The organism is Mucilaginibacter aquariorum (assembly GCF_024498135.1).
GTDB lineage: Bacteria > Bacteroidota > Bacteroidia > Sphingobacteriales > Sphingobacteriaceae > Mucilaginibacter > Mucilaginibacter aquariorum.
This window is the reverse complement of sequence record NZ_JANHOH010000009.1, coordinates 1-57,671: the sequence shown is the minus strand read 5'-3', so window position 1 is coordinate 57,671 and position 57,671 is coordinate 1. Positions and strand designations below refer to the sequence as shown.

Annotated in this window: 58 protein-coding genes and 1 riboswitch (1 of these 59 running past the window's edge); of the genes, 32 read left to right on the top strand and 26 right to left on the bottom strand. The window is 42.9% G+C overall.

What is annotated here, in order from left to right:
• From NPE20_RS22140 to NPE20_RS22060, 17 genes are all read right to left on the bottom strand, one after another.
• Nucleotides 1-1,372, bottom strand: the 5' portion of a protein-coding gene (locus NPE20_RS22140) for a SusC/RagA family TonB-linked outer membrane protein (protein ID WP_256540896.1). 1,841 nt of this gene lie to the left of the window's left edge; only the first 1,372 of its 3,213 coding nucleotides appear in the window; it begins with the start codon at nt 1,370-1,372; its stop codon lies off the left edge, out of view.
• 375 nt (nt 1,373-1,747) lie between these two features.
• Nucleotides 1,748-1,856: riboswitch (SAM riboswitch) on the bottom strand.
• Between the two features lie 230 nt (nt 1,857-2,086).
• The gene (locus NPE20_RS22135; protein ID WP_256540895.1) at nt 2,087-3,160 is read right to left on the bottom strand and encodes an NAD(P)H-dependent flavin oxidoreductase; all 1,074 of its coding nucleotides are present in this window, start codon (nt 3,158-3,160) and stop codon (nt 2,087-2,089) included.
• 4 nt (nt 3,161-3,164) lie between these two features.
• Nucleotides 3,165-3,542, bottom strand: a complete 378-nt coding sequence (locus NPE20_RS22130) for a nuclear transport factor 2 family protein (protein WP_256540894.1) — start codon at nt 3,540-3,542, stop codon at nt 3,165-3,167.
• A gap of 80 nt (nt 3,543-3,622) precedes the next feature.
• Nucleotides 3,623-4,369 (bottom strand): SDR family NAD(P)-dependent oxidoreductase, encoded by a 747-nt coding sequence (locus tag NPE20_RS22125; protein ID WP_256540893.1) that lies wholly within the window; start codon nt 4,367-4,369, stop codon nt 3,623-3,625.
• 29 nt (nt 4,370-4,398) lie between these two features.
• Nucleotides 4,399-4,614, bottom strand: coding sequence for a tautomerase family protein (locus NPE20_RS22120; protein WP_256540892.1), 216 nt, complete (start codon nt 4,612-4,614; stop codon nt 4,399-4,401).
• A 10-nt stretch (nt 4,615-4,624) separates the two neighbouring features.
• On the bottom strand, nt 4,625-5,161 hold the full coding sequence (locus NPE20_RS22115; protein WP_256540891.1) for a YceI family protein: 537 nt from the start codon (nt 5,159-5,161) through the stop codon (nt 4,625-4,627).
• A gap of 93 nt (nt 5,162-5,254) precedes the next feature.
• Nucleotides 5,255-5,833, bottom strand: a complete 579-nt coding sequence (locus tag NPE20_RS22110) for a Crp/Fnr family transcriptional regulator (protein WP_256540890.1) — start codon at nt 5,831-5,833, stop codon at nt 5,255-5,257.
• 4 nt (nt 5,834-5,837) lie between these two features.
• A complete protein-coding gene (locus NPE20_RS22105; protein ID WP_256540889.1) occupies nt 5,838-6,599 on the bottom strand; it encodes a LytR/AlgR family response regulator transcription factor in 762 nt (253 codons plus the stop codon).
• Nucleotides 6,580-7,530 (bottom strand): sensor histidine kinase, encoded by a 951-nt coding sequence (locus NPE20_RS22100; protein WP_256540888.1) that lies wholly within the window; start codon nt 7,528-7,530, stop codon nt 6,580-6,582. Before NPE20_RS22100 ends, NPE20_RS22105 begins: the two co-directional genes overlap by 20 nt.
• A 194-nt stretch (nt 7,531-7,724) precedes the next feature.
• A complete protein-coding gene (locus tag NPE20_RS22095) occupies nt 7,725-8,171 on the bottom strand; it encodes a protein-disulfide reductase DsbD N-terminal domain-containing protein (RefSeq protein ID WP_256540887.1) in 447 nt (148 codons plus the stop codon).
• Nucleotides 8,172-8,181: 10 nt separating this feature from the next.
• The gene (locus NPE20_RS22090; protein WP_256540886.1) at nt 8,182-8,382 is read right to left on the bottom strand and encodes a hypothetical protein; all 201 of its coding nucleotides are present in this window, start codon (nt 8,380-8,382) and stop codon (nt 8,182-8,184) included.
• A 26-nt stretch (nt 8,383-8,408) separates the two neighbouring features.
• Entirely contained in the window at nt 8,409-9,206 is a 798-nt protein-coding gene (locus NPE20_RS22085; RefSeq protein ID WP_256540885.1) for a DUF1223 domain-containing protein, read from the bottom strand.
• 268 nt (nt 9,207-9,474) lie between these two features.
• Nucleotides 9,475-9,909 (bottom strand): organic hydroperoxide resistance protein, encoded by a 435-nt coding sequence (locus NPE20_RS22080; protein WP_256540884.1) that lies wholly within the window; start codon nt 9,907-9,909, stop codon nt 9,475-9,477.
• A 170-nt stretch (nt 9,910-10,079) separates the two neighbouring features.
• Nucleotides 10,080-11,138 carry an alpha/beta fold hydrolase gene (locus NPE20_RS22075; RefSeq protein WP_256540883.1) on the bottom strand — a complete coding sequence of 353 codons (1,059 nt, stop codon included), beginning with the start codon at nt 11,136-11,138 and terminating at the stop codon, nt 10,080-10,082.
• A 90-nt stretch (nt 11,139-11,228) separates the two neighbouring features.
• Nucleotides 11,229-12,506, bottom strand: coding sequence for an epoxide hydrolase family protein (locus NPE20_RS22070; RefSeq protein WP_256540882.1), 1,278 nt, complete (start codon nt 12,504-12,506; stop codon nt 11,229-11,231).
• A 197-nt stretch (nt 12,507-12,703) separates the two neighbouring features.
• Nucleotides 12,704-13,186: a CinA family protein gene (locus NPE20_RS22065; protein ID WP_256540881.1), complete on the bottom strand. Its 483-nt coding sequence runs from the start codon at nt 13,184-13,186 to the stop codon at nt 12,704-12,706.
• A gap of 13 nt (nt 13,187-13,199) precedes the next feature.
• Nucleotides 13,200-13,859 carry a DUF6766 family protein gene (locus tag NPE20_RS22060; protein WP_256540880.1) on the bottom strand — a complete coding sequence of 220 codons (660 nt, stop codon included), beginning with the start codon at nt 13,857-13,859 and terminating at the stop codon, nt 13,200-13,202.
• Between the two features lie 293 nt (nt 13,860-14,152).
• Here NPE20_RS22060 and NPE20_RS22055 point away from each other — a divergent pair, with 293 nt between their 5' ends.
• The 5 genes from NPE20_RS22055 (at nt 14,153) to NPE20_RS22035 (ending at nt 19,120) form a co-directional block, all read left to right on the top strand.
• Nucleotides 14,153-16,351, top strand: a complete 2,199-nt coding sequence (locus NPE20_RS22055) for an alpha-galactosidase (RefSeq protein WP_256540879.1) — start codon at nt 14,153-14,155, stop codon at nt 16,349-16,351.
• Nucleotides 16,352-16,507: 156 nt separating this feature from the next.
• Nucleotides 16,508-16,978, top strand: a complete 471-nt coding sequence (locus NPE20_RS22050) for a YybH family protein (RefSeq protein ID WP_256540878.1) — start codon at nt 16,508-16,510, stop codon at nt 16,976-16,978.
• A gap of 57 nt (nt 16,979-17,035) precedes the next feature.
• Nucleotides 17,036-17,848, top strand: coding sequence for a helix-turn-helix domain-containing protein (locus NPE20_RS22045; protein ID WP_256540877.1), 813 nt, complete (start codon nt 17,036-17,038; stop codon nt 17,846-17,848).
• Nucleotides 17,849-17,939: 91 nt separating this feature from the next.
• On the top strand, nt 17,940-18,710 hold the full coding sequence (locus NPE20_RS22040; protein WP_256540876.1) for an isocitrate lyase/PEP mutase family protein: 771 nt from the start codon (nt 17,940-17,942) through the stop codon (nt 18,708-18,710).
• Between the two features lie 29 nt (nt 18,711-18,739).
• Nucleotides 18,740-19,120 carry a YybH family protein gene (locus NPE20_RS22035; RefSeq protein WP_256540875.1) on the top strand — a complete coding sequence of 127 codons (381 nt, stop codon included), beginning with the start codon at nt 18,740-18,742 and terminating at the stop codon, nt 19,118-19,120.
• A gap of 67 nt (nt 19,121-19,187) precedes the next feature.
• Here NPE20_RS22035 and NPE20_RS22030 read toward each other — a convergent pair whose 3' ends face one another.
• Nucleotides 19,188-20,450 (bottom strand): Na+/H+ antiporter, encoded by a 1,263-nt coding sequence (locus tag NPE20_RS22030; RefSeq protein WP_256540874.1) that lies wholly within the window; start codon nt 20,448-20,450, stop codon nt 19,188-19,190.
• Nucleotides 20,451-20,577: 127 nt separating this feature from the next.
• Here NPE20_RS22030 and NPE20_RS22025 point away from each other — a divergent pair, with 127 nt between their 5' ends.
• On the top strand, nt 20,578-21,567 hold the full coding sequence (locus tag NPE20_RS22025) for a ligand-gated ion channel (protein ID WP_256540873.1): 990 nt from the start codon (nt 20,578-20,580) through the stop codon (nt 21,565-21,567).
• 10 nt (nt 21,568-21,577) lie between these two features.
• On the opposite strand, the gene NPE20_RS22020 is transcribed toward NPE20_RS22025, so the two are convergent.
• Both NPE20_RS22020 and NPE20_RS22015 read right to left on the bottom strand, forming a co-directional pair.
• Nucleotides 21,578-22,366: a DoxX-related protein gene (locus NPE20_RS22020; RefSeq protein ID WP_256540872.1), complete on the bottom strand. Its 789-nt coding sequence runs from the start codon at nt 22,364-22,366 to the stop codon at nt 21,578-21,580.
• Nucleotides 22,367-22,500: 134 nt separating this feature from the next.
• Entirely contained in the window at nt 22,501-23,103 is a 603-nt protein-coding gene (locus tag NPE20_RS22015; protein WP_256540871.1) for a DUF1684 domain-containing protein, read from the bottom strand.
• Between the two features lie 198 nt (nt 23,104-23,301).
• On the opposite strand from NPE20_RS22015, the gene NPE20_RS22010 reads away from it, so the two are divergent.
• The 14 genes from NPE20_RS22010 (at nt 23,302) to nagB (ending at nt 43,580) form a co-directional block, all read left to right on the top strand.
• Nucleotides 23,302-24,336, top strand: a complete 1,035-nt coding sequence (locus NPE20_RS22010) for a LacI family DNA-binding transcriptional regulator (RefSeq protein WP_256540870.1) — start codon at nt 23,302-23,304, stop codon at nt 24,334-24,336.
• Between the two features lie 265 nt (nt 24,337-24,601).
• A complete protein-coding gene (locus NPE20_RS22005) occupies nt 24,602-27,607 on the top strand; it encodes a SusC/RagA family TonB-linked outer membrane protein (protein WP_256540869.1) in 3,006 nt (1,001 codons plus the stop codon).
• A gap of 28 nt (nt 27,608-27,635) precedes the next feature.
• Nucleotides 27,636-29,150, top strand: a complete 1,515-nt coding sequence (locus tag NPE20_RS22000; protein ID WP_256540868.1) for a RagB/SusD family nutrient uptake outer membrane protein — start codon at nt 27,636-27,638, stop codon at nt 29,148-29,150.
• A gap of 32 nt (nt 29,151-29,182) precedes the next feature.
• Nucleotides 29,183-30,058: a PKD domain-containing protein gene (locus NPE20_RS21995; RefSeq protein WP_256540867.1), complete on the top strand. Its 876-nt coding sequence runs from the start codon at nt 29,183-29,185 to the stop codon at nt 30,056-30,058.
• 58 nt (nt 30,059-30,116) lie between these two features.
• Nucleotides 30,117-31,241, top strand: a complete 1,125-nt coding sequence (locus NPE20_RS21990) for an acyltransferase family protein (RefSeq protein WP_256540866.1) — start codon at nt 30,117-30,119, stop codon at nt 31,239-31,241.
• 31 nt (nt 31,242-31,272) lie between these two features.
• Complete coding sequence (locus tag NPE20_RS21985; RefSeq protein WP_256540865.1) at nt 31,273-32,823, top strand: DUF4832 domain-containing protein; 1,551 nt, start codon at nt 31,273-31,275, stop codon at nt 32,821-32,823.
• A 53-nt stretch (nt 32,824-32,876) separates the two neighbouring features.
• On the top strand, nt 32,877-34,451 hold the full coding sequence (locus NPE20_RS21980) for a glycoside hydrolase family 31 protein (RefSeq protein ID WP_256540864.1): 1,575 nt from the start codon (nt 32,877-32,879) through the stop codon (nt 34,449-34,451).
• Between the two features lie 25 nt (nt 34,452-34,476).
• Complete coding sequence (locus NPE20_RS21975) at nt 34,477-36,036, top strand: right-handed parallel beta-helix repeat-containing protein (protein WP_256540863.1); 1,560 nt, start codon at nt 34,477-34,479, stop codon at nt 36,034-36,036.
• Nucleotides 36,037-36,113: 77 nt separating this feature from the next.
• On the top strand, nt 36,114-37,238 hold the full coding sequence (locus NPE20_RS21970; RefSeq protein WP_256540862.1) for a phosphotransferase enzyme family protein: 1,125 nt from the start codon (nt 36,114-36,116) through the stop codon (nt 37,236-37,238).
• Entirely contained in the window at nt 37,239-37,898 is a 660-nt protein-coding gene (locus tag NPE20_RS21965; protein ID WP_256540861.1) for a carbohydrate-binding family 9-like protein, read from the top strand.
• 20 nt (nt 37,899-37,918) lie between these two features.
• Entirely contained in the window at nt 37,919-39,253 is a 1,335-nt protein-coding gene (locus NPE20_RS21960; protein ID WP_256540860.1) for a sugar MFS transporter, read from the top strand.
• 11 nt (nt 39,254-39,264) lie between these two features.
• Nucleotides 39,265-40,614: a Gfo/Idh/MocA family protein gene (locus NPE20_RS21955; protein WP_256540859.1), complete on the top strand. Its 1,350-nt coding sequence runs from the start codon at nt 39,265-39,267 to the stop codon at nt 40,612-40,614.
• 13 nt (nt 40,615-40,627) lie between these two features.
• Nucleotides 40,628-41,659, top strand: coding sequence for a UDP-glucose 4-epimerase GalE (gene galE / locus NPE20_RS21950; RefSeq protein ID WP_256540858.1), 1,032 nt, complete (start codon nt 40,628-40,630; stop codon nt 41,657-41,659).
• 1 nt (nt 41,660) lies between these two features.
• On the top strand, nt 41,661-43,580 hold the full coding sequence (nagB, locus tag NPE20_RS21945; RefSeq protein ID WP_256540857.1) for a glucosamine-6-phosphate deaminase: 1,920 nt from the start codon (nt 41,661-41,663) through the stop codon (nt 43,578-43,580).
• Nucleotides 43,581-43,638: 58 nt separating this feature from the next.
• On the opposite strand, the gene NPE20_RS21940 is transcribed toward nagB, so the two are convergent.
• A complete protein-coding gene (locus NPE20_RS21940; RefSeq protein ID WP_256540856.1) occupies nt 43,639-44,742 on the bottom strand; it encodes a DNA alkylation repair protein in 1,104 nt (367 codons plus the stop codon).
• A gap of 123 nt (nt 44,743-44,865) precedes the next feature.
• Here NPE20_RS21940 and NPE20_RS21935 point away from each other — a divergent pair, with 123 nt between their 5' ends.
• The 6 genes from NPE20_RS21935 (at nt 44,866) to NPE20_RS21910 (ending at nt 49,375) form a co-directional block, all read left to right on the top strand.
• Entirely contained in the window at nt 44,866-45,066 is a 201-nt protein-coding gene (locus NPE20_RS21935) for a DUF2683 family protein (RefSeq protein ID WP_256540855.1), read from the top strand.
• 2 nt (nt 45,067-45,068) lie between these two features.
• On the top strand, nt 45,069-45,356 hold the full coding sequence (locus NPE20_RS21930; RefSeq protein WP_256540854.1) for a type II toxin-antitoxin system RelE/ParE family toxin: 288 nt from the start codon (nt 45,069-45,071) through the stop codon (nt 45,354-45,356).
• A gap of 89 nt (nt 45,357-45,445) precedes the next feature.
• Nucleotides 45,446-46,942 (top strand): flavin monoamine oxidase family protein, encoded by a 1,497-nt coding sequence (locus NPE20_RS21925; RefSeq protein ID WP_256540853.1) that lies wholly within the window; start codon nt 45,446-45,448, stop codon nt 46,940-46,942.
• A gap of 11 nt (nt 46,943-46,953) precedes the next feature.
• Nucleotides 46,954-47,682: a c-type cytochrome gene (locus NPE20_RS21920; RefSeq protein ID WP_256540852.1), complete on the top strand. Its 729-nt coding sequence runs from the start codon at nt 46,954-46,956 to the stop codon at nt 47,680-47,682.
• A 39-nt stretch (nt 47,683-47,721) separates the two neighbouring features.
• Nucleotides 47,722-48,582 carry a helix-turn-helix domain-containing protein gene (locus NPE20_RS21915; protein WP_256540851.1) on the top strand — a complete coding sequence of 287 codons (861 nt, stop codon included), beginning with the start codon at nt 47,722-47,724 and terminating at the stop codon, nt 48,580-48,582.
• A 76-nt stretch (nt 48,583-48,658) separates the two neighbouring features.
• On the top strand, nt 48,659-49,375 hold the full coding sequence (locus tag NPE20_RS21910; RefSeq protein ID WP_256540850.1) for an SIP domain-containing protein: 717 nt from the start codon (nt 48,659-48,661) through the stop codon (nt 49,373-49,375).
• 20 nt (nt 49,376-49,395) lie between these two features.
• Here the strand turns inward: NPE20_RS21910 and NPE20_RS21905 are convergent, their stop codons facing one another.
• Nucleotides 49,396-50,298, bottom strand: a complete 903-nt coding sequence (locus NPE20_RS21905; RefSeq protein WP_256540849.1) for a sugar phosphate isomerase/epimerase family protein — start codon at nt 50,296-50,298, stop codon at nt 49,396-49,398.
• 48 nt (nt 50,299-50,346) lie between these two features.
• Complete coding sequence (locus tag NPE20_RS21900) at nt 50,347-50,811, bottom strand: hypothetical protein (RefSeq protein ID WP_256540848.1); 465 nt, start codon at nt 50,809-50,811, stop codon at nt 50,347-50,349.
• A gap of 170 nt (nt 50,812-50,981) precedes the next feature.
• Between NPE20_RS21900 and NPE20_RS21895 the strand changes: the two genes are divergently transcribed.
• From NPE20_RS21895 to NPE20_RS21880, 4 genes are all read left to right on the top strand, one after another.
• On the top strand, nt 50,982-51,776 hold the full coding sequence (locus NPE20_RS21895) for a HipA family kinase (protein WP_256540847.1): 795 nt from the start codon (nt 50,982-50,984) through the stop codon (nt 51,774-51,776).
• Nucleotides 51,754-52,143, top strand: coding sequence for a DUF3037 domain-containing protein (locus NPE20_RS21890; protein ID WP_256540846.1), 390 nt, complete (start codon nt 51,754-51,756; stop codon nt 52,141-52,143). Before NPE20_RS21895 ends, NPE20_RS21890 begins: the two co-directional genes overlap by 23 nt.
• Nucleotides 52,144-52,308: 165 nt before the next feature.
• Nucleotides 52,309-53,118 carry a ThuA domain-containing protein gene (locus NPE20_RS21885; RefSeq protein WP_256540845.1) on the top strand — a complete coding sequence of 270 codons (810 nt, stop codon included), beginning with the start codon at nt 52,309-52,311 and terminating at the stop codon, nt 53,116-53,118.
• A 66-nt stretch (nt 53,119-53,184) separates the two neighbouring features.
• Nucleotides 53,185-54,648: a glycoside hydrolase family 30 protein gene (locus NPE20_RS21880; protein WP_256540844.1), complete on the top strand. Its 1,464-nt coding sequence runs from the start codon at nt 53,185-53,187 to the stop codon at nt 54,646-54,648.
• Nucleotides 54,649-54,684: 36 nt separating this feature from the next.
• Here NPE20_RS21880 and NPE20_RS21875 read toward each other — a convergent pair whose 3' ends face one another.
• The 3 genes from NPE20_RS21875 to NPE20_RS21865 form a co-directional block, all read right to left on the bottom strand.
• Nucleotides 54,685-54,840: a DUF4287 domain-containing protein gene (locus NPE20_RS21875; protein ID WP_256540843.1), complete on the bottom strand. Its 156-nt coding sequence runs from the start codon at nt 54,838-54,840 to the stop codon at nt 54,685-54,687.
• 94 nt (nt 54,841-54,934) lie between these two features.
• Entirely contained in the window at nt 54,935-55,138 is a 204-nt protein-coding gene (locus NPE20_RS21870; RefSeq protein WP_256540842.1) for a DNA-directed RNA polymerase subunit alpha C-terminal domain-containing protein, read from the bottom strand.
• A gap of 155 nt (nt 55,139-55,293) precedes the next feature.
• A complete protein-coding gene (locus NPE20_RS21865) occupies nt 55,294-55,980 on the bottom strand; it encodes a DUF4890 domain-containing protein (RefSeq protein WP_256540841.1) in 687 nt (228 codons plus the stop codon).
• Between the two features lie 149 nt (nt 55,981-56,129).
• On the opposite strand from NPE20_RS21865, the gene NPE20_RS21860 reads away from it, so the two are divergent.
• Together NPE20_RS21860 and NPE20_RS21855 are read left to right on the top strand one after the other, a co-directional pair.
• Nucleotides 56,130-56,717: a TetR/AcrR family transcriptional regulator gene (locus NPE20_RS21860; protein ID WP_256540840.1), complete on the top strand. Its 588-nt coding sequence runs from the start codon at nt 56,130-56,132 to the stop codon at nt 56,715-56,717.
• 83 nt (nt 56,718-56,800) lie between these two features.
• Nucleotides 56,801-57,541, top strand: a complete 741-nt coding sequence (locus NPE20_RS21855) for an SDR family oxidoreductase (protein ID WP_256540839.1) — start codon at nt 56,801-56,803, stop codon at nt 57,539-57,541.
• The last annotated feature ends 130 nt before the right edge of the window (nt 57,542-57,671 follow it).

Here is a 57,671-nt window from a genome sequence, read left to right as displayed (position 1 = left end):
CAATAAAATACGGGTTGCTGTAATAGCTGTTGTTCCAATTAAAGGTATTGCCGCTGGCATCACGATAGTTTTTTAACCGGTTAATATCTACCTGCCGGCCAAACCAGGTGAATTGCAGCATGGTACTTGTAGCGCGCCTGCCGTATGCACCGGGTAGGTTGCCCGCGTCATCTTTAATGTAATTAGCGATGGTAGTGATCGTTAATTTAGAATTGGGGCGGAAGGTAGAATTTAACAGGAATGAATTTCTTCCCTGCGATGAATTGGGCACAACACCGGTTTGGTGCAAGTTGTTATATGATAGCCTGTAATCGAATTTATCGCTGCTTCCTGCAAAGGCGATACCATTGTTTAGGGTAACACCGGTCTTGAAAAAATCACGTACGTTGTTTGGGTGCGCCACAAAAGGCACGGCCTCGCCGTTCGAGTAAAACTGCGGAATAAGCCTTCCGTCTAGTGGCGGGCCCCAGCTTTCGTCAACACCATCATTTACACCTCCACCTTTACCATCTACATAACTGAATTTGCCGTTGGCACCCTGGCCAAATTGGTTTTGATAATCAGGAAATACCTTTAAAGTAGCAAACGAGGTATTGGAGTTTATGGTAATGCCTAATCCCTGGGCACCTTTGCCGGTTTTAGTTTTAATCAGGATAACACCGCCTGCAGCACGATAACCATATAAAGCCGCAGCATTTGGGCCTTTTAATACGCTGATAGATTCGATGTCCTCCGAATTAAGATCGGAAATGGCATTCGCGAAATCCCTGGAACCATTTGTGCCCTGGAACTGCGAATTATCTACAATAACGCCGTCTACCACAAATAAGGGTTGGTTATTACCGGATACAGACGTTTCGCCACGGATAACGATACGGGACGATCCCATATCGCCCTGGCTGCCGGTAACCTGCACACCGGCTATCTTTCCGGATAATGCATTGATCAGGTTGGTTTCTTTAGCCTCAGAAATATCTTTTGCCTTAAGGCCCTGCACGGCATAACCCAGCGACTTTTTATCTTTTGATATATTGAGCGCAGTAACAACAACCTCGTTCAATGAGTTTGGCGCCTCCACTAAAACTATTTGCAGGTTTGTACTGCTATTGGTCACCGGAATTTCCTGGGTGGCAAAGCCAATGTAAGACACCCGCAAAACATCGTTAACATTTGCATTAAGGGTGAACTTACCCGAAATATCTGTTTGAGCACCTGCGGTAGAGCCTTTAATGCCAATGCTGACGCCGGGAAGCGGCTGCCCGTCGGATTTGGCGGTAACCACACCGCTTACTTTAACAGCCTGGGCGCTAACCGTCTGTATGGTGAGGAAAAGCAATAAAATTGCCAATAAGGGTTTGTAAATTTTATTCATGATAATTATTGTAAAGCGTTTAAAAGGTCAATACAAGTGCATACAGGCTGGTTTGATTCCAGACATATACTGTCAAAATCAATAGCCTATTTAAATTGTAAGGAATGAATGGTAATAATTTCGGGCTTAGCAGAATTAACTAAAACCCTTAATTGCTATAAATTAACAGCAACAACACATCGCCGGCATACAAGCGGTTGAATATAGGTAAGCGCGCAGCGACAACGTTTTAGTATAAACGTTTCGATTTTCGGGGTGGGTAGAGTTTGTTTTCATAATTAATATTGTTTGACATATAATTAATCGGCAATGAGAAGAGGAAGGCGCGGATAAACGATATAATGAGCAGCCTGTACGGCTTTGCAATATTTGCGAACATTATCTTTTCTGCATTGCTGCAGACAGGAATTAGCACCTTTATACCTATGGCGTACAGGTTGCTAAGACATCATCGGGCCTTTCCCTCAGTCTTTCTTGATAATTAATAAGAACTATTTCGATGCAAATATATATTTATAATCTATAAAAACTATAGACATTATATAATTTAATTGTCATATGAAACAGGATCGATTTTTTTAGAAGGTTTCAACAGCTAAAAATGGACGGCTTAAAGCCATTGCAATTTTAGAGAGATGAGTTTATGGGGAGGATTTTTAAGTGCATTTATCTTTGAGAGCGGGAAGATTCAACCTTCTCTTGTCACACAATAAATTAATTATGAAGTATTTGCCCTGTTTCGTTTATAAGAGCCTGCATCAGTTCTGTTGCTTTGGTATGTTTTAAATTAACTGCGTTTTGCCCCGACCAAAAGTTGATCATATCGGTTTTACCCTGGGCCAATGCTGCTGCTCTTAATGGTCCCATTAAACGGGTTTGTAGTGGGAATGGCAGTACCTCGGTTTCGTAATTAACTTCTTCCGAGATCCGGTTGCGGATCATCCTGCCCATACGGCCGGTTAATGATTTGGAGAGTACCGTGTATTTTGATTCATCGGTAAAAAGCTTTGCTTTGTGAACAGGCGTGGCGCCCGATTCATCGGTAACTAAAAAGGCTGTACCTAATTGTACGGCATCTGCGCCTAAAGTTAACGCGGCTGCAATGCCTTTACTATCTGCAATACCCCCGGCAGCAATAATGGGTGTTTTTATTTTGGCCTTTAATTGCTGGATAAGAGAGAAGGTCCCGGTTAAAGAATTATGTGCCGGCCTCAGGAACGATGGTCGGTGGCCACCAGCTTCAAAACCTGCAGCAACAATCGCGTCAACTTTCGCTTCTTCTAAAGCCAGGGCTTCATCAAGCGTGGTAGCTGCCCCAACGGTTTTAATGCCAAGCCTGCGTGCTTCGTCTAATATCTCTTTTGAGGGAATACCGAATATAAAACTAAATACGGCGGGCTTTATCTGGAAGATGGTTTCCACCTGTTTCAGAAATTTGGAAGAGATATTGGTATCCAGATCAGGCAATGGGATATTTAGTTCATCAAAATATGGTCTAAACAGAGCCTTCACCTTCTCCAAGCTTTCAACCGGATAATTAGTTAAGCTCTCGTCAACATCCGAAACCCAAAGGTTGATATTATAGGGCTTATCTGTTTTTAATTTTATAGCGTTATCAGCTTCCCGGATCTGTTCGGGGGTAAGAGTGTATGCTCCAAAGCTTCCCAGCCCGCCCGCGTTTGATACCGCAGCTAAAAGTTCGGGAGTTGAAAAAGCCCCGCCCATAGGGCCTAACAAAATTGGGTATTTGATGCCAAAAAGCTCGGTTATTCTGGTTTGATTCCACATGGCTTTAAACGCTTACATGAGTTAATAACTTATTTACAATAACCCACGCTCCGTCGATCTTGTTTAGAGAAAGCAAATCGTAATAATTAAAATCAAACATGGGCACATGTGCTTTAGCAATAGCTATGGAGTTGATAATTTCTACCGACAATATTTCCATGCGTATGGTTTCTCCTAATTCAAATGGGCTTTTGCGGTTTTTAACACCATCAAGGTATTGATCCAGACTTTTAAAATAGGGTTGCCCCTTAACATCGCCAACTACCAGTGCCTGCGGATGGAAGGTGCTGCGAAGAAGTTCTACATCACCTTTAAATATTCCATTAAAGTAGTTTGATAATACGGCTGCCACAGCCGTTGCATTATCTGCATAATTGCTCATCGTTTTGTTATTTAAGGTGTGCACCGGGCATACTGCCCGTTTTCATACCTGTTAATGTTTATCTAAGCTTACCCGACTAATTAATTAATATGGTGGCCGGATACATGCCCGCCATCCAAATTGATTATCTCGCCGGTTATAAAATTGCTGCCGGCCAAATAAAGGGCCAGTTCGGCAACATCCTGCGTTTCGCCAATACGGTTTAATAAGTGTAAACCGGCAAGGCTATCCGCGTTGCTAACACCGCTTTTAGACTGTAACGGGCTTCTGATAATGCCCGGTGCTATAGCGTTTACCCTGATGTTGTTTTTACCGAATTCGGTAGCCAACTGTTTTGTTAAGGCGTGGATACCACCTTTGCTTGAAATAGGCGCTGTTGCAGGGAAACCACCAATGGCATGGTCAACCAATACCGTACCAATGTTAATGATAGAACCTTCGCCTTGTTTCAGCATTTGCCTAATTGCAGCCTGGCTGGTAAAATAAGTGCCTTTTAGGTTGATGGTTAAAAAACTATCAAGGTGTGCTTCATCAACATCTAAAAATGGTTTTGGTTCAAATATACCGGCGTTATTTACCAGTACATCAACCGCGCCAAAGCGCTCAACCGCGGTATCAACAAGCTGCTTACCTGTTGCCGGGCTGCTAATGCTGCCGGTGACCATAGCTAATCGGTCGTGGTGGCCCAGTTCATTAAAGGTGGCCTTTAAATTATCGCCATTAGCCGAGTTAATAACTACGTTATGGCCGTGTTGTAAAAATAAACCGGCAATGGCTTTACCAATCCCTGTTGATGCGCCGGTTACTATAATTGTTTGTTGTTTCATGATCTTGTTTTTAAGAGTTGTTATTTAAATTATCTTTTAGCCGTTATCCCTTTTTCGCGGAGCACAGATACCTGCTCGCCGGCGTAACCCCAGTCATCCAGTTCAATTTCCTGTATCACTACATGGGTTAGTTTCGGGTCTTTGTCTAATACTTCAGTTATTAGTTTGGTCACTCCTGCAATAAGGGTTTGTTTTTGTTCGCGGGTAACACCTTCGCGGGTTACCTCAATTTTTACGTATGGCATGGCTTTTAAATTAAAAGGTGACTTCTGCGGTTAATTTTACATCCAATTCAACCTCATTGTAAATGAGTGTATCGCCCAGGTTAGTAAAAAAGTTACCCGAACGAAACTTCATGTTGTATTTGGTACGGTCTACCAGTATTTTGCCCGATGAGGTGATTACATCATCTGTTATAACCACATCTGCAAGAAAGCTAATAGGGTGAGTGATACCTTTGATGGTTAAATCGCCACTAATTACGTATTTGCTATCGTCAACACTATCGGCATTGGTAATAGTAAATAGGGCTTCAGGAAAGCTGTCTGCAGCGAAGAAATCTTCAGAGAACAGGTGGCCTGCAAACTGATCATTAGTAGCCTTGTCGGTAATGTCCAGAATTTTAATTGAGGTGGTGTCGATTACAAAATCTCCGCCGAAGAGCTTCCCGTTATCAAGAACAAGTGTGCCTGTTTTAATGGAGATAGTACCATTATGCGCGCCGGTCACTTTTTTGCCGGTCCAATCGATGTTGCTTTTTGTAGTTACAACTTTAAAATTTTTAGTTTCCATTTCTTTATGTTATCAATCGTTAGTGATTTGATAAAACAAATGTCGGGAGGAAACCGGTGGTAGCTACGTGATGTATATCACATTCTGCAGGGACTATTTATGGGCATGGTAAAGCCTGCTTAACGTTTCCCTGGAAACGCCCAGATAAGCGGCTATAAGGTGCTTGGGGACAAGGTTATAAAGCTGTGGGTATAATGATAGTAGCTCTTCATAACGGGCTTTGGTATCGTTATTCATAAACGATAGCAGCCTTTTTTGCGAGGCCAGGTATCCCCGGTTTGTTCGCCAGCGGAAGAAGTGTTCGGCCTGGTGCAGCTCGTTACATATTTTTTCGCGGTCGTGATTGGAAAGGCAAAGTACCTCGGCATCGGTGATACAATCTATGCTGATAGTAGCCCGGGTATGGTTGTACAAAGCGCCGTAATCAGATGTCCACCAGGTGGGCATAGCAAATTGCAGAATGTACATTTTAATCTCGTCGTTAATGAAAAAGGCTTTTAAGCAGCCCGAAATAACGAAGTATTCGTTGTCTACTTTATCACCCTCGCTGATCACTACCTGCCCCTTTTTATAAGATTGAGGTTTGAAATGCGAAAAAAGATAATCGAACTGCTCATCGGTTAACGTGGCTGTTTTGGCGATATGCTGCTTTAGTATTTCTTTAGCATCCATTTTACTACCTGTTTTCGAGCCAATTTAAGAAATTACTGGTTTTTTCTTTCCCAATTAACAGTTTATCCGGGCTGGGGATTGTGAGCGTAACAAACAGTTTCCTGTCAAAATAATGTTCTACTTCTTTAACAGCACTAAAGTTAATCAGGTATTGCCGGTTTAGTCTAAAAAATTGTTTGGAAGAGAGCATGCTTTGTACCTGATCAAGCGATTGGGTAAGGGTATACTCCTGCTGCTGAAAGGTCATGATGGTAGTAGAATCGTTCCTGATATAAATAAACGCGATCTGGTCTGTTTGTACAGTAGTGTATTTATTGTTCTTAAAAACCAGGAAGCTTTTTTTCCCTTCATCGGGCCCCAACTTTTTTAATAACTCATCAAGATCGGGCCGGGTGTTTTGCTGAAAAAAATTTTTGAAGTTTTCAACCTTTTCAAAGGCATCGGTTAGTTCTTTTTCTGAAAAGGGTTTTAGTATATAATCAATGCCATTAGCCTTAATAGCATCCATTGTGTATTCGCCATATGCGGTGCAAAATACAACGGGGCAATTAATTTTAACCGATTTAAAGATCTCAAAGCTTAACCCATCAGAAAGCTGGATATCCATAAAGATAAGACCCGGCTGTTCATTTTCAGAGAGATAGCTAACGGCACTTTCAATACTTTGTAATTGTGCCGTGATTTTAGCTGCCGGCCTTATTTTGGTAATAAGGTTGGCCAGCGACTTTGCTGCTTTGATCTCGTCTTCAATTATTACGATTTTCATGTATGATAGGAAGCTTTATTCTGAACGATGTTTCTCCGAGCTGAATTTCGACTTTTTTATCTATAAAATGAGTATAACGTTGATTAATGTTTTCAAGCCCCAATCCGGTAGATGCTTCCGGCGTTCTTTTCAGTTGCAGATGGTTTTCAACCACAATGGAGTCATCTTCTGAATAGAGCTTGATTTTCAGTGGGCGATCTAAAGATACGATGTTGTGTTTGATGCAATTTTCAATTAGAAGCTGTAGCGTAAAAGGCGGGATAAAAGATTGATACTGATCCTTATCAATATCAATAGAAAGATCGATGCCTTCCTCAAAGCGGGCTTTTAACAAAAATATATAAGCATCCAGTATTTGTAGTTCTTCAGAAAGTTTGATCAGGTCCATTTTCCGGCTTTCAAGTGTAAACCGGTAAAAATCCGACAGCTTTAAAATAAAATCTACGCTATGGGCGTCACCGCTCTCCACCATATATTTTAGGGTGTTTAAGCTATTGAACAAGAAATGCGGGTTTACCTGTTGTTTAAGTAGCTCATATTGCGCGCCCAGGTTGGCAGCTTTAGTACGTTCCAGCTCTATACCTACCTGCTGATTTTGGGAACTTTGGTATAGCAGGTGTACGAACATGTAAAACATAACGTTCACCAGGATCCCCCTTACCTCGAACATCAGCATTACCGGGCCAAAATTAATATGCGATAACAAATATTGCTGAATGCAGGCTAAAGCAAACATCACCGCTATTCCTAAAAATAGGCCTTTAATCAAGCGTGTGGTGGAAAAACCACTGGCAGCATCGCGCGAAGAAAATGCGGGGAGCGTTTTGATATTATAATACCATATAAAAAGCGCGAATAAAAAGGTTACGGTTGAATCTACAAGTGCTTCATAAGGATTAAAATGCCGTTCGGCAATTTTTGGGACAGACATAAGTGCACCCAGAAATAAAGAGCTTAGCCAAATTATTTTATTCGAAATCTTAAATGGTTTCCTTTTCATATTATGTGCAATCAAATATAGCATTCAAACAATGATAGCCTATCAAAACCTGATACATTGCTGGTTTATAGTATTAATAAAGTATGACGGGGAGCTGATAAGGTTCCCCGTCATTATGTTACCCCTTAACTAACAGGAATAGAAAAATCTATTGTTTGTGGCGGAAGGCATTGTTTATCGCTGCAGATCATAAACTCAACGGTGCCCTTAACAATTGTTTCTGCGCCGGTCAGTTTTATCTTTTGCTGAAATATCACTTCCTTTTCAAAGTAGTTAACATTAGTACCAAAAACCTTTTCAAACTTAGTGAGTGGTTTAGGCTCTGCAACCTTACCTTTTAAGCTGAAAGATTTAGCAGGCGCAAAGGCAAAAGTTGTTTTTAAAGGCCCACCTTCCGGTATGGTTTGCGAATAGATATGCCAACCATCGCCCATAGTTGCCTTAATCAGAACAGTTGCTTCTGTTGCCGATGTTTTTTTGGCCGCGTAACTCCATTTTACTGGTTTTAAAACTTGGCTGCTGGCCGACATGCTAAAAAGCAGCCCTGCAGCAAATGCGAATATTGTTTTCATGATATTGTTGTTAAGATTTGATTGTATGATCGGGTGAAAAAAAATCCTCATCTATCAGATCGTTATTTTTATTCTTCTTTTTAATGGTGCTGATCATTCCGCAGCTTTGCGGGTTGCTTTCAATAGCAGCACTGGTAGCAAATGACATAGATAGCATTGAAACCAAGCCTATAAGCAATCTGCTTTGCCCGTATTTACTAAACTTGTTCATGATTTCCTTTTATTAATATGATGATATTATTTTTTTGCAATAGCACCAACGCCCAGGTCAGCTTTGGCAACTCCTAAAATCTCACCGTTGCTCTGGTCCTGTATCAGCCCAATTACTTCCCAGGTTTGGGTATCAAATCCTTTAGGTAATTCAACTATGCTGTTGCCCTCGCCTGTTGAGCTTAGGGGTTCATTTTGTATCTGACGGACAATTTGTACATGCGATAGCGTATTGCCTGCGTTTTCGCCGCGTTCCACTTTTGTTTGAGCATTTTTTTGCACTACGGCAATCAACAAATTATTGCCTTTTACAGCATTGCTTGCTTGGTAATGCACCTTAAGCTTGCCACCATCTGGTTGTGCATGAAGTACCAGGCTTATGTTTGCTTTAGTTGTTAACTGATTTGATATAGCATTACGAATTGCTGCTTCATCTGATCCAACAAACTCGGCTTTACCATTTACAATAAGCTGCGGTGTGTAAATTTGTGACGAATTAAACCAACTCCCATACTGTTGTTGTCTTTTTGAATAGTTGGCGCTGCTGAATATATCTTTCCAGCCCAGCCTGTCCCAATAATCAACATGGTAAGCCAATACGTAAATGTCTTTGCCCTGGGCCTCTTTCTGTATTTTGGCCAGTAACTCGTCCGCGGGTGGGCAGCTCGAGCAGCCTTCGGATGTAAATAGTTCTAATACGGCAAAGCCGTTTCCACTAATTTTAGCGGTGTCTTTTTTAGCTGATCCTTTATCTTGCCCGCAGGCGGCAAGCCCTAATATGGTCATAAAGCAAGCTGATAGTCCTAAATTTTTTATAGTTTTCATGTTTCTTTTTTTATTTATTACTTAAAATTATCTCAAAAACGCCAGTGTAATTAGCTAAAACTGGCCGAGGCGGACATAATATCGCAGGAAGCAGACAAATCAAGAGTTGAACAGGATTGCATGTAAACGTGCCTTACAGAGGGTAATTAGAAAGCATGCTATTATAGTTGCCACTCTAATTAAACCATACCCATGGTACCCGTTATGGCCAGATACAAAAATAGCCCGCCCGAAATACGGGCGGGCTATTTTTGTATCTTTGTATGTATTAGATGATATTAAGTTCTACATTGATATTGCCTCTTGTAGCTTTAGAGTAAGGACAAGTTTGGTGAGCAGCCTCGGCAAGTTGCTGAGCTACTTCACGGTCGATACCCGGCAGGCTAATGTTAAGGCGTGCCTGAAGAAAATATTCTCCGTCTACATTACATAGGTCTATTTCGGCATCAATAGCGCGGTCTGCAGGAAGCGCGATCTTCATTTTGGCAGCTGCAATGCCCATTGCGCCAATGAAACATGCTGACCAGCCGGCTGCGAATAATTGCTCGGGATTGGTACCTGTACCTGATGTGCCCGGAGATGAAAGTTTAACGTCAAGACGGCCATCTGAACTGCGTGATGCGCCTTCGCGGCCACCTGTTGTGTGAGTTTTAGCTGTGTATAATGCTTTTACGGTTTGGGGGGTGTTTGTTGTAGTTTCCATTGTTTTAAATTTTATGTTTTTGTTTTTAATTGTTTGAATTGATAGGTCAAAGATACCCTCATACCGGGCTGTGGCCTATCACCAAATAGGTTAAGTGGACTAAATTGAGCTTGAACTGGTCATTTTTAAATTTGAATTATTCCGGTTGAAATCGTGTCCCGTTCCTTGTATTACTTAGAATAGCCATCAACCTCTATAACAGCATCGGCAAAGGCCTTTGGAGCTTCCTGAGGTAGGTTATGCCCAGACCCTTTAATGATACGGTGTGTGCGTTTCCCCGAGAATTTTTTCGCGTAAGACGTACCGTCTGTAGCAGGGGCAACGCCATCCGAATCACCGTCAAGCGTAATTGCGGGTACGGTAATTACCGGGCCTTCGGCAAGTCTTTTTTCCAGCGCATCGTATCTCGCTTCACCTGTAGCCAGGCTTAACCGCCAGCGGTAATTATGTATCACAATGTTAACATGGTCCGGGTTGTTAAATGCAGCCGCGGTACGGTCGAAAGTGGCATCATCAAAGTCCCATTTAGGAGAAACGGTTTTCCAGATCAGCTTATTAAAATCGTGCCTGTTGGCTTCGTAGCCTGCACGGCCGCGTTCTGTGGCAAAGTAATACTGATACCACCATCCACGCTCGGCAATTGGGGGTAATGGCTGCTTGTTGCGCTCCAGGTTGTTAATTAGATAACCGTTTACCGAAACAATGCCTTTGCAACGTTCCGGCCAAAGTGCTGCGATAATGCAGGCTGTGCGTGCGCCCCAATCATAACCGGCGAGGATTGCCTTTTGTATTTTTAGCGCATCCATTAAATCGATAATATCCTGGGCAACTGCCGCCTGCTGACCGTTCCTAAATGTATCAGCCGAAAGGAAAGTTGTTGTACCATGCCCGCGTAGATACGGAACAATAACCCTGTAACCCGCTGCCGCTAACAAAGGGGCAACATCTACAAAGCTGTGGATATCATATGGCCAGCCATGCAAAAGAATTACAGCGGGGCCATTTGCAGGGCCTGCTTCGGCATAGCCAACATTTAGTAGGCCTGCGTTGATCTGTTTAATGGTGCCGAATGATGTGCTTGTTCCGTTTTTGATCGGGGTATTATTTGTTGCTTGTGTGTTAACAATTTGTGCATTAGCAGAACCTATTAGAGCAAGCGGGCCCGCAGTGATGGCTATGGCCGCGGTGCTTAGAAAACGGCGGCGATCAAATTTAAGTTTCTCAGACATAATGGTATTAGAAAAGGTTGTGAGTGTAATTTTTAGATAGCGGGTGACAAAGAACGGCGCACACCTTTTGTGCGCCGTTTTTTGTAATATTTATCGCAGTGTTTTGAAAGCTGCACGAAGCTCTTCAGCAAACAGTTGTGGTTCTTCCCATTGTGCAAAGTGACCGCCTTTGTTTACCTCGTGGAAATAGATCAGGTTTTTGTAGCTGCGTTCTGCCCAGGTTTTTGGTGCCTGGTAGATCTCGCCGGGGAATACAGTTATAGCAACCGGAATTTTGATATCGGCTGTTTTTTGTTCAACAGCATTAAAGTTGTTGGTATTGTTTTCCCAATACAATTGTGCCGAAGAAGCCGCTGTATTGGTAACCCAGTATAGCGTAATATCGTCAAGCATTTCATCTTGGGTAAGTGATTTATTGGCGTTCCCTCCGCTGTAAGTCCATTCGTTAAATTTATCTAAGAAGAAGGAAGCAAGGCCAACTGGTGAATCTGACAAGCCGTAACCCAAAGTTTGCGGACGGGTTACCATCAGGGCAGCATAACCACCACCTTTTGTATATAAGTGATTTAATGATTTGAATGCCGCAGCTTCTTTTACAGATAACCCTGCAGGTGCCGGTTCGCCGTTTTTCAATGCTGTAGCTACATCAGCAGGTACAGTAGCAGGCATGTTAACATGTATACCTATCAAACCTTCCGGTGCCTGGCGTGCCATCGCATCGGCAATTACCGAACCCCAGTCGCCCCCTTGTGATACATAGTTTTTGTATCCTAAACGTTTCATCAATACATCCCAGGCACTGGCTATACGGTCCGGGCCCCAGCCTGCACCCTTAGGTTTTTCAGAAAACCCATAACCGGGCATAGAAGGGATAATAACATCAAAGGCATCTTCTGCACGGCCGCCAAACGCGGTAGGATCAGTAAGTGGGCCAATGATCTTTAACAGTTCAAAAACCGAACCCGGCCAGCCGTGGGTAATTATAAGCGGTAAGGCATTTTTATGTTTAGAGCGGATATGTACAAACTGAATATCTAATCCATCAATATTAGTTACAAATTGTGGCAGGGCATTTAATCGGGTCTCTGCTTTACGCCAGTCGTAACCATTACCCCAGTATTTTACAAGGGTTTGGATCTGGTCCAGTTTTACGCCCTGAGATTGGTCTGTAACAGTTTCCCTGTCAGGCCATCTTGTAGCTAATACGCGTTGGCGTAAGTCTGTAAGTGTCGCTTCCGGAACACTGATATGGAAGGGGCGGATTTTTGTATCGGCAACCTTAGCGGTTTGGGCAAAGCCTGGTATGGTAAACAGCATTAAGGCACCAGCAATAATTTTAGTGGTAAAGGAGTGTGTGATCGTTTTCATCGTCTTAATTTTTGATTGTTAAGTCAAATGTATCTTCACACAGGGCCGTATTCAATGGTCAAATAGGTTAAGTGGACTAAGTTGACCTTGAACCGGACATTTTTAAGCCTGAAGAACTTTTAGATTACAGAGCGCACAACATTCCTGCTCATCTTTGATGGATTTTGGTTGTATTTGACGGGGGGGATAAGAGGCCGTTATTTACTATTCAAATTATTGGTCAATAATTCGGCGGTGGCATCTATGGTTTGATGGATCACTTCTTCGCACGTACCTTTAAATACCCTTCTAAAATGGGCCGGTTTGCCTTTTATAAATGCATAAACAAACATTGTCCCAACGGGCTTTTCGGGTGTTTCGCTGCCGCCCGGCGATGTAAGCCCGGTTACTGCTACTTGTATATCAGATTCAATTACTCCCTTTAATTTTACAGCCATTTCCCTGGTTACCTCTTCAGATTCGGGGGTGTATTGTTTGATCAGGTCGGGATTTACACCCAATATCTTTTCTTTTAACGATGCATCGTAACAAACTATTCCACCCTTTAGTATTTGGCCAGATTCAGGCGCCAGTGCAAATTCTGAACAAAGCCAACCCGCGGTAGCGCTTTCTGCAAAAGCAATTGTAAGCTGGTGCTCAGCTATCAGTTTACTACATGTTAAAATTTTAGGTTCAGCCATATTGTTTTGTTATTTAACTTCCGGTTTTCATATTTGGGGCATCAACCGGCTTAGATTCCGGCGAGCCTTTTTGCCTCAGGAATATAGTGAGTACCACAATTGATAGAACAGATAGGAACTCGCTTTGCCAGTTCTGGAATGTCTCAAACCAAAACCGCGGTTGCGCTATATATTCCAACATACTTTCGGTGGCTTTACCTTTTAGCTGCTGCTCGGCATTGTTATCCATCCAGCTACCATAAAGGTGAAGCCCCCAGCTAATAAAAAATAACAGAAAGAAAACGATTGATAAAGAATTGCTGTAAAGCTTTAGCCATATGCCGCCCTTTCGTACAGGCCAGGGGGCGCCGGGTTTTGATACGGGTTCTTTGTCCACTTCCTCTTCTTCATCCAGACTTTTAGACTCGGCCGATCCCTGTTGCCGCAAGCCAACGGTTAATAGTACATACAGCCCCATCTGTAAAAACTCACTCTGGAAATTTTCAAATGTTGCTGATACGAAGTGGCCGGTATAAAGGTAGGTTGCAAACCCAATCTCTCTGCCATTGTCATCTACTAATTCCTGGTTATGCTCCTTCCAGCCGGTAAAAGCCTGGGCCGTAAGGGTGACTAAGAATAATAGGATAAAGACAATGCTTAATCCATTACGATAAAGAAAAGTTTGTTTCTTCATGGCGTTTATTAAATGGTATTACTAAAACCTGAAGAGAAAGAAAAGGTTTGAAGTAATTAATTTCTAATAAATATTATTAATTACCACTCAATAAGAAGTGGAGTATTTGCATGGAATGGCCTATCCTAAATTTAAAAACATATAAATTACTGTGTAAAACGTGTGAATGATAGTTGTGAAAATAGATTACTTTACCGTATCATTGCCTGATTTACTCATGTTATAGATGGCGGCCTAAAGTCAGCATATAATAAACCAGTTAAACCAGATACAATTATAAACCAAGTACCAAGGTGAGAAAAACACACATCGCAAGCCTGTTAACCGTTTGCCTTATAGCGGTAAGTTCATTCGCGAAAGCACAAGTAGTAACCATCCCGGTAGAAACCCAGCACAACGCGCTGGTATTACAAACCGATGCCCAAAAGAACCTGAAGATGGTTTATTTTGGAGCAAAGCTGGGTGATGCTAAAGAATACGGACAGATACAAAAAATGTATAAGCCGAACGATGATTCGGGAATATTAGACGATGCTTACACGCCATCGGGCTCTACTAATTTGGCAGAACCTGCCATTACCGTAACCCATGCAGATGGTAATAAATCACTCGAATTATTATATGTAAGCCACACAGTAACCAAGGTTGATGATAATGTTTCCCTGTTAACCGTAACACTTAAAGACCCGGCCTATCCATTCGAGGTAAAGCTTTATTATAAAACATTTTATAAAGAAGATGTTACCGAGCAATGGTCGGTAATTACGCACAATGAGAAGGGGAGCGTAACCCTTAACAAATTTGCATCTGCTAACCTTAATTTTAAGGCTGATGGCTTTTGGCTGAAACAATATCATGGCAATTGGGCCACAGAAATGAAACCCGAGGAAAGCAAGCTAACGCACGGTATTAAAACTATTGATAGTAAGCTGGGCACCCGTGCTAACCTTTATGAGCCATCAACCTTTATGATATCGATGGATAAACCCGCCACCGAAGATGAAGGTAAAGTGTTGTTAGGCTCATTAGAATGGTCTGGAAATTTCAGAGTTGATTTTGAGCTTAGCCCCGATCCCTCAAATTATTTGAGGCTGATAGCCGGCATAAACAATGCCGCTGCCGAATACCACTTAAAACCTAACGAAGATTTTGCAACCCCTGCATTAGTATACACTTATAGCGACCACGGTACCGGCGATGCCAGCCGCAAAATGCATAGCTGGGCACGAAAGTATAAAATTGTTGATGGCGAAGGCTCCAGGCTTACACTGCTTAATAACTGGGAATCTACCTACTTTGATTTTAACGAGCCTAAACTGGCGCAGTTGTTTAAGGATACCAAAAAGCTGGGTGTAGATATGTTTTTGCTGGATGATGGCTGGTTTGGTAACAATCACCCACGTAACGGTGATAACGCGGGCTTGGGCGATTGGCAGGAAAATAAATTAAAACTACCAAACGGGATCAGCTCGTTGATGAAAGAAGCAAAAGCAAATGATGTAAAGTTTGGTATATGGATAGAACCCGAAATGGTGAACCCTGCAAGTGACCTTTACAAAGCACACCCCGATTGGGTGATAAAGGAAGCAAACCGCCCCGAAAAATATTTCAGGAACCAATTGGTGCTTGACTTGTCGAACCCAAAAGTACAGGATTTTGTATTTGGTGTGGTTGATAACCTGTTCACTAAAAACCCCGACCTGGCTTACATTAAATGGGATTGTAACGCGGTTATTTATAACGCCCACTCGTCTTACTTAAAGAAAGACCAATCGCACCTGTATACCGATTATGTACGCGGCCTGTATAAAGTGCTTGACCGTGTACGCGCCAAATATCCAAAAGTGCCTTTAATGCTATGCTCTGGCGGTGGTGGCCGTGTTGATTATGGCGCGCTAAAATACTTTACCGAGTACTGGCCAAGTGATAATACCGATCCGCTGGAAAGGGTGTTTATCCAATGGGAGTATTCGTACTTTTTCCCGGCTATTGCCAGCTCTAACCATGTTACCGATTGGGGTAAACAACCTATCAAATTTAAGATAGATGTGGCCATGATGGGTAAAATGGGCTTTGATATTGTGGTAGGTAAACTAAATGAACAGGAACTTGCCTATTGCCACGAAGCGCTAAAAAATTACGACGCCCTTAAAGATGTAATATGGCACGGCGACCAATACCGCTTACAAAGCCCATGGGTTAACGATGTAGCATCGTTAATGTATGTGAACGATGCCAAATCAAAAGCCGTGGTATTCAATTACCTGGTGAATAACCGTTATGGCTCGGGTACCAAAACGCCTATCCGTTTCAAAGGACTTGATCCGCAGAAAAAATACTCGGTAAAAGAAATTAACCTGTATCCGGGCACAACCTCGGTATTAGAAGGTAACCTTGTTTATAAAGGCGATTTTTTAATGAACGTTGGTATTAACCCCGAGGTGAGCAGCAGCCATACAAGTATTGTAATCCAGGTTGATGCGGTGCAATAAGCACGTGTAATTTTATCTGATGCAAATTATTTAGTCCCGCTTAAACAAGCGGGACTTTTTTATGGGAAAGCTGAACCATTAATTTTCATTTGTTCCTTTTTGTACAATTTGCTTATTCCAGGGATAGGTAATTTTGATGATAAACAATCAAATTATATGAAAAGGAATATCGTTTTATCAGCAGTTTTAACAATCGTTTTATTTAGCCTGGTTTATAGCAATTGTTATGCGCAATCCAATTTGCAAGAAGCTAAAAAAGCCATTGCCGCAAGCAACGCCATCTATTTTCAGTCGTTTGCAAAAAATGATTCAGCCATTTTTGTAGATCGTTATGCCGAGAATTGCCTGATAATGCTGCCAAACGCACCGGCTATGAAAGGGCATAAAGGTGCGCTTGAGTTTTTCGGAGTAGCATATAACAACATCGGACTTAGGGACGGAAAGTTCACTACCACTGAGGTATACGGATTGGGCAATGGCTATGTAGTTGAAGAAGGCTTTTGGCAGTCATTCGATAAAAACAATAAGCTTTTTGATAACGGGAAATTTCTGGTACTCTGGAAAAAGACCGCTAAAGGATGGAAAATGTTCAGGGATTCATTTAGTAGTGATCGTAAAGTACAGTAATGTTCTTGAATTTTAGTTACTTATAATAAAAGGTGTTATTTTTGTTTAGCGATATAAATGGAATTTAAACAATTTGCCCCTTCTGATATTTTAAAGCCCTATGTAAGGCATTATTACATCTTTGAATCAAATTCTGATATAGAGTTTGAGGATATAGTGTTCCCGAGTGGCGATATGGAGGCTATATTTAATTTGGGTGAAGGCACCTGGGAATCATTGGTGGATAATAAATTCATTAAAACACCCACAATAGAGCTATGGGGGCAAATCACTAAACCGTTATCCATACGGTCAAAAGGCCGGCATACCATGCTGGGCATCAAATTTTTCACCCACTCGGCATCTTATTTTTTTAATGATGATATCGGGGTGTTTAACGATCAGATATCTAACCTGTACGATGTTATTGGCAACCCGGTAAAAGATTTGCATGCGCAACTTATGGAAACCACAGATCAACAAAAAAGGATTGCGCTTGTTGATGATTTCTTGTTGAAAAGATTAATAAACAACGATAGAAAGATCTTTAAAGTTGACAAGGTAGCCCATATCCTAACCAGTATAAAAAGAAACCCTGCAGAAAATAACCTTGGGCATATCGCATCAAAACATGGTATCACTACCCGTTACCTGCATAAATTAATTTACCAAAATACAGGGCTCTCTCCCAAATCATTCAGTAAGATAAACCGCTTCCAGCTCAGCCTTAAACTGGTTGCTAAAAACGAACAGCCGCTTACCTCCATCGCCTACGATTCGGGGTATTTCGATCAGTCGCACTTTATCAGAGATTTTAAATCGTTTACCGGCTTTACCCCCTCTGCCTACCTGGAAAATTTAACCCCCGTTAACCAGCTTTTACAACTGTAATTTTACAACAGTTCCGCTTTATACAATTTTAAGATTTACCGGTGCTATACCTTTGTTATGTTCAATAATAACAAACATAAATCTATTGTATATGAGCTCTTTCGAAACATTTAAACAACTACATCAAGGTCAGTCACCTTTCCTGTTAGCAAACATTTGGGATGTAAATAGTGCCAAAGTGTTTGAGGCAAACGGTTATAAAGCCATTGGCGTATCCAGCCAGGCACTGGCTAATTCTTTTGGGTACGAAGATGGCGAAAATCTGCCTTTTGACTTATTGCTTACCGTAGCCAAACGGGTAGGCGAGGTGGTAAACATCCCTTTTACAGTTGATATGGAAGGCGGATATAGCCGCACTGTCGAGGGTATACTGGAAAATATCAATAAACTGTATGATGCAGGTGTTGTGGGTATAAACCTGGAAGATACCATCCCAGGAGCCAAACGCCAGTTTCAACCGGTAAACGAATTTGGGAAGATCCTTTCCGCAGTTGCCGGTCACATCAGCAGGAATAACATGGACCTGTTTTTAAACATCCGGACAGATGGTTTCCTGTTAGGTATGCCAACAGCGCTTACAGAAACCCTTACCCGTATCAAAGCTTATGAGAGAGCTGGTGCCGATGGGATATTTGTGCCCTGCATTACCAACAGCAGCGATATTAAAGAAGTGGTAAACGCTACCCATCTACCAGTTAATGTTATGTGCATGCCAGACCTGCCCGGGTTTGAAGAGTTAGGCGCACTGGGTGTAAAAAGGATCAGCATGGGGCCGTTTCTTTTTAACAAAGTATATGATAACGCCGGGAAATTGGCAAAGGCAGTCATCAACGATAAAAACTTCTCCTCACTCTTTAAATAATATCTATTCACAACCATAAATCACAAAAAATGAACCTACCAACTCGGGCCGAAGACGCCCACAAAACACTTGCAGCAGCCTATAATACAGGCGACGTAGCAACCGTAATGAAAATGTATGATGCCGCCGGCATCTTTGAAGCAAGCCCGGGGAAACCGGTATCGGGCAAAGAAAAATTTGAAGAAGCGGTTAAAGCCATTTTATCTATAAAAGGGAAAATGGAAATAAAAACCGTTTATTGTTTCCAGGCAGGGGATATTGCCGTAGGCAGATCTGAATGGAATATTACAGATGGTGACGAAGTAAAAGTAAGCGCCAAAGGCATAGAGGTAATGAAACAGCAGGCCGATGGCACCTGGATCATTGTTATAGACCATGCATTTGGTGCCGAAGCTAATCTTGTGGCTTAATCTGCAATGCATTAAATACAAAGCCTCGATCATTAAAGGTGCGGGGCTTTGTATTTAATCAGATTGTTTATAGAGATACGGGGCTATCCTTAGACCGCAAACGCTTTACTAACCAGGGTAAAGTTAACCCCTGACCTATCAGTGTGAAAAGCACCACCACTACCGAAATAAATATAATGGCGTTTCGCTCGGGGAAGGGGCGGCCATCGGCAAGGGTAACCGGTAAACCTATCGCGATAGCAAGCGATACTATCCCCCGCATGCCCGACCAGCTAATGATCAAGCTGTTCTTAAAATCCAACAAAGCATCTTCGGTTATTTTATGTTTGCCTTTATCAAAAGCGTGCTGCAGGTTAATTTTTTGAAGGAACACACGCGCCATCCGCAGTAATAAAGCAATTATAGTTATAGCAAAAGCATAACCAATGTACTGCCATATCAGGCTGCTTTCAATGCTTTTTATAACGAACGGGAACTGCAGGCCGATCAAAATGAAGATCAAACCGTTCAACAAAAAAATGATGACATCCCAAAACGATTTTGATTGTTGTTTCAGCTTATCCGGGAAGATCTTTCCGCTAAAACGGGCAATACTTAAACCCAGCATCACCACAGCTATCACGCCCGAAACGTGCAGGTCTTCGGCTACCAAATAGGTTACGAAGGGCGTAAGCAGCATAAAGCTGATGGTAGCCATACTATTGTGATGGATGCGCTGAATGATAAAAGACAAGATCTTACCCACTACCAAACCAACCAAAACCCCGCCTGCCATTAGTATGCCAAATTGCAGTGTGGCACTCCAAAACATAAATGCCGTACCCGTTACCGCGGCCACCGCGAAACGATAGGCTACCAGTGCCGAGGCATCGTTCACCAGGCTTTCGCCCTCTAAAATGGTATTGGTATTGTGTGACAGGCCAAGGCCCCTGGTAATGCTCATGGCGGCCACTGCATCGGTAGCGGATAGTATAGAGCCCAGTACAAAAGCCAGCGGCCAGGTCATGCCGGGGATCACATAATGGGCAAACACCGCGATGCCTGATGCTGTTATAAATACCAGCGTAATGGCCAGCGTACTAATGGTATTAATATTGGTTTTAAATGTTTTAAAAGAGATATTGAATGCAGCATCGTACAGCAACGGCGGCAAAAATATCAGGAAAATAATTTCGGGGTTAAGTTCGATATGGGGTATCGAGGGGATAAAACCAACAGCGATACCAGCAATTATCAGCAGCACCGGGTAGGGGAGCTTTACCTTATCGGCAATGGCCGACAGGCCTATCATAACCGCCAGGATAAATATAACGATGCTGTAGTTTTCCATTGTTTATACTTTAGGGCAATATACGATCTGTCACGTTCTAATTTTACGGGTGCTACAGCCTATCACAGCAAATGTAATAGTAATCAAACAAAATGACTATTTTTAGCTTCTACATCAAACCCCGGGAATGACCATAAAAATTGATAAACTTTTTCTTTTAGCCCTCACTTTTGTCATTACGCTTTTTGCCTCAACCGCGGCAAAAGCACAAAAAGAAAAACCTGATACCGTGTATAGCGGCATTTATATAACCAGCATCCACGATATTAATTTTAAGGATAAAGAGTACAGCATTAACCTGTGGCTATGGCTTAAATATAAAAACAAGAAGTTCGATTTTCTGCATAATTTGGAAGTGCCGCAAGCAAAATCGGTAACCCAATCATATTCTACCGTTGATTCCAGCGACAATCAGATATACATTCTGATGAAGCTGCAATGCGTAATGAAAGACTCATGGGCGATAGATAATTTTCCGTTCGACAAGCAGAAACTGCGGTTTTCTATTGAGAACTCTCAGTTCGATTCTAAGTCGTTGGTATTTGCTGCTGATACACTTGGCAAACACTTCGACCCTCGCTTTACACTCAGGGGCTGGCGTATTGATACGCTTAATGTATCCACCGGGATAAAAGTATACGAAACGGCATTTGGCGATGCGAGCATGGCAAAACCACATACCGAATACAGTAATTTTAAGGTTAAGATCCAGCTGGACAGGGACGCTATGGGCCTGTTCTGGAAAATGTTTTTAGGAATGTATGTTGCCTTCCTGATAGCCTATATGTGCTTTTACATACACGCCGATAGTATTGATTCGCGGTTTGGGTTAAGCGTAGGGGCGTTATTTGCGGTGATAGGTAACAAATATATTGTAGATTCTTCACTGCCCGAATCTACCACCTTTACGCTGGTAGATACCCTGCACGGCCTTACCCTGCTATTTATACTTGCCGTTATTATAGGTACTTCTTATTCATTGAAATTGATTAAAGAGGACGAGATAGAAAAAGTCAAAAGATTTGATTTTATATACGCGCAAATATTGCTGGCAGCCTATTTAATAATGAACGCCTGGTTTATTTTTGAGGCGACCAGGATTCAGCCGGTTAAATAATTGCAAACTGCTAACCTTTTTTTGGCTTAGCCTTAACGCCTATCTTCTTATTACTTGCTGCCAGTATAAACGCGGCACAGCTAAAAGCTAATGCTTCAAATGCGCTTACAATTTCGTTCCCGTTCCCGCTGTGTGGATCTGCAAGGGCACGTGGAATGTGTAATAAAAGGAACCAGATAAATATCATTAAGCCCAGCAAACTTGCCGCCAGGCGAAGCTTAATGTTGAGAATGATCCCTAAGCCGGCAGCTATTAGGGCTACGCCTGTAAAATAACTCCAGAAGACAGGGAAGGGGATGCCTTTTGGTACAAGCCGGGGCATAAAACCGATGTAAACAAAGTGCTCTATCCCAAACACTATCATAACAATGGCCAAAAAGCAGCTGCCAAAGGGTATCATCCGCTCAAACCCCGTTGTAAAAGTTCCTGTTTGAGGCAACGATGCTGCAACTATAAAAGCACAGCCGCTTAAGGCGAATAATTTTAAAGCATTATTCCAACTGCCTAAAAACGCAGGCGTGGTTAAAAATTGGTTTGGTATATGAAAAAACAGCACGAGCAGTAAAAACAACAGGCCTAAATATATGGCCGCGGGGCGGGCTTTGCTATCGCCAATAATAAGCACGGCTATGGCTGCCAGTATAATGCTCCCAACCCATACAGCTGCCGGCGATTTGGCTAATTCAGTAGGCCAGGGTATTATCACAGGCATAAAAACTGAAAATATAAGTTGCTGTATAGCAATTGCTATTATAGCAACGGCAAAAAGCACCCGCCATAGTTTGTTTTGTTTCTGCATGGATAAAGTTGGTAAGAGGTTTATTCCGCAATTTACAAATTAGATAATTTATTCATAATTAATTATTTGTGTTAAACAGGGAAGGCGGTAACAATTTGTACCGCCTTCCCTGTATTGCTAAATGCATGTATAATTTAGTGTTTCTTTTCGCCCGTATATTGTTTTTCGCCGGCCATAACTTTTAGTTTCAGGTAGTTTTCGCGGGGTGGCATTGGGCATTGGTAGCCGTCGCTGTAAGCGCAGTAGGGGTTATAGGCTTTGTTAAAGTCGATTACTATTTTCCCAACTTGTATATCAGTGGTTTTAAGGTCGAGGTAACGGCCGCCACCATAACTTTCTTCAGAATTTGTTTCGTCCATAAAAGGCAGGAAAAGATAGTCCTCAAATCCGGGGCGTTTTGATAGGGATATATTCCTGTAGATGTTTAACTGCTGAGGCTTGCCGTTTAACATGAACTTTATTCGCGCGTAGCGGATGTATTCTTGTTTTGCGCCATTAAAGGTGGGCATCTGAAAGATTGTTTCGTTTGATAGTACCTCAACATCGGCAGTGATACGGTAAGTACTGTCTGCATCAAAAAACTGCAGGTTTTCCAGATCAGCCTCTTTCAGTGGCGAATGTTTATCGGTTATAAAGTCCTCTTTATATTGTTTGCGATGTGCGGCTATCAAGGTGCTATAATCCTGTGCGAAGCTATTGAATGTTACGAAGATTAAAAAAACAAAAAGGTATTTCATGGTACATTTTAAAGATCAGCCCGCAATTTATGAAAAATGCCCCGGTTAATTTCCATGTATACAGGAACGGCCATCTTTATTAAAAAGAGGTTTTAATAGTGTGTATTTATATAGTATTATTGTTGCAGGCACTAATTTGTTAGCTTTACAATTAATATAGTATTTTAGCTATCTGAGAATTGCCCCCACCAGTACACAATGTCAAAGAATAAGTTACCTACTATTAAAGAAATAGCCAAGCGGCTTAATGTATCTGCATCAACTGTATCAAGGGCGCTGCATGATCATCCGAGCATTGGGTTGGTAACTACTATGCGCGTACATAAAGTAGCTAAAGAACTGGGCTACGAAGCCAATAAAATGGCTATCTACTTTAAGGAACGAAAAACCTATACCATAGGCGTTATTATTCCAGACCTATCAGAACCATTTTTTTCTGCTGCTTTAACGGGTGTGGAAGACGCAGCCGAAGCCTGCAACTACAACGTTATTATAGGCCAGTCGCTTGATAATTTTGAGCGGGAAAAAAAGATAGTGGAGAACATGAAAGACCACCGCGTTGATGGCGTACTTGCATCGCTCACTAAAGAAACATCCACTTACGAACATTTTGACAGCCTGAAAAAATATAACATCCCTGTAGTATTTTTTGATAGGGTGCCAAACCGCAAGGATATAAATTACGTGGCCTGTAATTTGGTTTCGGGCATGCTGCAGGCTATAACTAAGTTGGTTGATATTGGCCATACCCGTATCGGCCTTATAAATGGCCCCGCTAAGCTGGCTGCAACCCTGCAACGGCTGGAGATCTATTTCAGATGTTTGAAAGAGAACAACCTGCCGGTAGACCAGGACATTATTGTATCTACAACGCTGGGCAAAGCCGATAATGTTAAAGCGATAAGCAAACTACTTTCGCTTGATGAACCACCTACCGCTGTAATTGTATTCAATGACTATGTTTTACTGGATTGCATAGCCACGGTTAAAGCCGCGGGATTAATTGTTAATAAGGATATTAGTTTCATCAGTTTTGCTAACCTGCCCATTTGGGAGTACATGGATAGCGTCCCCCTGGCATCGATAGAGCAGTTTGCGTACAAGCAATCTTCTATGGCAACCGGCTTCCTTTTCGAGTTGATAAACAATGCCGAAAAACCCAATGGAATAGACATTCCCCCGTTGCAACATATCATCGATTCGGAGATGATTGATTACACTCCGGCCAAATAATCATCTTTTCTTTTTAGCTACGCAAACATTTTATGGCGTTTTTATATAAAAATAGCCAATAATAATCTGTAGATCAGCGTATAAGTGAATTTTACGCAAACGGTTGCGTAAAATAGAACAAACGTTTGCGTAAACTGTGCAAACGTTTGCGTAGCTGTGTTTCCATTCCCCGCCCGGTTCGGTCTCTTTCGTTAACAATAATTTTACATCATTTTTACAAATAACAAAACCAACTACGCTAATCATTTTAACTAACTAACAGAATATGACCAGGAAAATTTTACTAATCTGTTCTTGCGCTCTTTTATTTTGCCTTAAGGGATTTTCGCAATCCTTGCCGGTAACAGGGCGCGTGGTATCAGCGCTGGACAAGCAACCCATAGCCGGCGTAACCGTTTCGGTTAAAGGTACTTCTAACGGCGCTATGACCAAAACCGATGGAACTTTTAGCCTTAATGTGCCGGCTGGCAAATCAACACTAACCATTAGCTTTATTGGTTACATTACAAAAAATGTAGAGGTAACCGGCGGCCAAACAAACATCCAGGTACAACTAGCCGAGGATGTACAGCAACTTAACGATGTTGTTGTAGTAGGTTACACCAGCAAAAAACAAAACGAACTAACCAGCGCTGTCACCGTGGTATCATCCAATAAACTTAAGGATGTTACCGCTAACGATATTGGTACCATGCTGCAAGGTAAGGTTGCCGGTTTGCAGGTGGTGAACAGCTCGGGCGCGCCGGGTGCCATTGCCGAAATAAGGCTGCGTGGTGTATCGTCAGTTAATGCTAACCAAAGCCCGCTTTTTGTGGTTGATGGTATTATTGGCGGTAATTACGACCCTAACGATGTGGAGAGTATCACTGTATTGAAAGATGCAGGTGCAACCGCATTATATGGTTCGCAGGCAAATGCGGGTGTTATCATTGTAACAACTAAAACCGCTAAACAGGGCGAGACCCGTTTCGAGGCAAAAATTTCTACCGGTTTCCGTACGGCAGATTTTGGTAAGATGAAAATGATGAACAGCAACGAAATGTATGACTATCAGAAAGAGCGTTATCGTGATTATATTGTTGGCGCACCAGATAATACTTATAAAATAGATCTGGCTGCATTTTATAGAGAATATCCATTATCATTACGTGATCAGGATTATAACTGGTCAAAAGAATCGTTTAAATCGGCACCGATATATAACTTTTACCTATCGGCCAGCGGCAAAACCGAAAAGAACGATTACTACGTAGGTGCCTCATACTATAAAGAGAAAGGTACCTTTATTAACACCAATTTTGAACGTGTTAACTTACGTGGCAATTCCACTTATCATTTTTCGAAAAAGCTGGATGTAACCAATAATATCAACCTAAGCGCATCGCAGGGTAAAAGCTACGATTATATGGATATGTACTATTCATTCCTGAATATGCCTTGGGATAACCCATACGATGCTAATGGCCAGCCAAGATATGTAGATAGTTCTACTCCCGGGTGGCAGTCAAGGGATCCTATTAACCCGCTTCATACCATACAAAACTCAGATCACTCTTACAAAGGGTTTAATATAAACTACGATTTGGGTATTAACTATCGTATCACCAACTGGTTAACATTTGCCAGCACAAACAGGGTATCAGCATCGTTTGATAAAAGCATGAATTATGTTTCGCCTTTAACGGCAGGTACCTATCATGGTACAGGTTATATTGATGAGTTAAACACCCTTAACTACGGTGTAATCAGCAACCAGTTATTTAAATTCGACTTTAAAATGGGTGACCATGCCATTAACGGTTTTGTAGGCGGTGCATTTGAAAGCAGCAAGATAGAATATTCGGGTGGATCGGGCAAAGGGTTACCCGAAGGTTTAAAAGTGCTTAATGTTGTATCAAACACCCAGCAGGTAAATGGCTATAATAACAAGTATATTCTGCAATCCCTATTATCACAAGTAAATTATAGTTATAAAGGCAGGTACTTTGTATCGGGTTCATACAGGTATGATGGTTCCGCTAACTTTTCACCTAATAATAAATACGGGGGGTTCCCATCAATATCTGCAGCCTGGTTAGCTAGCAACGAAGAGTTTTTGGCAGATAACAGCATTATCAATAACTTAAAAATACGTGGCGCTTATGGGTTTACGGGTACACAGGATATTGGCGCATCGCGTTATCTGGGCCTGTTCTCATTAACTACGCAATATAATTCATTAGTAGGCGCGGTGCCTTACCAGTTAGAAAACCCTAACCTAACCTGGGAAAGTAAACGCCAGATAAATGCTGGTATTGATATTGGTTTATTTAAAAGAGTAAATTTAACGGTAGATGTTTACCGTAATGATACTAAAGACCTGTTGCTGCAGGTATCGCAGCCGCTTTCGGTTGGTTTCGAAACCAAGTGGGACAACGCCGGTACGGTTATCAATAAAGGTATAGAGGTTGGTATTAACTCAACCAACATCAAAACAAAAGATTTTGAATGGAGTACCGATTTTACCATCAACTTTAACAATAACAAACTATCGGGTATCCCATCGGATATTGTTAAAACCGGATCATGGGGCATCTCGCAGATTTACCGCAACGGTGGTAACCTGTTTGAGTTTTACATGCCAAAATGGTTAGGCGTTGATGCGCAGACAGGTGCACCTGTTTGGGAGAAACTGATCTACAATACCGAAGGCAAAGCAGTGGGAAGCGAAAAGACATCAAATTATGCGGAAGCTACTACCCAGGAAATGGGTTCGGCATTGCCTAAATACCAGGGTGGTTTTAATAACAGTTTTAGGTATAAAAACTTTAATTTAAGGGTGAGTACTTACTTCAACTACGGTAACAAAGTATTTAGTAATAACCTTAGGTTTACCTTAAATGACCTGGGTGATCCTAAGTTTAACCAGATACAATTACCTGACGGCCCTAAGGTGTGGACCGGCCCCGGCGATACACAAGCTACCCAGCCCAGCCCGCAAAACAATACTAACTCTACCGAAACATCAAGCCGTTACTTAAAAGATGGCAGCTACTTTACCATCAGGAATATTGCTTTCAGTTATACCCTGCCAACAGCATGGGCTAACAAAATAGCCATGAAGGGCGTAAGCGTTGGTGTAACTGCTGATAACGTTGCTACTTTCTCAAATTTCTTAGGTCAGGATCCGCAAACTACCATTACACCAAATGGCTTTTCAACCCCCGGCGTTTCCGACTTTAAGTATCCAAACAATCGTCAGTATTTGTTAACCGTTAATTTCAATTTTTAAGCAGGTCCCAGCCTATTAAATTAAGTATATGAAAAAGAAAATATTCACCATTATAACACTTGTGTTGGTTGCGGCAAGCAGCTGTAAAAACTTAAATGTTAACCCAAGCGACGCCATTAGTACCGGTACCATTGTTACCACCACCGATGGCCTTACCAATGCCCTTAACGGAGCCTACGCTTTGTTTAAAGACCATATAGAGTTTAACGGTTTGGTAGATGGAAATAATATGTACCTGCGCCAGTTCTATCACCTGAGCGACTTTGCCAGCGATGATATTGTTTGCGGCCAGGCAACTACAGATCCGTTGTTCTATAGCTTTAACCTTGGCCACTCGCCGGCGCAGGGTAACACTCGCTATTACTGGTATGTATCATACAAGATCATTACAGGGGTAAACACGGTTATTTCTGCAGTTGAAAAATCGGGCAAAACAGATGCTGCTACAAACCAATTATTAGGCGAGTGCTACTTTTTGCGTGCGTTTTGCCACTTTAACTTAGTAAGGTTATTTGCCAAACCGTATTCGGTTGATCCTAACGCATCGGGTATTATTCTCCGTACCAATCTTACCGACCCGGCTAAAAAAGCCCGGTCTACCGTTAAAGAAGTTTATGATTCGGTTATTGCCGATTCCGAAAAAGCTGCCGGTTTAATGACCTGGCGTGGTCCACAATATGCTTCACAGGCAGCTGCATGGTCGTTACTGGCACGTGTTAATCTTTACAAGGAAGATAACGCCAAAGCTATTGAATGGTCAACTAAAGTGATAGGGTCCGGAAAATTTACTTTAGCCACTAATGAAACCTTCCCGGCCCTGTTTGCCAATGCCACAACAGCCAGCGAAACCATTTTTTGTGTTGCATTTACAGCAGTTGATGATTACGGAAAATTTGGTTCTATCGCATCTATGATCTATTCAGATGGTAACTCGGGATGGGGCGAGGAGTTTGCTTCATCATCATTACGTGCTGCAATGGCACCACACCCCGAGGATGTTCGTTGGTTATATATTATTCCGCTAAAAGATGGAAATGGTGTAGTACAAAAGAAAAACGGCATAGAAGTTTATTACATCAGTAAATTCTCTTTCCAGGGAGGGCTGCCAAATTTAAGCTCGCCAATTATGTTCAGGATAGCGGAGTTGTACCTGATACGCGCCGAAGCCGAAGCCAAAATGGGTAACACCGGCGCCGCGCTTGATGATGTGGATATGATCAGAAAAAACCGGAATTTGGAAGGCTCATTATATAACAAAGTTGTACCTGCGGGCAAAAGTGCTTTAGATGTTGTATTAGAAGAAAAACGTATAGAGATGGCTTTTGAAGGCCACCGTACTTATGATGTGTTCCGTAACAAGAGAACGCTGAACAAAGCCTATTGGGGATATCACCTGGCGGGCGTAAAAGAAACTGATATCGACCTGTCAAAAACACCTGCGGGTTATCCAAATATTACGGTTCCTTATACCAACCCAAGGACGATATATTACCTGCCTATTGATGAGATATTAAGCAATCCGTTGGCAACACAAAACCCATAATTTAATTATCACACAGTAACATACAAATTGATATGAAAAATCTAAAAGCTTACATGTTCGTGCTGTCGGTAGTTATAGCAAGTTCAATATTCAGCTCATGTAAAAAAGATAAATATGTAGCCCAAACCGATTTGCAATATGAGGTAGAGGTTGATGGCGCTACGGTAACATTTATCGTAAAAACCGAAGGTGTAACCGGTTATAAATGGGATTTTGGCGATGGCGAAACATCAACCGATGCCAAGCCAACGCACACTTACCCGGGCAAAGGCAAATATGTGCCAACCTTAACAGCATCAGTTAACGGTAAAAGTGTTGAAGCGTCAACCGTATTGCGTATAGCCAAAACATCGCCGGTAAAAATTAATGATAACTCACTTGCCGACTGGGATGCGATTACCCAAAATGTGATTACTGTTGACCCAAGCAAAGGCGTGTTCCGTACCATGAAGTTTGACTACGACGGTAACTACGTGTATTTATATACTGAAATGGTCAGCAAAAAATCTAACGGAGATATATTCGACATTTACCTGGATTCGGACAATAACCCTGGTACCGGGTTGTTAACCGGGAACTGGCCCGACGGTGGTTATGATGTTTTATTGGAAGGGCCATTCCTTGTAGGCCAGCCTAGTGATGTGTATATAATGTACTTCAGTGGGGCTACCCAAAACGACTGGGGCTGGGACACGCAAAGCATATCCGAAGCTTACACTGTGGGTACTGTTAAAGAAGAGGGCGGATTGCTGAAATTTGAAATGCGTATTGCGCGCGGTAAGCTAAAAGGCTTAACCGGTACAGGTTTGCGCATAGCTGTTCAGGCCAATAAAAGTGATTGGTCGGCCGCCCTGGGTGCAGCACCAAATGAAGGCTCGTCAAGTTTCTTCTTAGATATGAGTGAATAGGTTTAATTGGTTTATATCTGTTTCAATCTGTAAGTAAAAATATATATCGGGGCGCTTTATGATAAAGAATACAACTGCTGATCAATTGGCTAACGGGCGTTTAGTATCGTTAGATGTTATGCGCGGCATGATCATGATACTGCTTTGCGGCGAAAGCTGCATGCTTTACGAAGCAATAAGGCACATTGATCCGGCTAAGCCTATGGGCGGATTGATCAATCAATTCTTTCATCATCCATGGCACGGGCTGCATTTCTGGGATTTAGTTCAGCCTGCATTTATGTTCATGGCGGGCGCCGCGATGTATATTTCTTACAGCCGTAAGTTAGATAAGGGCGTAAGCTGGAATGATAATCTTCGCCATGTATTAATAAGAAGCTTAAAGCTTTTTATATGCGGTGTGGCCCTGCACTGTGTTTACGCAGGTAAACCGGTTTGGGAACTTTGGAATGTGCTTACGCAATTATCGTTCACAACCATTGTGGCTTATCTGATAATAGAAAAATCATATACCTGGCAATTGGTTTTCGCCCTGGGTTTATTAATACTTACCGAAGTTTTATATCGCACAGTATTGATGCCCGGTTTCGACCAGCCATTTGTAGAAGGGCATAACTTTGGTTCGTATGTTGATACCCTGCTAATGGGCAAAATAAATGGCGACGGATGGGTAACCATCAACTGCATCCCAACAGCGGCGCATACCATTTGGGGGGTGCTGGCCGGTAAGCTGTTAATATCAAACAAAACCATCAGCTATAAAATAAAGACTTTGGTTATTGCCGGTATTGTTGCCCTTATCATTGGCTTCGGGCTGGATCTGTCGGGCGTAACGCCTATTATCAAACGCATCAGTACAAGCTCATTTGCATTTGCATCGGTAGGGTGGGTATTGCTGATACTGGCCGCTGTTTACTGGCTGGTTGATGTAAAACGTAATACCAAATACGCCTGGATCTTCACCGTAGTAGGTATGAACGCCATATTTATCTACCTGTTCTTTGAAACGGTAGGTATGCAGTGGGTAAACCATGTAGTGGCCATTTTTACCGGGGATATGCTGCACCTGTTCTTAAATGTTCCACATAATATAACAGCGCTGATATCGGCAATTGCCACTTTAGTTGCTGAGTGGGGCTTATGTTATTGGCTTTATAAACGAAGCATCTTTTTTAAACTTTAATAAAAACCCTCTACTAAAAAGCAATTATATTATGATTAAAAAATTTACAGGCTATGCCCTGGGCATGTCCTTAGCAGCCATACTGCTTTCTTTTTCGTGTAACAACAGGGATGCAGGCCTTATAAAGGTTGAAAAAATAAACGTTACCTACACCGAAAGCGGGGAAGATTTCCCAAATCCGGAACGTGGTTTTTACCGCTACTCTGAGGTGCATTCCAGCAACTATACAGTATTAAATGCCGACGAGTTGAAAGGATACCGTTCCCCGCAATCTATAGAAAGCGCTAATTACCAGGTATCAAGCACACTGGTATTCAGGTATTATGTTTTGGATGATGTGGTTAACACCGCGATATCTGCAACATTTTTAACCAATATAAAAAAGGATTTTGAAGCTGCACGCGCTGCAGGGGTTAAACTTATTCCGCGCTTTGTATATACCACTACTGCAAAGCAAGGCAATTGCCCCGAAGGTTTCATTTGTCCGCTATATGGCGATGCTCCCAAGGCTATTATCCTTAACCACATTGCACAGCTAAAACCTATCCTGCACGATAATGCAGATGTTATAGCTTGTGTGCAGTTGGGCTTTATAGGTGTTTGGGGCGAGCAATATTACAGCGACTTTTTTGGTGATGCATCAAACAATGGTAACCAGGATCATAAGCTGACAGACAACAATTGGAAAGACAGGATAGAAGTTATCAAAGCCATGCTTGATGCTGTACCTGCCGATAGGATGATACAGGTGCGCTACCCGCAGTTAAAGCAGCGTTATATTTATGGCGTTAACGCACCATTAACATCGGCCCCTTTAACCGAGAGCGGCGCCTTCAATGAAACCGACATTGCACGTTTGGGCTATCATAACGATTGCTTTATGGCAAGCAGTAATGATTTTGGTACTTACGAGGATTATGGTAATAGTTCAACCCCACGCACGTCTGACGGTACGGTATTGAACACACTAAAAGATTACTTTAAAGCTGATAGCAAATTTGTAGTTGTGGGTGGCGAAACCTGCTCTGACGATTACAGCCCTTCTAACGATTGCGAACCTGCAGGAAAAGCACAGGCAGAATTTTCATCGCTGCATTACAGCTTTATTAATGCCCACTATAACACCGCCGTTAATAACGATTGGCAGGATGGGGGCTGTATGGATAACATCAAACGTAACCTGGGTTATCGCTTTGTATTACAATCTGCCGCGCTGCCGGATAATACCATTAAAGGAACGGTTATGAACATAAGCCTAAACCTTAAAAATGTGGGCTACGCATCGCCATATAACAAACGTACGGTGAAGTTGATACTGCGCAATACCAAAAGTGGTGAGGTTAAATCGTTCGACCTGGCAACAGATGTAAGGAAATGGTATTCGGGAGATGTAAAGGTTACCGAAGGCGTGAAGATCCCTGATGATTTTCCTGCGGGCGACTATGAAATGCTACTGAGCCTGCCGGATGCTTATGCAAGCATCGCTACCAAGCCGGAGTTCAGCATCCGTTTAGCTAATAATGACGTTTGGGAAGCTGCTACCGGGTACAATAAATTAAATCATACTGTAAAAGTTAACTAAATAATAAGCTGTAGATGATAAAGGCCTTTAAAATATGTTTGTTTTTAACCGCAATGTTATGCACCGCAGGTGTACAGCTTTACGCGCAAACAAGCGTGGCAATTAAAGATGGCGAAAAATGGTACGGCGGCGCGGTGAACGAAGCCCACCTGATGCCTTTTAAAGAGGGCTACAATCTGGATATGTATGGTGACACCCGTGGCAACCAGGCTGTGCCACTACTGATATCTACCAAAGGCCGGTTCATCTGGAGCGAGGAGCCTTTTAAGTTTACGTTTGAAAAGAACAGGCTGGTTATCAGCAACGCGAAAAGCGCGTTAACAATTGATTCGGCCGGAAAAAACTTGCACGAGGCATTTAGCAACGCGTCGAAACGTTTCTTCCCGTCAAAAAATAAACTGCCGGATACTTTGTTGTTTAGTAAACCGCAATACAATACCTGGATAGAGCTGGTTTATAACCAAAACCAAAAGGATATTTTAAGTTATGCCAGGGCGATAATTGACAATGGTTTCCCGCCGGGGGTAATTATGATTGATGATAACTGGGCCGATTACTATGGCAGGTTTGATTTCCGCGCGGATAGATTTAGCAACGCGGCTGCCATGGTAGATACCCTGCATAGCTTAGGCTTTAAAGTGATGCTTTGGATAAGTCCGTTCGTATCACCGGATACCGAAGTTTTCAGGGAGCTGCAGGATAAAAAGCTGCTATTGCTTGATGGCGAGGTAGAGACTAACAAAGAAGGGGAGAAGGTAACCAAACCAGCCATCATTTCCTGGTGGAACGGCTACAGCGCGGTATTGGATTTTACCAACCCCGATGCTATGCAATGGTTCCGTGGTCGCTTAGATCATATGGTAAAAACCTACCACTTGGATGGCTTTAAGTTTGATGCCGGCGACGCTGATTTTTATCCACCTAATGCCTTATCCTTCAAAAAAGCAACACCAAACGAGCATAGCAGGCTTTGGGGCGAATTGGGTTTATACTATCCGCTAAACGAGTACCGCGCCATGTGGAAAATGGGCGGCGAACCATTGGTGCAACGCCTGCGCGATAAAAAACACAACTGGGAAGATCTGCAAAAATTGATACCGCACTTAACCACAGCAGGCTTACTGGGTTACCAGTTTACCTGCCCGGATATGATAGGTGGCGGTGAGTATGGGTCGTTCATTGGTAAAGATAAACTGGATGAGCAACTGGTTGTACGCTCGGCACAATGCTCGGCATTAATGCCTATGATGCAGTTTTCGGTAGCGCCATGGCGGGTACTTTCTAAACAGAACCTTGCAGCGGTAAAAAAAGCGGTTGATATAAGGGCTAAGTACACACCATACATTATGCAGCTGGTAAAAACAGCCGCCACAACCGGCGAGCCTATTGCCCGTAGCATGGAGTACGAGTTCCCTAACCAGGGCTTTACAAATGTACAGGGCCAGTTTATGCTGGGCAGTAAATACCTGGTAGCGCCAATGATTGCCAATGGCAATACCAAAACGGTTTATTTACCAAAAGGAAAATGGAAAAGTGATTTGGGCAAAGTAGTAAAAGGCCCAACAAAAATAGAGGTGGAAGTTGCAGCCGACAGGCTGCCGGTGTTTGAGTTATTAAACAGTTACTAAACTAAACTTTAAAACAATAGACACTATGAAAAATTTATTCTTACTCGGAATGTTTGCCCTCATCTTAGCATCTTGTTCCAAAAAAAATGAAATTAAAGATCTGCCTAACGAAGACGGAAAAGCAGGTTCCAAACTACGGGTATCGGCATTAGCTAATTATTACGTAAATGGTACAACCGGGAATGATGCCAATGCGGGTACATCTGCCGCAACAGCGTTAAAAACTATCCAGGCTGCCTTGTACAAAACTACCAATGGCGTTGGCGCTAATATTTACGTGGCAGCAGGTACTTATAAAGAAAGGCTTTACTGGCCAACTTCGGGTGCATCAAGCGCAGAACCCATTACTTTAACAAATTACAACAGTGGCGTGGTTATACTGGATGGAATAAACGCTACCAACAACGCACAAAACGAGATGCTGGCTATCGCCAGCAGGAGCCACATCCGTATAAATAATATCAGTATTACCAATAATACCAGGGCAAATGCTAAGGGCATTTATGTTGTAGGGAATGGTACCGATATACAGGTTACCTATTGCAAAATATCTAACATCGGATGGACCACCAATGGCAGCGCCATACCAACAAGCACCGATAATGCAAGTCCGTTTATCATTGTGGGGTCTACATCAACCGCGTATACCGAAATTTATATTGGCAGCAACGAGATATTTAATTGTAACACAGGCTACAGCGAGGGTTTAACCCTAACAGGTAACGTACAAAACTTTTTGATAGAAATGAACACTATTCATGATATCAAAAATATAGGTATGGATATGTCTGGCAATTACTCGTGGACGGGTGCACCGGCCAATGTTAATTACGCCCGCAATGGCAACATCAAAAATAACACGGTTTACAACTGCGTATCGCCGGTGGCTACATCGGGTGGTATCTACGTGGATGGCGGCAAATGGATCAATATAGAAGGTAACACCTGTCACGCCAATTATGCAGGAATCAGCGTAGGTTGCGAGAACAACAACAACACGGTAGAAGGCATAAACATCCGCAGTAATTTTATCTATAATAACATCGAAGCTGGTTTGCTAATTGGTTCTAATCAGCCTAATAGTAAGGTTATCAACTCTACGGTAAGCAATAACACCCTGTTTAAAAATTACTCTGCAGGCGGCTGGGGAGGCGAGATCTCTATGCAGAATATGGATAACGTTAAATTTATAGATAACATCATCAATTCAAGGTCTAATATTGTTGTTATTGCTTCGTTGGGTTATGTTTCAACTAACCTTACGTTTAATTACAACAAATATTACACATCATCGGGCGTTGCAACCAATATCACATTTGATTGGGGAGGCAATAATGGCACAACTTATTCAACGTTAGCGGCATTTAAAACCGGTACTGGGCTCGATGCCAATTCAACATATGGTACCCCCGGTTTTGTTTCATCTACGCTGCCAAGTCCTAATCTGCATTTAACAAATACATCTGCCTGCGTTAATGCCGGGTTGCCCACTTATGCTTTACAAACCGGCGAACTGGATATTGACAAAGCGGCAAGGATAGTAAATTCGAGGGTGGATATTGGTGCTGATGAGTCTGTATATTAACAGGTTATCTGAAAAAAATAATAAGCGGTCTGCACAAGGTGCGGATTAATACGTAACATTAATAATTCTAAAGTATAGTGCAAAGTTCTAAAAACATAGATGAGGTGGTATCGCACTTTAAATGTGATGCGGATGTAAGTTCGTATAAGCCATACGGTTCGGGGCATATAAACGATACGTTCTTTTTAAAGAACGTATCGTTTGGTGGCTCTGATTATCTTTTGCAACGCATCAATCACAGGATATTTACCAACGTGGAGAGGCTTACTGAAAATATGCGCAGGGTTACCGAGCATTTAAAAAGTAAGATGAAGGAGTATGGCAATGGCGACCCGTTAAAGGAAGTAATGACCTTAATACCCACTGATAGCGGACAGTTTTTTTATAAAGATAGCGTAGGCGATTACTGGCGGATGTTCTACTTTTTAAGTGATACCAAAAGCTATGACGTAGTAGAGACCGAGAAGCAGGCCTATGAAGGTGGTAAAGCTTTCGGTAAGTTCCAGGCTATGTTATCAGATATCCCGGCAGGCGAAATGTTTGAGGTGATCCCCGATTTTCATAACATCCAGAAACGTTTACAGCATTTAGATGAAGCGGTAGCCAATAATGCCGGCGGGCGTGTTGCATCGGTAGGTGCCGAGTTAGAGATCGTAGCTAAATACGCCTCCTCAATGCAATATTTTCAGCAGCCCGAGCAGGTAGCTACTTTACCTAAACGTGTTATTCACAACGATACAAAATTCAACAATGTATTGCTGAACAGTAACGACGAGGCTCAATGCGTTATTGACCTGGAAACGGTGATGGACGGTTATGTAGCTTATGATTTTGGCGATGCGATACGCACCATTGTAAATACCACTACCGAGGACGAAGTCGACCTCAGCAAGATCCAATTGAACCTGTCATTGTTTAACGCATATGTGCAGGGGTATTTAAAGGAGGCATCCAGGTTTTTGACAGATGCCGAGGTTAATTCGTTGATGAAGGGCGCGCTGCTTTTGCCTTACATGCAGGCGGTAAGGTTTTTAACCGACCATATTAACGGCGATAAATACTTTAAAATAAAATTTGAAGGGCATAACCTGCAAAGGGCAAAGGCCCAGTTTCAGCTGGTGAAAATACTGGATGCGAACGCCGCAGCCATGCAGGAAACGATATTAAAAGAAATGAATAGCTTACAACACAGCGCATACTAAATGGATAAAGGGGTAACTGTAAATATTCCTTACCTTAATGGTTTCGATGACCTGCGATCGGTAGAGGATATATCAAAAGTTTTGGACGGGCAAGAGCGCAGGCAGATAAAGTATGCGCCATGGTCAGAAGGCGGGGAATTACCCCGGGCATCTTTTGCTTTGGCATATGGTAACGAGGATATCTATCTTAAATATTACGTAACCGAGCATACTTTGAAAGCCGAATACAGTAAATTTAACGACCCGGTGTTTAAAGATAGCTGTGTAGAGTTTTTTATTGCCTTTAACGGTGATGAAAAATACTACAACCTGGAGTTTAACTGTACAGGCACCAGCAGGGTGCAATATGGGCAGCACAAAACCGGGCGCACATTTTTGCCGGCAAGTTTATTAAAGACCATTAAGCACCAAACACGTGTTAAAACAAGTGCTGAAGGTAATATAGATTGGGAGCTAACTTTATGCATCCCCAAAAAGGTATTCAAATATCACCCGGCACTTTTATTAGAAAAAAGCAAAGCCAGGGTTAACTTTTACAAATGCGGCGACGGCCTGCCCCAACCGCACTTTTTATGCTGGAATAAAATAGAGGCACAAAAGCCCGAGTTTCATTTAAGCAGGTTTTTTAAAGAAATAATTTTTAGTCCACAAACAGTTTAACGCATTAACCCCTTCAATATATGTCAGATACAGCAGCATTAAATAGCAGCAAATCAAAGGTAAGCCCCATTTTCCTTATCGGGATGCTGTTTTTTATCTTCGGGTTCATCACCTGGTTAAACTCGGTATTGATCCCATACCTTAAATTGGCTTGCGAGCTAACTACTGTCGAAGCTTACCTGGTAACCACAGCTTTCTACATTTCCTACTTCGTACTGGCCATCCCATCTGCCTGGATCTTAAAAGTTACAGGTTTTAAAAAGGGGATGTCGGTCGGCTTGGGTATTATAGCCGTAGGGGCATTGATATTTATCCCCGCAGCCATGACACGCTACTATGGCTTGTTCCTGTTAGGGCTCTTCATACAGGGCTCGGGATTGGCGTTATTGCAAACGGCATCAAACCCGTACATTACCATATTGGGCCCGCCCGAGAGCGCTGCAAAGCGCATCAGCATAATGGGGATCAGTAATAAAATTGCCGGTGGCTTGGCGCCGATCATACTCGGTGCTATTACCCTCAAAAATGTTGATGGGTTAAAAGAACGCCTTGATGCCATGAGCATAAACGATAAAGTTGCTGAGCTTAACGAGCTGGCATCGCGGGTTATCGTCCCTTATATTGTTATTGTGGTGGTACTATTGATACTGGCCGTGGTTATCTACTATTCCAGCCTGCCAGAGGTTGATACCGATCAGGAAGATGAATCGACAGCTATAAATAATACGGGCAAAACCAGCATTTTGCAGTTCCCGCATTTGTTGCTGGGCGTTTTAACGCTGTTTTGCTATGTAGGGGTAGAAGTTATCGCAGGCGATGGGATAATTAATTATGGTAGCATGCAAGGCATCGCATTAGAGACAGCAAAATTTTTCACTACGGGTACTCTAATCTGCATGTTGGCAGGCTATTTTATAGGCATAGCATGTATCCCTAAATATTTGAGCCAGGAAAAGGCTTTAAAAATATCAGCAATATTGGGGGTAATATTGTCGATAGTAGCAGTGTTAACAGCGGGTTATATTTCAGTTGCCGCTATAGCTTTGTTAGGTTTAGCAAACTCATTAGTATGGCCTGCTATATGGCCAATGGCATTAGCAGGCTTAGGCAGGTTTACAAAAATAGGGTCGTCATTGTTAATTATGGGGATATCTGGCGGGGCAGTGATCCCGCTGGTATACGGCCTGTTATCAGATCCTAAAAATAACTTGGGTATTATAAGTGGTAATCCAAGCTATTCGAATATTATTTTAATACCATTATATCTTATTATACTTTACTACGCTGTTAGCGGGCATAAAGTAGGGAAAGCCAAAAATTTAGCAACAGAACAATTACAATCATCAATAAAATAAAACTAAAAATTATGGATCGCAGAGAATTTGTTAGAAACACCGCCGTAGGATTGGCCGGTTTAACAATTTTGCCTTCAGGGTTATTATTCGCAAAGAATGCAGATAAGGTAAGGCTGGGTTATATAGGTGTAGGGCTACGGGGCCGTAACCACATCGGTGAGGGTTTGCTTCGCGATGATGTAGAGATAGTTGCTATTTGCGACATACAGGAAAGCTCGCTGAAATATTGCCGCGAGCAATTTGTAAAAGCTAAAAAGAAACTGCCTGTAGAATACACCGGCGGACTGGATGCTTATAAAAAACTATTAGCGCGTAAAGATATTGATGGTGTTATAATTGCTACCCCATGGCAGTTCCACAAAGACCAGTCTATTGATGCTATGCGTGCCGGTAAATATGTTGGCTGCGAGGTTATTGCCGGTATCAGCGAGCAAGACCACTGGGATATCTTGAAGGTTCATGAAGAAACCAAGATGCCTTACATGACCTTAGAGAATGTTTGCTACCGCCGCGATGTAATGGCTGCCTTAAACATGGCAAGGCAGAACGTTTTTGGCGAATTGATTCACCTGGAAGGCGGTTATCAGCACGATCTGCGTGGCATTTTGTTTAATGATGGCAAAAGCTTTAACGGCAAAGGTGGCGAGTTTGGTCCAAATACCATGGGCGAAGCACAGTGGAGAACCCAATGGAATATTGACCGCGATGGCGATATTTACCCAACACACGGTGCAGGCCCCGTAATGAATTATATTGATATTAACCGCGGTAACAGCTTTACCAACCTGGTATCGTTCTCGTCAAAATCCCGTGGCTTAAATGCTTACGTTAACAAAGTATCCCCGGGAAATAAAAACGCTAAGATCAACTTTAAAAATGGTGACGTAACTACCACCATGATCAATTGCGCCAATGGCGAAACCGTTACGCTAAGCCACGATACCCACTTGCCGCGCCCTTATTCGTTAGGCTTTAGGGTACAGGGTACCGAAGGGATCTGGATGGATGTGAATGAGTCGGTTTACATTGAAGGAAAATCTGCCAAGTACGACGAATGGGATAAAGCAAGCGTATGGTTCGAGAAATACGACCACCCGCTTTGGAAAAAGTATGAGAAATACGCGGAAGGCGCAGGCCACGGTGGTATGGACTGGTTTGTATTTAACGGGTTTGTAGAAGCTGTTAAACAAAAAAGGCAAACACCAATTGACGTGTACGATTCATTAACCATGAGCGTGATCACCCCATTATCAGAAAAATCAATTGCAGAGGGTAATGCCCCGCAAAAATTCCCTGATTTTACAAAAGGTAAATGGAAAGAGCGTAAGAACACCTTCGCGTTAGACGATAGCGGGTTCTAAGAAATAGACACACATGAAAACAAAAATATTAGTGACCGGTGGACTTGGTTATATAGGTTCCCACACGGTAGTGGCATTGCTGCGCGCAAACTACGAGCCCATAATAGTTGATAACCTGGATAATTCCAGGCTGGGCATACTTGACCAGATAGAAAAAATTACGGGCACAAGGCCGGTTTTTCATAACATAGACCTATGCGACGAAGCAAAAACTGCCGCCTTAATTAATAGTGAAAAAGGTTTAGAAGGTGTTATCCATTTCGCGGCCCACAAAGCGGTTGGCGAATCGGTAAGCGAGCCGCTGAAGTATTACAGGAACAACTTTAATTCGTTGATCAGTATTCTAAAGGCATTTGAAGGGCGTAAGTTAAACCTGGTGTTCTCATCATCGTGCACCGTTTACGGTCAGCCGGATTTGTTACCTGTTAGTGAAGCCGCCCCGGTTAAAACTGCCGAATCGCCGTATGGTAATACCAAGCAGATAGCAGAAGAGATCTTACAGGATGTTGCTAAAGCAGATAAAACAAAACAGATCATTTCCCTGCGTTACTTTAACCCGGTAGGTGCGCACGAAACCGCCCTGATAGGCGAGTTGCCTGCAGGCGTGCCGCAAAACCTGGTGCCTTTTGTAACGCAAAGCGCTATTGGCAAACGAGGTCCGATCACCGTTTTCGGTGCTGATTATGATACCCCGGATGGCAGCTGTATTCGCGATTATATCCACGTGGTAGATTTGGCCGATGCCCATATCGCAGCCCTTAAATTGCAGGAAAGCGGCAAGCTTACCGGTAACTATGATGTATTTAATATAGGCACAGGTAAAGGTTATACCGTGCTGGAGCTGATAAATGCCTTTGAGCAAACCACTGGTGTAAAGCTCGACTACAAAATAGGCGAAAGACGTGCCGGTGATATCATCAAAGTTTGGGGCGATGTTACCAAATCGCGTGAGCAACTGGGCTGGGAGGCGAAATTTGGGATAAAGGAAATGATGCGGTCGGCCTGGGCCTGGGAGCAATATTTACAAAACAATCAGATCAACTAAGATGCTACTTAATTTATTAGAAGAAACCCGGTACGAAAAAGTACCTGTAAAAATATACGACACGGATAACGAGGCCAGCCTTGATGTAGCCAAGCGCATAGGCACCATCATCAAGCAAAAGCAAGCCGAAGCCAAAACCGCTGTACTGGGTTTGGCTACTGGTGTATCGCCCATAAAAGTTTATAAAGAACTGATAAGGCTGCATAAGGAAGAAGGTCTGAGCTTTAAGAATGTGGTAGCCTTTAACCTGGATGAATACTATCCTATTCAGCCGGATTCGGCCCAAAGCTATGTGCGCTTTATGAAGGAAAACCTGTTCGACCATATCGATATTGATATGGCCAACGTGAACATTCCTGATGGTACACTGGCAGAGCAGGATATAGCGGCGTTTTGCCTTGCCTACGAACAAAAAATAAACAGTTACGGCGGCATAGATATACAAATTTTAGGGATAGGCCGTACCGGGCACATCGGTTTTAATGAGCCGGGTTCGGCGCCAAACTCGGGGACCCGTTTAGTGACCCTTAACGATCTTACCCGTCGCGATGCATCAAAAGATTTTGGTGGTAAAGAGAATGTGCCAACCAAAGCTATTACCATGGGGATTGGTACCATTTTCAAAGCCCGCGAAATTATTTTAATGGCCTGGAATGGTAAAAAAGCATCCATCATTAAAAAAGCTATCGAAGGTGTAATATCGCCCGATGTACCGGCTACTTACTTGCAAACATCAGATAACGTAGAGTTTGTTATTGACCGCGACGCATCTGTCGACCTCACCCGCTTTGATACCCCATGGCTGGTTAAAGATTGCGTTTGGGGCGATATGCTGATCAAAAAAGCCGTAATATGGCTCGCCAAAACCCTTAATAAACCCATCCTGAAGCTTACCGAAAACGATTATAACAACAACGGTATGGCACAGCTGGCCACCCAACTTGGGCCGGTTTATAATATCAACATCAGCATATTTAATAACATACAGCATACCATTACCGGGTGGCCGGGCGGCAAGTTTAATGCCGATGACAGTCAGCGGCCCGAGCGCGCTACACCAGCTGTAAAACGTTCTATCGTTTTCTCGCCACACCCGGATGATGATGTAATATCAATGGGCGGTACCTTCATCCGCCTGGCGGATCAGGGGCATGAAGTGCATGTGGCTTACCAAACATCGGGTAATACCGCGGTTTGGGACGATGAGATGCTGCGCTATGTAGAATTTGCAATGGATTTTGCCAAATCACAATCGCAGGATGCAGCCTATCTGGATGGCTTGTATAAAAACATGGTTGAGTTTCTGAAAACCAAAAAACCAAACCAAAGCGACACCACAGCTATACGCACCGTTAAAGGATTGATCCGCAAAGGCGAGGCCATTGCGGGCGCAAGGCTTGCGGGTTTAAAAGACCAGCGCATCCACTTTATGGACTTGCCATTTTACGACCGCAGCAAGTTTGAGAAAAATGTATCTTTTGAGGATGATATTCAACAAACCATGCAGTTGCTGCAGGAGGTGAAACCTCACCAGATATTTACCGCCGGCGATTTTGCCGATCCGCATGGTACGCACAAGGTATGTTTTGAGATAATGCTGGAGGCCTTTAACCGCCTGCGGCAGATAGAAGACTGGACAAAAGATTGCTGGATCTGGCTTTACCGCGGTGCATGGCACGAGTTTGAGATCCACGAAATTGAAATGGCTGTGCCGTTATCCCCGCAGGAAGTAGAACGTAAACGCCTGGCTATATTTAAACACCAATCGCAGAAGGACATCCCTGTATTCCCGGGGGATGACGCCCGCGAGTTTTGGGTGAGGGCCGAAGATCGCACACACGAAACCGCCCGTTTGTATAATGAGCTGGGGTTGGCAGAATACGAAGCTATTGAGGCTTTTGTTAGATGGAAGCTTGATTAAAAGAACTCCCATATCTATGATTAAAAGCGGATGACCGAAAGGTTATCCGCTTTTTTATTTAAGCAAGCAGTTCAAATTTGCCTGTAGCTTTTTCCTCGCCATTTATGATCAGCGCAATTTTATGCATCCCCGGGTAAAAGGTGCGGGTGGTTATCAGTATAAATTTATGTTTGCGGGTAATAGTAAATGATTCGCCCGGCTGAAAGATCCGTTCGCTTATTTTGAAAACCTTCTTATTCAGCTTGCCATTTTTCATGAGGTAAAAAATAGCGTATTCTAACCTTATTTTTTGTTCAACAGCGTTGGTATTGGCCACAGTGAAAACAAACTCCAGGCTGTCGCCGATCTTTACTTTCGGGCTGAGGACTTTAAAATCTGACAAGTCAATACCATTAGTATGCAGGCCATAATGCGCCAATATTTCGGTGTGGCCCTGCTTTAATAAGGTGCGGCTGCCGTGTTTGATAATGGCATCAGTTTCTTTGCTTACACCACTCCAGCGGGCCGCTATTTCCAGCACCACTTGCGGATGATCTTTGGCGATATCATTCAGGTTATTGGCAACGCTTCGCCTAACCCATTCAGATGGATCGGCTTTTAGGTTTTCCAGTATCGGCAATATAAGAGAAACATCTTTCTTTAACTCGGGCACAGCCATCGCCCATGGTAAACGGGGGCGACTGCCTTCACTTGCCAAACGGCGTACCTTATAACTCTCGTGTAACGACCATGCCTGCATCTGCTTCATCATAGGCCCGGTATATTTGAGCAGGAACGGGCGTACAGCAAATTCGCAGCTTACAAATTGAGTGGTAAACTCCAGGGCATCAACCGAAGTTTCATAATCATCAATGCCATAAACCTCAATATAATCGGGCAGGAACATGTAGGCCAGTCCGTCCTCGCCAATACCTTTTTTTCTGAGCAGGGTAATCAGGGTTTTTATAAAGGCAATATCCTTTTTAAAATCACGAGGCATAAAGTTGTGCAGCGTTTTTACGGTATGCCGCATGCGCTCCTTTAACTCCATGTTCTCAAACTCTGGTGTATGAATTTGTTGAGTGAATTTTTGCTTATCAAACCCGGGCAATACTTCTGTAAGGCAGTCTGATAATTTGTTATAAAACGAGGGAGAGTAAAGGTCTTTTAGTGGGCTGGCCATAGGCGTAAAAGTACATCAATAATAATTTACTGTAAACCCGCTAATAAATAAATGATGGTGCATTGACTATTATAGCGCTATGAAGATTGCATTGAGTTGTTTTTAGAATTATTATATTTGTATATGGATGCATTGATTGTTTACCCGGAAAATAAAGAACAATTAACCGCTTTAAAGGCAGTTATGAAAGCAATGAAGGTTTCGTTTGAACAAAAAAGTATTGTTTATCCAGACCGTGTAATTGACGGAGTAAAGGAATCTTTACAACAAGCATCAGAAGGCCAGCTAACATCTTTTACCGGTAGCCGTGATATGCTAAATTAAGCATGGGTTTAGAAATATTTTATACCCCACGGGCAAAAGAAACATTCCAATCTACTTACAATTTTATTCATAACAAGTTTGGTGTTAGCGCAGCAAACAAATTTTTGGTAAAAGCTGATAAAGCAATTTATTTGTTGGCAGATCATCCTTTAATGTACAAGGTTTCGACCATTGACCCAAGTGTTCGGATAGGATTAATTACCAAGCAATGTTCCCTTTTTTACCGGGTAACAGACATATCTGTTCATATTTTATTTTTCTGGGATAACCGTCAGGAGCCAATAAATTAAGTTAGGTTGGTAAGCTTGGCGTTACAACTTCATTTTTTTATATTGCGATAACCAATAGCCTTTTAAGGCACATTCGCTTTATAAATATCATGGGTATAAAAAGAAGATCGTTCCTTAAAAATACATTGATAGCCGGTGCAAGCGCCGGTTTGGTCCCACAGTTTTTACAAGCCAAAAATACCGAAAGCACGGGCTTTATACCTTCCGATATCCCCTTATCGGCCGCAGGCAAAAAGGTAATAGTTGCTGGGGCGGGTATTACCGGCCTTTGCTGTGCTTATGAGTTAATGAAGGCCGGCCACGATGTTACAGTACTTGAGGCATCGGGCAGGTATGGCGGGCATGTTTTTACCGGCAGGGATGGCCTGTCTGACGGTTTATACGCCGATTATGGTGCCGACCATATTACCAAACCCGGCTACGAAAAGTTCTTTGATTATGTAGATGAGTTTAAACTTACCGTAATACCCTACCCAAACGCGGAAGGATCTGAAGCGGCGCCTAACGGCCATGTACTGAAAATGATAGGAGGCAAGTTTTATACCGAAGAAATGTTGAAAGACCCGGCGGTACTTACCAAATTTGGCTTTAACGATAAGGAGGTTAAATTTCTTTCGCAGAACCCGTCGTACGCTTTAAGCTCGTTATATATTAAGCCCTATCTTTTAAAATTTAAAGACCCATACCAGCCTTTCGGGGTTGGGTATGATGATTATGATAAATTCCCGATTGCCGAGATCTTTAAAAAAGAAGGTGCGTCGCCGGCCGCACTAAACTGGTTAGGTGGCTCGCATACCTCCGCGCTTTATTATTTGTGGCGTGCCTATATCATGGAGCAACGGAACATCCCGCTATCCGAAGGAGATACCTTTCACCTTAAGGATGGTAACGAACAATTGCCCATAGCTTTTGCCAAACGCCTGGGTGCACGTTTAAAACTAAACCACCCGGTATTGGGTATTAAGCACGACAGTAAAGGAGTAACCGTTAGATACAAAGCTTTTGGTTTTGAAGAGGAGAAGGAAATGATTGCCGATGTATTGGTTAACTGTATCACCCTGCCCATATTCAAAAACATACCGGTAACACCTGCTTTATCGCCCGCAAAACAATACGTGGTTGATAATATGGCTTATTCATCGCACCCTTTTTATGTGTTTGAGGCCAGCAGCAGGTTTTGGCTTGATGATGGTTTCAAAAGCATCAACATGCAGTTTGAACACCCCGATATTTCATCTATTTGGGAAGAAACAAACCAGGTGGATAGTAAGCGCATAGTGCTGAAAGCTTACGGCCCCGGCGGACTTTCGCCGCAACGGGTTTTGGCCGCGTTCCGCGAAGTGTATCCGGGTAAGCATGATACCATTGAGCAGGCCTTAACAAAGGATTGGACAAAGGATAAATTTGCCCCGGCCTGCGAGATGGAAGCCTTCCCGATAGGGGAGATGAATAAATTTTGGCCGCAATTGATGATGCCCGAAGGCCGCATCTATTTTGCAGGTACTTATGCTGATAATATGAGCCGCGGTATGGAATCCTGCATCCGGTCGGCACAACGGATAGCGCATGAAATTAATAAATTATAAGCGGTTTATAAATGAATAAAAGGATTGGATTGATTTACGGAGGTGTTGTTTTCTGCCTGCTTTTGTGTTCGTTCATACTTCCTTTCAAAAGGCTTCAGCAACAAAACCAAGCACCTGTTGTGAAGATCATCGTCCCAAAAACTAACGGCAACTTTGATTGGGATACACAAGTAAACTACCAAATAAGCGTAGCCGATAAAGAAGACGGCGATTCTAAATACGAAGAAATAAATGGTATGGAGGTACTGCTTGAGGTGAAATATGCCGGCAGCAAAACTAAATTGCCTGCAACAGTCAAGGCCGTGCCGGATGCGCCGGGATTAGCAGTGATACGTACCTCAAACTGCTTCAATTGCCATAGTTTTAATTCAAAATTAATTGGCCCGTCCTTTCATGATATCGGCGTAAAATACCCGGTTACAGCCGCGAATATCGATCTTTTGACTAAGCGCATCAAAGAAGGTTCGGCAGGGATCTGGGGGAAGGTAAGCATGCCAACCCATCCGGAGCTAACTACCGAGGAAGCGGCCAGCACCGTAAAATGGATCTTAAAACAGGCCAATGACCCCAATGTAAGTTACTATACCGGTACCGAGGGCTCTTTCCGTACCAGGCCGGCCGGAACGGAGAAAAAAGGCGCTTATATTTTAACTGCCAGCTATACCGATCATGGCCCTAAAAGTGCGCCGGGCAAGCAACGCCTGCAGGGGCGGGATGTAGTTATACTTCAAAGTAAATAAGGCTAAATATTCGCTGCTAATATTACATTTGCCTTTATCATGAAAGATATCCCTGTACATCAGTTGAAGAAAAGGGGCAACGTTGGCCTCGAGATATGGCGCTACTATGCCGGGGACATAAGGCCTAACAGTGACGAAAAAGGGGTGATGAAAGCCCATCGCGATGATCACTATATATTTTTTGTAGTAGACGCGGGCGATGCGGCCTTAATGATAGATTTTGATGAAGTAACCTTTTTCCCTAACGCTTTATATTACATTTTGCCGGGGCAGGTGCATAAGGGTATAAGCGACGAGCGGGCTGCAGGCTGGTTTTTAGCGGTAGATACCATGCTGGTGCCACCCGATTGCCGTAAGGTGTTTGAAGGGCAGCTGGTATTACAAAAACCGCACATGTTAGATGATATGCAGATGAAGCAATGCATGGATCTGCTCTCCTTATTATACCAACGATTTTTAGATTACGAAAAAAGCACCTTCAACGTATCGGTGGTGCATTCGCTTTTGCAATCGTTTATTGGTATTGCTGCCGGTTGTTATGCCGGGGTCAATAATACCGCTATACAGGTATCAAGGCCGGTAGAGCTTTCGCAAATGTTTAAGCAATTACTGGTTGATAATTACGTGGCCATAAAAAGCCCTTCGGTTTATGCGGGTATGCTCAATGTATCAGAAAGCTATTTGAACGAGGCCTTAAAAAAGACAACCGGCCTTTCGGTAAGTTACTGGATCCTGAACGAGGTGATGCTGGAAGCTAAACGGTTGCTGTATTACAGCGAACAAAATGTTAAAGGAATTGCACATGTTTTAGGGTATGACGACCATGCTTACTTTTCGCGCTTATTTAAAAAAGCCGAAGGGATCACCCCATTAACATTTCGTGCTACTTACCGTAAATAGTCCAATCATTACCGCATAGTTGCCATTGTTATGTGATGATTTACCACGTTTCTTTGTAGTCTTAAATTACCTACGCATGGAAACATCCACATTACAAAAACTAAAAAGAAAAGCCGGGGAGCTGTTCGAATCCCGGCTGCTGCAAACCGGTACCGTTCTGGAAGTACGGCCCTGGACACCATCAACCTTAATTGAAATTGATTTACACTTACCGCTTGTTGATATGCAGCAATGGGAGCAAGTACCATATATTAAATTCAGGGTCGACAATTTTACCTTTCGCGATTATACCCCATCTGGCTGGGATGCCGATACCCACACCTGCACCATATATGTTGACGCAGTACACAATGGCCCGGGCAGTAAATGGGCACGCCAGTTAAAAAAGAACGACACTATCAGCTACATCAAAAAAATAGGCTTTACGCAGCACCAGCCCGACCAAACATCGGCAGTAATTGCGCTGGGCGACGAAAGCAGTGTTGGCCACTTACTGGCCCTGCAAAAAATGGTATTGCCACATACCCGTTTCTCGGGCGGCATAGTCATCGGCGACGAAGAACACCGCAAGCTGTTTCACGAATATTTTTGGTCGCCAATTGAGCCGGTGGCCCGTAAGGACGTTTACGGACACAATAGTTTAATGGAGTGGGTGCTTAAGCAGCAATACAGCCTGGAGAATACCATTTTTTACCTGGCCGGGAACAATACAATGGTAGCCCAACTGCGTAAATTGCTTAAACAGCAGGGCTATCCATCATCACAAATAAAAATACAGGGCTTTTGGTCATAACACCTGCAAAAAGGTAATGCCTATATAGAAGGGTACAGGTTGTTTTTTACATACGCGGCGCTGCGTTTTACATTACTCATGGCATCGGGTATGTAATTATTTCCCTGTTCAACAAACAGGTGTTTGGCGCCCGCCAGTTGATGGTCTTTTAATATGGTTTTAAAATCGATAGTGCCGTCGCCTACGGTTGTGTGCAGCTCACGGTCGGTTTTATCCATATCTTTTATATGCAAAATGGCAAAACGACCGGGTTGTTTTTTAAACCATTCAACCGGCGCAACCGGCGAGGAGTGGCTGGTCCAGTAAAGGTCCATCTCCAGCTTAACCAACGCGGGGTCGGTTTCATCTAAAATGGTGTTATAGCCAATTTTGCCGTCGTGGTTTATAAATTCAAAATCGTGGTTATGGTAAGCCAATTTAAGGCCGCCCTTTTTTATTTGTTCGCCAATGGTGTTTAATGTGCTTGCAAGGCGTTTAAACTCGTCCATGTTGCGGTATTCGGGTGCAAGCCAGGGCCATACAATATAATCCTGTTTCATTATGGTAGCACCCTCAATACATTGGTCGACATATTTGGTGAGTGCGTCCTTTTTATCCTTGGCGAAAAACTTATCCAGGTCGTAATGGCCGGCCGGGGTAGTTAGGTTACAATCGTCCATTAGCTGCTTAGCCTGTTTTGGTTCCAACCCCCAGTAGTATTTATTACTGCCGTAATTAAAGCCGTAGGTTTCTACCTCCTGGTAGCCATAACCGGCAACACTGGTTAATGTGCCCCGCAGATCTTTTTCCATCGCTTCGCGGATAGTGTATAATTGCAGCCCCACTTTAAATTTAGCCTTAGGGGCAGCAAAAGGAATTGCCGGGATGGCCATTGCCGCCGAAATAATGCCGCTTTGCTTTAAAAAGGTTCGTCTTGTACTCATGATAGGTTTAGGGTTAAATTAATAGGGGAATATTGTAAATAACAAAGCTTATTTCTGTTTTACGTAAGTCTCTATTATTTCGTGGTTTATATTCAGGCTATCAATTTTTTCAATACCCTTTTGTATCAGTGTATCATTTTTAAACTGAACGGTAAACTCAAAATCGCGGCCTTCCCATTCGCGGGCATTTAAGTAAGCCAGGTGCTCGGTGTATTTGTCGCCTTTAAAATCGTAGGTGCCCCCGCCTGCGGTGTAGGTAGCATCTTTGCCCTTACCTTTACTTAGATCATGTCTCATAAAAGCAAAGTGGGTAGCGTTCAATATTTTTATCATTTCCTGGTTTGGAACGGGGTAATCTTTAACGGTATCGCCTTTGGTAACGGTTACGGCAGATATCAGTTTCCAGGTGCCTATCATGGGCGAAGCGGGGCCTTCGGCAATAGTAGCTGTAGGTTTTTGCGTGCACGATGCCAGGGCAAGTGCCGAGAAAAGAAATAATCCGGTAAGTTTCATGAGATATGTTTTGAGGTTTAATTAAACGCTAATATAAGCGCAACAACTGTAAATACAAGCGTGTAAACTATATAAGCAACTAATGATAAGCATAATAAAGAAGTTTAGCCGCGTAACGTATGGTAAACCTCAGCAAAAGGATAAATCCCTATATTAGCATCACTAATACTATGATCAATACACTGCCCGAGTTACGCACCGTTAATGTTACCCGTTATGTTACGCCATTGCGCGAGGGCGGTTCATTACCTGCCATTGCCGAAGCCGACGACGGATTTTTATACGTACTAAAATTTAGGGGCGCAGGGCAGGGTCCTAAAGCCCTTATTGCCGAACTGATAGGTGGCGAAATTGCCCGCAAGCTTGGTTTTAAGATCCCCGAGTTGGTGTTTGTGAACCTGGATGAAGCCTTTGGCCGCACCGAACCGGATGAAGAGATCCAGGACCTGCTGAAGTTTAGCGTTGGCCTTAACCTGGCGCTGCATTATCTTTCGGGCGCTATTACGTTCGACCCAACCGTTACTTTTGTAGAACCCAAACTGGCTTCGCAAATAGTGTGGCTGGATGCCTTATTAACCAACGTTGACCGCACCGCGCGCAATACCAATATGCTGATGTGGCACAAAGAGCTTTGGCTGATAGACCATGGTGCTGCCTTATATTTTCATCACAGTATGGAAAAATGGGAAGAGCAGGCCGTACGCCCTTTTGTGCAGATAAAAGATCATGTATTGCTCAGAAAAGCAGCTGAATTGGAAGCGGTTGATGAAGAATTTAAAGTGTTGTTAACACCAGATTTTATACAGTTTGTTGTTGACCTGATACCGGATGCCTGGTTAACAGATCGCTCGTTTGAAACCGAGGATGAGCAAAGGCAGATCTATGCTCAGTTCCTGAACACCCGATTAGAAAACTCAAATATTTTTGTAAAGGAAGCCCAAAATGCAAGATCGTCACTTATTTGAGTATGCCGTTATCCGCGTTGTACCAAGGGTGGAGCGCGAGGAATTCCTGAATGTGGGGGTGATATTGCTATGTACTAAGCAGAAGTTTTTAAAAATGAAGTATAGCATTGATAAAGACCGTCTGCTGGCCTTTTCAAAAGATCTGGATATTGATGCGCTCGAAGAAAATCTGTCGTCCTTTCAACGAATAGCTATCGGCGGCAAGGATGCCGGTCCTATAGGTGAACTGGATGCTGCATCTCGTTTCCGCTGGTTAACGGCCACGCGCAGTACGGTGGTACAAACCTCAAAAGTACACCCGGGTTTTTGTTTGGATGGCGAGGATTCGCTTACGCGATTATTTGACCAGTTGGTGAAGGAATATTAGCGTATATATATTGAGCTGAGGCGGCGTACTCAATCGTTTTCGCAGAATAAAATATAGGGTATGTAAAATCTACACTATATATGCTAAATTAGCTCTACAAACCAATATAATTCCAACTTCATGATATCCTTCAAGATAAAGGCTTTGGCACTTTGTATTATATGCATGTGCCTGCTAAACAGTGCCTGGGCGCAAACCAAAACCGGGTCGCCTAAATTTAAGGTGATAGCATTTTACACCGCTAAAAACGACCAGGCGCATATCAGCTTTGTACACGAGGCCAATAAGTGGTTCCCGGCGATGGCTAAGAAGTATAATTTCAGATACGATTCTACCAGTAACTGGAGCAACCTTAACGCTAAGTTTTTGGCCAAGTATAAAGTGGTGATATTTTTAGATACCCGCCCCGATAATGCCGCGCAACGTACGGCTTTTGAAACCTATATGAAAAATGGCGGCGGCTGGATGGGTTTCCATTTCGCGGCATTCGCGCTCACCCCTTCAGATTTCCCGCAAAATTGGGACTGGTATCATAACGAATTTTTAGGATCGGGCCAGTATGGCAGCAATACATGGCGGCCCGTATCGGCCGTTTTAAAAGTGGAAGACAGAATGCATCCGGCAACAAAAAATCTGCCCATGGTATTCAAGTCATCACCAAACGAATGGTATCGCTGGGAAAAAGACCTCACCAAAAACCCTGATATAAAAATACTGGCATCTATAGATCCGGCAAGTTTCCCACTCGGCACAGGCCCTAAACCGAATGAGATATGGCATAGTGGATATTACCCGGTGGTATGGACTAACAAAAAATACAGAATGATCTATATGAACATGGGCCATAATGATATTGATTACGAGCATAAAACTAACAAGGACCTGTCGCAAACATTTGGTAACCCGGTGCAGGATGAACTGATCCTTGACGCGGTATTATGGTTGGGCAGCGGCAAAAAAGCCGGCACAAAGTAATAACCCGCAATAACTAACAGATTTAATAATAACTGATTTTTAACCCCAATAAACCTTCAGTCTCAAATGAAGAAAGGATTTTTACTCGCCGGCCTTGTATGCTTGTCAGCAAGTGTATTTAGCCAGGCACCTGCAGCCAAAAAGAAACTGCCGTATTCGGCCACCAATAAAACGGTAAAAGTTTATGTTACCGAAAAAGGTTCGAACAAAAGGCTTGCCGCCAATGGTGAGTTGAAATTTTCATCGAACCCGCAACCGCCCGAAACAGAAACGGTAGTTTTTGTTGACCCCGAGAAGAAGTTTCAAACCATGCTGGGCATAGGGGGTGCATTAACCGATGCCGTTGCCGAAACATTTTACAAGTTACCAAAGGATAAGCAAACAGAACTTTTAGAGGCTTACTATAACAAAACCACGGGCATTGGCTTTACATTGGCCCGTACCAATATACAAAGCTGCGATTTTAGCAGCGGCAGCTACAGCTATGTAAGCAATAGCGATAAAGCATTATCAACCTTTGATATCAGTCACGATAAAAAATACCGCATCCCGTTTATAAAAGCGGCAACTGCTGCCGCGGGTGGTAAGCTAACCCTATACGTATCGCCATGGAGCCCGCCGGCTTTCATGAAAGATAACAACGATGTATTGCACGGCGGAAAATTGAAATCCGAGTTTGCGCAAAGCTGGGCAAACTTTTATGTGAAGTTTATAAAAGCGTACGAAGCACAGGGCATCCTAGTGTGGGGCTTATCGGTACAAAATGAGCCTATGGCAACCCAGAAATGGGAATCGTGTAAGTACACCGCCGAAGAAGAGCGCGATTTTGTGAAGAATTATTTAGGCCCAACACTTTGGAAGCAAGGCATGAAAGCTAAAAAACTGATAGTTTGGGATCATAACCGTGATCAGCTGTACCAACGTGCAAGCACCATTCTGGAAGACCCCGCCGCTGCCAAATATGTTTGGGGGATTGGTTTCCACTGGTACGAAACCTGGACAGGTGCCGGGCAAAACTTTGAGAACGTTCGCCTTACACACGCTACCTTCCCTGATAAGAACCTGATATTTACCGAAGGTTGTGTAGAGAAATTCGATTTTAACCGTTTAAATGACTGGGACCTGGGCGAGCGCTACGGTCTTTCGATGATAAACGACTTTAACGCGGGTACCGTTGGCTGGACCGACTGGAACATCCTTTTGGATGAAAAAGGCGGGCCTAACCATGTGGGTAATTTCTGCTTTGCACCCGTACATGCCGATACACGCAGCGGGCAGTTATTGTACACCAATTCTTACTATTACATTGGTCAGTTTTCTAAATACATACAAGCAGGCGCAAGGCGCATAGCCAGTTCTGCCAGCAGGGATAAGCTGTTAACCACCGCTTATATGAACCCTAATGGTTCAATAGCCGTAGTGGTAATGAACCGCACCGATGAGAAGATAGAATACAGCTTATGGATAAAAGGCAAAGCCGCCAAAACCGTAAGTGAGCCACATTCAATAGCTACTTTGGTAGTACAATAACATAAAAAATAGCCTCCAAATTGGGGGCTGTTTTTTTTATTCGCTATCCTCGTTCTTGATCCCCTTAAGCAGAGCATAAATGGCCATTGCATGGCCGTGGCCCAATTCAAAATCTGCTTTAAGCCAATTGGTAACATCGCCGGCTTTTGCGGTTAGTTCGCCGTTTTTGGTAAAGCCTTTTTCTTCAGCCATTGTCCTGAAATCTGCCGGGCCTTTCCTGTTTTTTGTTTGATGGTGTTAAGGTATGCTTGGAATGACATATGAATGTGTTATAAGTTGTTTATGATTATTTGGCGAATGAAAGTCCCTTATCCGCCATGGCTTCCTTTAAAACAGGGAGAGTACTTTTCCCGATGCCATGCAGCTTCATCAATTCCTTTTCGGTTAGTTTGGCCAATTCTTCCAGGCTATTAATATCGGCATTTGCCAAAGCGCGCTGTGCAGGTTTTGCCAGTTTGCTAAACGGGTGGTTTTCTTTTGCTTCTTTCATTGCCTTATTGCTTATAACAAATTTACATCCTTGCCGCAAATCCCATAAGGGGTATAAACGACTATTTAAAGGGTATTCGCGACTTTGTTTATCAAAAAAAAGCGGGCAACCATATTGGCTACCCGCTTATCACTCATCACTCACTCACAAAAAAATTATCCGGCAGTAGGCGCTTTCGCAGCCCTTCTGTTTTTCATTCTTTCTTTTAACTGGGCTTTAAGCTCAGTATATGTTTTTTGCTGATCTGCAGTTAAAACTGTTTTCAGGTCGGCATCTGTTTGGGTCATTATCGCTTTACGGCTTTCACGATTCGCTTTACGGTCGGTATTAGAACGGTTAGCTTTTAAGCTGTCCATCTGTGTAGCACGTTTTAACAAAATAGTGTTCACTTTAGCATACTGGTCTTGCGAAAGGGTTAACTTTTGCTGAAGAACTTTTGACATACGCTCTGCTTTTTGCTCGGGTGCTACATTATGCCCGCCACGTTTGCCATGCATCCTGCCTTTAAAGCTTGCTTTTAGGCTTGCATAAGTAGTTTGCTGCCCGGCAGTTAAAACAGTTTTTAAACTGGCGTCTGTATTAGCCATTATAGCTTTACGGCTTTGCATGTTTGCCTTACGGTCGGTGCTGCGGTGGGCCTTCAAGCTATCCATTTGTGTAGCGCTCTTAGTAAATATCGCGCTCACCTTAGCAGACTGGTCTGCCGACAAGGCTAATTTCTTTTCCAAAACCTTAGTCATGCGTTGTGCTTTTTGCTCTGGCGTTTTATGTGCCCTTTGGGTTTGTGCCTGGGCAAATGCAACAGATCCGGCCAGGAATATCATTAAAAGTAATTTTTTCATGTTTCTTAATTTTGATGTATTGACAGTATTTGGCTACCCAAGGTTTAATGAAGCTATCGTCACATTGTCATTACAGTAACATTTAAAATATTTACTATTGCAATACCGACCGAACGGTCTATATTTGTCCTGTCGAAACAATCAAGATCATGACAAAGGCAGAAAGAACCCGTCAATTCATTATAGAGCAATCGGCTCCCTTGTTTAACACCAAAGGTGTTGCAGGTACAGCCATGAGCGACATTATGGAGGCCACCAAAATGGCCAAGGGTGGTTTGTATGGTCATTTTGAAAGTAAGGATGAATTATCGCATGCGGTGGTTGATTACTGTTTAAGCAGTTTAGGTGAAAAAATAACTGCCGCGATAAACAAGGGAAAAACAGCAAAGGAGAAACTATTTGCTTACCTTGATTTTATAAGCAAAACCGAAAACCCACCATTACAGGGGGGCTGCCCAATGATCAACTTTGGTATGGAGGCCGATGACACCAGTGCCGCCATCAATCAGAAAGTAAAACAGGGCATGGAATGGTCTGTAAATAAGATTACCGGTATCATTATAGAAGGAATTGGAACCGGCGAGTTTTACGCGAACTGGAACGCGAAAGAATTTGCCATCAAACTTTTTTCTATGACAGAAGGAGCAATTGTAATTGCACGTGTTATGGGTAACAACTCGCATATGCTTACGGTTATAAAAATGCTCAAAAATGAAATTGAAGAACAGGTGATCTAAACCTTTTTTTATGGCTTAAAATAGACCGAACGGTCGATAAATGATATTAATTGAATAATCACAAATACTAAACATAAAACAAAATGAAAAATCAAAAAGTAGCCCTTATAACAGGGGCCAATCGTGGAATAGGTTTCGAAACTGCAAAACAGTTAGGCGAACAAGGTGTAACCGTAATTTTAACAGCACGCACATTAGAAACAGCAAACGAAGCTGCCGACAAACTGAAACAACAGGGCATTGATGCTTACGGTATTAACCTGGAAGTTACCAATGCTGGCGACCGCAAAGCTGTAGCCAAATACATTGAAGATAAATTTGGTAAGCTGGATATCCTGATCAATAATGCGGGGGTAAATGCAAAAGACTCTGGCCTATTTGAAGCCCGTACCATTGAAACTACCGAAGAAGAATTTCAGTATGTATTTGGTACAAACTTATTTAGCGTGGTGTTTTTAACAAAAGAATTGTTGCCGCTGATCAAAAAGAGCGAAGCAGGCCGTATTGTAAACCTGTCGAGCATATTGGGTTCGCTTACCTTACATGCCCAAAAAGATAGCCCTATCGAATCCCTTAAGAAACTATCATACGATGCTTCTAAAGCCGCGCTTAATATGTTTACAAACCACCTGGCTATTGAACTGGAAGGTACCGGTATTAAAGTAAACTCGGCACACCCGGGTTGGGTAAAAACACCGCTTGGTGGCGATAGCGCCCCTATGGAAATTGCCGACGGCGCTAAAACCAGCGTGCAGCTTGCCCTGATAGGCGAAGATGGCCCTAACGGAAAGTTTATCCACTTAGGTGAAGAATTACCCTGGTAAGTAAATTATGAATCGTCCTGAAATAAGTTGACAGATTTTACGATAGTCCCAGTTACGAGAGTAGCTGGGATTTTTGTTTATAAACACTTTGTGGTGTTTTCATTTTCAAAGATAAGTGTGGCCGGCGATT

Coding starts and splice junctions, on each gene's coding strand:
- NPE20_RS22135 (WP_256540895.1), bottom strand. CDS start 3,160: ATGTGGAATCAAACCAGAATAACCGAGCTTTTTGGCATCAAATACCCA.
- NPE20_RS22130 (WP_256540894.1), bottom strand. CDS start 3,542: ATGAGCAATTATGCAGATAATGCAACGGCTGTGGCAGCCGTATTATCA.
- NPE20_RS22125 (WP_256540893.1), bottom strand. CDS start 4,369: ATGAAACAACAAACAATTATAGTAACCGGCGCATCAACAGGGATTGGT.
- NPE20_RS22120 (WP_256540892.1), bottom strand. CDS start 4,614: ATGCCATACGTAAAAATTGAGGTAACCCGCGAAGGTGTTACCCGCGAA.
- NPE20_RS22115 (WP_256540891.1), bottom strand. CDS start 5,161: ATGGAAACTAAAAATTTTAAAGTTGTAACTACAAAAAGCAACATCGAT.
- NPE20_RS22110 (WP_256540890.1), bottom strand. CDS start 5,833: ATGGATGCTAAAGAAATACTAAAGCAGCATATCGCCAAAACAGCCACG.
- NPE20_RS22105 (WP_256540889.1), bottom strand. CDS start 6,599: ATGAAAATCGTAATAATTGAAGACGAGATCAAAGCAGCAAAGTCGCTG.
- NPE20_RS22100 (WP_256540888.1), bottom strand. CDS start 7,530: ATGTCTGTCCCAAAAATTGCCGAACGGCATTTTAATCCTTATGAAGCA.
- NPE20_RS22095 (WP_256540887.1), bottom strand. CDS start 8,171: ATGAAAACAATATTCGCATTTGCTGCAGGGCTGCTTTTTAGCATGTCG.
- NPE20_RS22090 (WP_256540886.1), bottom strand. CDS start 8,382: ATGAACAAGTTTAGTAAATACGGGCAAAGCAGATTGCTTATAGGCTTG.
- NPE20_RS22085 (WP_256540885.1), bottom strand. CDS start 9,206: ATGAAAACTATAAAAAATTTAGGACTATCAGCTTGCTTTATGACCATA.
- NPE20_RS22080 (WP_256540884.1), bottom strand. CDS start 9,909: ATGGAAACTACAACAAACACCCCCCAAACCGTAAAAGCATTATACACA.
- NPE20_RS22075 (WP_256540883.1), bottom strand. CDS start 11,138: ATGTCTGAGAAACTTAAATTTGATCGCCGCCGTTTTCTAAGCACCGCG.
- NPE20_RS22070 (WP_256540882.1), bottom strand. CDS start 12,506: ATGAAAACGATCACACACTCCTTTACCACTAAAATTATTGCTGGTGCC.
- NPE20_RS22065 (WP_256540881.1), bottom strand. CDS start 13,186: ATGGCTGAACCTAAAATTTTAACATGTAGTAAACTGATAGCTGAGCAC.
- NPE20_RS22060 (WP_256540880.1), bottom strand. CDS start 13,859: ATGAAGAAACAAACTTTTCTTTATCGTAATGGATTAAGCATTGTCTTT.
- NPE20_RS22050 (WP_256540878.1), top strand. CDS start 16,508: ATGAAAAGGAATATCGTTTTATCAGCAGTTTTAACAATCGTTTTATTT.
- NPE20_RS22045 (WP_256540877.1), top strand. CDS start 17,036: ATGGAATTTAAACAATTTGCCCCTTCTGATATTTTAAAGCCCTATGTA.
- NPE20_RS22040 (WP_256540876.1), top strand. CDS start 17,940: ATGAGCTCTTTCGAAACATTTAAACAACTACATCAAGGTCAGTCACCT.
- NPE20_RS22035 (WP_256540875.1), top strand. CDS start 18,740: ATGAACCTACCAACTCGGGCCGAAGACGCCCACAAAACACTTGCAGCA.
- NPE20_RS22030 (WP_256540874.1), bottom strand. CDS start 20,450: ATGGAAAACTACAGCATCGTTATATTTATCCTGGCGGTTATGATAGGC.
- NPE20_RS22025 (WP_256540873.1), top strand. CDS start 20,578: ATGACCATAAAAATTGATAAACTTTTTCTTTTAGCCCTCACTTTTGTC.
- NPE20_RS22020 (WP_256540872.1), bottom strand. CDS start 22,366: ATGCAGAAACAAAACAAACTATGGCGGGTGCTTTTTGCCGTTGCTATA.
- NPE20_RS22015 (WP_256540871.1), bottom strand. CDS start 23,103: ATGAAATACCTTTTTGTTTTTTTAATCTTCGTAACATTCAATAGCTTC.
- NPE20_RS22010 (WP_256540870.1), top strand. CDS start 23,302: ATGTCAAAGAATAAGTTACCTACTATTAAAGAAATAGCCAAGCGGCTT.
- NPE20_RS22005 (WP_256540869.1), top strand. CDS start 24,602: ATGACCAGGAAAATTTTACTAATCTGTTCTTGCGCTCTTTTATTTTGC.
- NPE20_RS22000 (WP_256540868.1), top strand. CDS start 27,636: ATGAAAAAGAAAATATTCACCATTATAACACTTGTGTTGGTTGCGGCA.
- NPE20_RS21995 (WP_256540867.1), top strand. CDS start 29,183: ATGAAAAATCTAAAAGCTTACATGTTCGTGCTGTCGGTAGTTATAGCA.
- NPE20_RS21990 (WP_256540866.1), top strand. CDS start 30,117: ATGATAAAGAATACAACTGCTGATCAATTGGCTAACGGGCGTTTAGTA.
- NPE20_RS21985 (WP_256540865.1), top strand. CDS start 31,273: ATGATTAAAAAATTTACAGGCTATGCCCTGGGCATGTCCTTAGCAGCC.
- NPE20_RS21980 (WP_256540864.1), top strand. CDS start 32,877: ATGTTATGCACCGCAGGTGTACAGCTTTACGCGCAAACAAGCGTGGCA.
- NPE20_RS21975 (WP_256540863.1), top strand. CDS start 34,477: ATGAAAAATTTATTCTTACTCGGAATGTTTGCCCTCATCTTAGCATCT.
- NPE20_RS21965 (WP_256540861.1), top strand. CDS start 37,239: ATGGATAAAGGGGTAACTGTAAATATTCCTTACCTTAATGGTTTCGAT.
- NPE20_RS21960 (WP_256540860.1), top strand. CDS start 37,919: ATGTCAGATACAGCAGCATTAAATAGCAGCAAATCAAAGGTAAGCCCC.
- NPE20_RS21955 (WP_256540859.1), top strand. CDS start 39,265: ATGGATCGCAGAGAATTTGTTAGAAACACCGCCGTAGGATTGGCCGGT.
- galE (WP_256540858.1), top strand. CDS start 40,628: ATGAAAACAAAAATATTAGTGACCGGTGGACTTGGTTATATAGGTTCC.
- nagB (WP_256540857.1), top strand. CDS start 41,661: ATGCTACTTAATTTATTAGAAGAAACCCGGTACGAAAAAGTACCTGTA.
- NPE20_RS21940 (WP_256540856.1), bottom strand. CDS start 44,742: ATGGCCAGCCCACTAAAAGACCTTTACTCTCCCTCGTTTTATAACAAA.
- NPE20_RS21935 (WP_256540855.1), top strand. CDS start 44,866: ATGGATGCATTGATTGTTTACCCGGAAAATAAAGAACAATTAACCGCT.
- NPE20_RS21930 (WP_256540854.1), top strand. CDS start 45,069: ATGGGTTTAGAAATATTTTATACCCCACGGGCAAAAGAAACATTCCAA.
- NPE20_RS21925 (WP_256540853.1), top strand. CDS start 45,446: ATGGGTATAAAAAGAAGATCGTTCCTTAAAAATACATTGATAGCCGGT.
- NPE20_RS21920 (WP_256540852.1), top strand. CDS start 46,954: ATGAATAAAAGGATTGGATTGATTTACGGAGGTGTTGTTTTCTGCCTG.
- NPE20_RS21915 (WP_256540851.1), top strand. CDS start 47,722: ATGAAAGATATCCCTGTACATCAGTTGAAGAAAAGGGGCAACGTTGGC.
- NPE20_RS21910 (WP_256540850.1), top strand. CDS start 48,659: ATGGAAACATCCACATTACAAAAACTAAAAAGAAAAGCCGGGGAGCTG.
- NPE20_RS21905 (WP_256540849.1), bottom strand. CDS start 50,298: ATGAGTACAAGACGAACCTTTTTAAAGCAAAGCGGCATTATTTCGGCG.
- NPE20_RS21900 (WP_256540848.1), bottom strand. CDS start 50,811: ATGAAACTTACCGGATTATTTCTTTTCTCGGCACTTGCCCTGGCATCG.
- NPE20_RS21895 (WP_256540847.1), top strand. CDS start 50,982: ATGATCAATACACTGCCCGAGTTACGCACCGTTAATGTTACCCGTTAT.
- NPE20_RS21890 (WP_256540846.1), top strand. CDS start 51,754: ATGCAAGATCGTCACTTATTTGAGTATGCCGTTATCCGCGTTGTACCA.
- NPE20_RS21885 (WP_256540845.1), top strand. CDS start 52,309: ATGTGCCTGCTAAACAGTGCCTGGGCGCAAACCAAAACCGGGTCGCCT.
- NPE20_RS21880 (WP_256540844.1), top strand. CDS start 53,185: ATGAAGAAAGGATTTTTACTCGCCGGCCTTGTATGCTTGTCAGCAAGT.
- NPE20_RS21875 (WP_256540843.1), bottom strand. CDS start 54,840: ATGGCTGAAGAAAAAGGCTTTACCAAAAACGGCGAACTAACCGCAAAA.
- NPE20_RS21870 (WP_256540842.1), bottom strand. CDS start 55,138: ATGAAAGAAGCAAAAGAAAACCACCCGTTTAGCAAACTGGCAAAACCT.
- NPE20_RS21865 (WP_256540841.1), bottom strand. CDS start 55,980: ATGAAAAAATTACTTTTAATGATATTCCTGGCCGGATCTGTTGCATTT.
- NPE20_RS21860 (WP_256540840.1), top strand. CDS start 56,130: ATGACAAAGGCAGAAAGAACCCGTCAATTCATTATAGAGCAATCGGCT.
- NPE20_RS21855 (WP_256540839.1), top strand. CDS start 56,801: ATGAAAAATCAAAAAGTAGCCCTTATAACAGGGGCCAATCGTGGAATA.